Below are 55,880 nucleotides of genomic sequence, written 5' to 3' on the forward strand. Positions count from 1 at the left end.
CCTCGCGCGCGGCGGTGGACGCCGGCTTCGTGCCGAACGACTGGCAGGTCGGCCAGACCGGCAAGATCGTCGCCCCGACCCTGTACATCGCGGTCGGCATCTCGGGCGCGATCCAGCACCTGGCCGGTATGAAGGACTCGAAGACCATCGTCGCCATCAACAAGGACCCGGAAGCGCCGATCTTCTCGGTGGCCGACTACGGCCTGGTGGGCGACCTGTTCGAGGTCGTGCCGGCACTGGTCAAGGAACTGGGCTAATCAGTCCACGGTGCGATCCGCCACCGCAGCATGAAAACCACGTCGTTCCCGCGCAAGCGGGAGCGACGTTCGTACATTGAGCGTCACATCAGGAGACCAAGGTGAGCTACCAAGCCCCGCTGAAAGACATGCAGTTCGTGCTGAACGAACTGGCCAACCTGGCTGAAATCAACCAGCTGCCCGGCTGCGAAGAGGCCACCCCCGACACGGTCGATGCCGTGCTCGAGGAAAGCGCGAAGTTCTGCGGCGAGGTCGTCGCCCCGCTGAACCATGCGGGCGACAAGGAACCGAGCTTCTGGAAAGACGGCAGCGTCACCACCTCGAAAGGTTTCCGTGACGCCTTCCGCGCGTTTGCCGACGGCGGCTGGCAGGGCATCCAGCATCCGAGCGAATTCGGCGGCCAGGGCCTGCCGAAGCTGGTCGCGACGCCGTGCATGGAGATGCTGCACGCGGCCAACCTATCCTTCGCGCTGGCCCCGCTGCTGACCGACGGCGCCATCGAGGCGCTGCTCACCGCCGGTTCGGATGAACAGAAACAGCTGTTCCTGGAGCCGCTCATCAGCGGCAAGTGGACCGGCACCATGAACCTGACCGAGCCGCAGGCCGGTTCGGACCTGGCCGCCGTGCGCACCCGCGCCGAGCCGCAGGACGACGGCACCTACAAGATCTTCGGCACCAAGATCTTCATCACCTATGGCGAGCACGACATGGCGGAGAACATCATCCACCTCGTGCTGGCGCGCACCCCGGATGCACCGGCGGGTGTGAAGGGCATCTCGCTGTTCATCGTGCCGAAGTTCCTGGTGAACCCTGATGGCTCGCTGGGCGAACGCAACGACGCCCACTGCGTCTCGATCGAACACAAGCTGGGCATCAAGGCTTCGCCCACCGCCGTGCTGCAGTTCGGCGACCACGGCGGCGCCATCGGCACCCTGGTGGGCGAAGAGAACCGCGGCCTCGAGTACATGTTCATCATGATGAACGCAGCCCGCTTCGGCGTCGGCATGCAGGGCGTCGGCCTGGCCGAACGCGCCTACCAGCAGGCGGTCGCATTCGCCAAGGACCGCGTGCAGTCGCGCGAAGTGGCCGGCTCCCCGGGCCCGGTCGCCATCATCAACCACCCGGACGTGCGCCGCATGCTGATGTCGATGCGTTCGCAGACCGAGGCGGCGCGCGCGCTGGCCTACGTCGGCGCCGCCCTGTCCGACATCGCGCACAACCACCCTGACGAAGCGACCCGCAAGGCGAACCTCGCCGTGTACGAATACCTGGTTCCGGTCATCAAGGGCTGGTCCACCGAGATGAGCGAGAACGTGACCCGCGATGGCGTGCAGGTGCATGGCGGCATGGGCTTCATCGAAGAAACCGGCGCGGCCCAGCACTACCGCGACGCCAAGATCCTCACCATCTACGAAGGCACGACCGCGATCCAGGCCAACGACCTGGTCGGCCGCAAGACCGTGCGCGATGGCGGCGCCGTGGCCAAGTCGCTGATCGAACAGGTGCGCGCCGTCGAAGCGCAACTGGGCGAGCAGCAGGATGAGGAGTTCGCGGCCATCCGCCGCCAGCTGGCGCTCGGCGCGGCCGCGCTGGAGGAAGTGGTGGACTTCGTCGTGGCACATGGCAAATCGGACGTGCGCGCCGTGTACGCGGGCAGCGTGCCCTACCTGAAGCTGGCCGGCATCGTGCTGGGTGGCTGGCAGATGGCGCGCGCCGCACTGGTCGCCCAATCGAGGCTGGCGGCAGGCGAGGGCGATGCCTCCTTCCTGCGCGCGAAGATCGCCACTACGCGCTTCTTTGCCGACCACGTGCTCTCGAGCGCGCCTGGCCTGCGCACCGCCATCGTCGAAGGCGCCCCGGGCGTGCTGGCGCTGGACGTCGAGCAGTTCTGAATGTAGGGTGGGCGGTCCTCCGCCCACGCGTTCAAACGGTTCCCGAATAGACTGTGCGTCTATTCACGTGCAGATTGAACGCGTGGGCGCGGGAGCGCCCACCCTACGTTCAAGCGGCGGTTCCGTCAGCCGTACGACCCGCCCGTATAAAGCAGGTCGAACACCCGCGCGATCGTCCCGATCAGCACGATCGCCCCCACTCCCAGGATCAGCACCAGCACCAGGGCCAGCACCCAGTTCGAGCGCGAGGTTTTGCCGCTGCCCTTGTTGTGCTGCGCATCCCAGGCCTCGTCCGGCGTCAAGCCGATTACCAGCCCCTCGATGAAGCCCGCGATGTAGGACAGCAGCAGCGGCAGCAGCACGTAGAACGGATGCGGCTTCACGGCGCCCCACAGGATGCCGGTCAGCGGCAGGCTGCACAGATGCAGCAGGCCGAGGCGGTCGGCGCCACTCTTCAGGTAGAAACGGTGGACGCCGAAGCCGCCCAGCAGCAGGGCGAGGAGGGCGGCGAAGGTCTTGTTCTTGTGCTGGACAGCCATGAGCGTTGCCAAAAGTTCAGGAAAACGGAAGTATGGTGCAAAATGACAAGGAAGGCACGCGTTGCGTGCAGCCAGCCCATCTTCCGACCATGCTCAAGACGCGCGCCTACCTGGCAGAAATCCAGATCAAACCGACGGCGCCGCGCGAGCCGCCGGCGTTTCCTTTCACACTGCCCGCTATCCGCTCCCTCGAGCGCCTGGTGCTGCACCCGAAGGTGACCTTCCTGGTCGGCGAGAACGGCTCCGGCAAATCGACGCTGCTGGAGGCGATCGCGGTCGGCATGGGTTTCAATGCCGAAGGCGGCAGCCGTAATTTCAATTTCGCCACCCGGGCCTCGCATTCCAGCCTGCACGAGCACCTGCGCTTCGTGCGCGGCATCGAGCGGCCGCGCGACGGGTTCTTCCTGCGCGCGGAGAGCTTCTACAACGTCAGTACCGAAATCGAGCGGCTGGACGAGTTTCCCAATGGCCCATTGATGAGGGCATATGGCGGCGAGCGCTCGCTGCATGAGCAGTCGCATGGGGAAGCCTTCCTCAGCCTGTTCATGAACCGCTTTCGCAAGGACAGCTTCTACGTGCTGGACGAACCCGAGGCCGCCCTGTCGCCCCAGCGCCAGCTGGCCCTGCTGGGCCGCCTGCACGATCTGGTCGGTGAACGCTGCCAGTTCGTCATCGCCACCCACTCTCCGATCCTGATGGCCTATCCGAACGCCACCATCTACGCCTTCGGCGAAGAGGGCATCCGCCAGCTCGCCTACGAAGACACGGAGCACTACCGCGTGACCCGCGATTTCCTCGCCAACCCGGCGCGCATGTTGCGCATTCTGATGGGAGAAGCGTAGGGGAGGTGGCCTTGTGGCGAAAAATCGGTGATAATGCTCAATTCGCCGAACCTCACGCCGCCGGGTAGTCCAAGCGCGCCGTGTTGCTATAACCGCTTGCCCCTATCTAGGCTTACGCGCTATAATCGTCGGCTTTCTCCGTCCAATACAACTTTTTGGAAATATTATGGTCGTTATCCGTTTGGCTCGTGGCGGCGCAAAAAAGCGCCCGTTCTACAACATCGTTGCAACCGATTCGCGTAACCGTCGCGATGGCCGTTTCATCGAGCGCATCGGTTTCTACAACCCGATGGCATCGGGCGCTGAAGTCGGCCTGCGTATCGCTGCCGACCGTCTGGCTCACTGGCAAGGCGTTGGCGCACAACTGTCGCCGACCGTTGCTCGCCTGGTTGCCAACCAGCAGCCTGCAGCCTAAGCAAGGCAGGTCAAGGCTTGACCGATTCGGCAGCATCCGGGGTGGAAGTCCCCGACGACCTGGTCCAGGTCGGTTATGTGTCCGGCGCGTTCGGGATCGTGGGTGGACTGCGTGTCACCCCGTTCTCCGTGGATGCCGACGCGCTGCTGAAGGTCAAGACCTGGTGGCTCGACAAGCCGGCCCAGCGTTCCGTCTCGGTACGCACGGCAAAGATGCATGGCGGCGACGTGGTCGCCACCCTGGTCGGCATGCGTGACCGCAACGACGCCGAAGCGCTGAAGGGCGCGGGCGTGTTCGTGGCGCGCAGCGAGTTCCCGAAACTCGAGGAAGACGAATTCTACTGGTCCGACCTGATCGGACTGGACGCGGTCAACCTGCAGGGCGAAGCCCTCGGCAAGGTGACCGACATGATGCACAACGGCGCGCAGTCGATCCTGCGAATCACGCCGGTGGCCGGCGAAGCTGCTCCTGACGCGAAAGTGGCGGAGCGCCTCGTGCCGTTTGTGGATCAGTTCGTCAAGACCGTCGATCTCGAAGCAAAACAGATTACGCTGGACTGGGGTCTGGATTATTGACCCCGGCAGTAAAGCAATGCGCGTGAAGCGGGGTCCCGATGCAGTTTGATGTCGTGAGCCTGTTTCCGGAAATGTTCACCGCCTTGACGCAATCGGGTGTGACGCGCCGCGCCTTCGAACAGGGACGCTGGGGCCTGCAGATCTGGAATCCGCGCGATTTCACGCAGGACCGCCACCGCACCGTGGATGACCGCCCCTATGGCGGCGGCCCCGGGATGGTGATGCTGGCCCGGCCCCTCGAAGCCGCGATCGGCGCCGCGCGAGAGCGCCAGGCCGGGCTTGGCCTGCCTGCGCCGCGCGTGGTGTTCATGTCGCCGCAGGGCAAGCCGCTGACGCACGAACGTGCGATGGCCTTGAAGAACGAGCCGGGACTGGTGCTGCTGTGCGGCCGCTACGAAGCGGTGGACCAGCGCCTGCTGGACCGCTGCGTCGACGAGGAAATCTCGATCGGCGACTTCGTGCTGTCGGGCGGCGAACTGCCGGCGATGGCCTTGATGGATGCGGTGGTGCGGCTGCTGCCCGGCGTGCTGGGCGACGAAGCCTCGGCGGTCGAAGACAGTTTCGTCAACGGCCTGCTCGATTCGCCGCATTACACGCGCCCGGAAGTCTACGAGGGCGAAGCGGTGCCGCCGGTTCTCATGGGCGGCAACCATGCCGAGATCAACAAATGGCGCCGCCAGCGCATGCTGGAAGCGACATGGAAGAAGCGGCCCGAACTGCTGGACAAGGCGCGCGCCGCCGGCCAGCTGAGCAGGGCCGACGAACAGTTTCTGGCAGGGCTGGACCAGCCTGCCGAGTAGGAATGTGCCTCGTGCGCATGTGAAGGCGGACATGTTGTCCGCTTGTTTAACCCCATCCTCTACCGGGCACCGCAGTTCCTGAGCGCCGGCAAGATGGTCATTGGAGTGATAAAAATGGATCTGATCCAACAACTCGAGCAAGAAGAAATTGCGCGCCTCGGCCGCAGCATCCCTGACTTCGCACCGGGCGATACCGTGGTCGTCAGCGTCAACGTCGTCGAAGGCAACCGCAAGCGCGCCCAGGCATACGAAGGCGTCGTCATCTCGCGTCGTAACCGCGGCCTGAACTCGAACTTCATCGTTCGCAAGATCTCGTCGGGCGAAGGCGTCGAGCGTACCTTCCAGCTGTACTCGCCGCTGATCGCTTCGATCGAAGTGAAGCGTCGTGGTGACGTCCGCCGCGCCAAGCTGTATTACCTGCGTGAGCGTTCGGGCAAATCGGCACGTATCAAAGAAAAACTGCCGCAGCGTAAAGTCAAGACCGCAGCAGCAGCCGAGTAATCGCTACTGTGTCATGAGAAAGGCATCCGCAAGGATGCCTTTTTCTTTATGCGACCCCGTTTTTGCCTTTAGGAACTTTTTTGACCAAGACATTGTTCGATCCTGGCGCCATGCCCGTCGAGGGCCTGGCCGGCGAAGCGCCGCTCGCGCCCGACGTGCTGACGGCGCAGGCGGTGCGGGCCCGTTTCGCCCGCACCTTGCCCTGGGATCCCGAACCTTCGGACGAAGCCCTGGCCGCGCCCAGCCTGCGCCTGCGCCGCGCCGCCGTGCTGCTGCCTCTGGTCGAGCGTCCCGCGGGCCTGAGCGTGCTGCTGACCCGGCGCACCGAGCACCTGTCCAGCCATGCGGGGCAGGTGAGCTTTCCCGGCGGCCGGGCAGAAGAGCTGGATTCCTCGCCGATCGAGACCGCCCTGCGCGAGACGGAAGAAGAGATCGGCCTGCACCGGCGCCACGTGGAGATCGTCGGCGTGCTGCCGGAACACGTCACCATCAGCGCCTACCGGGTGACACCGGTGGTGGCCCTGGTGCAGCCGCCGTTCGCGCTGCGTCCCGATCCGGGCGAGGTGGCCGAGATCTTCGAAGTGCCGCTGGCCTTCCTGATGTCCGGCGCCAACCACGAGCGCCGCTCGGTAGCCCTGCCCGACGGTAGCGGCAAGCGCAGCTTCTATGCCATGCCCTACCAGGATTACTTCATCTGGGGCGCGACGGCGGCCATGCTGCGCAACCTGTACCATTTCCTGCGGGCCTGAACCCGCACCGCGACCTGGTCCATGGGACCAGGCCAGGTCGATTCCCGAATTGATTCCGGCTGGCTTCTCCGCTATCGTAGCGGGCAGCATGGACTTGCCAGAATAAAAAAGGATTCCTGAATGACATTTTTCTCCATCCTCGTCGCGCTCATCATCGAGCAGCTCAAGCCGTTGCGTGCCGACAACCAGGTGTACGGTGGCATCAAGGGCTTGGCGATGCGTATCGAGGGCTGGTTCAATGCGGGCGAGCAGAAGAACGGCCGGATGGGCTGGATCCTGATGATGCTGGCCCTGATGCTGCCGACCTGGCTGGTGTACTGGGTCTTCATGCGCTACAACCTGGTGCTGCTGGCCTTTGCCTGGAACGTGCTGATCGTCTACCTGACCCTGGGCTTCCGCCACTACAGCCACTATTTCACTTCGATCCAGCTGGCCCTGAACCAGGGCGACGAAGCCAGCGCGCGCCAGCTGCTGGCCGAGTGGACCCGCAGTGATACGGTCGGCATGGACGCCACCGAGATCTGCCGCGTGGCGGTCGAAAAATCGCTGATCACCACCCACCGCAACGTATTCGGCGTATTCTTCTGGTTCCTGATGCCGTTCGGTCCCGCGGGCGCGGTGCTGTACCGCGTCTCGGAATACCTGGCGCGCGCCTGGAACGAACCCGACCATATGCGCAACGAAGCCTTCGGCCAGTTCGCCGCCAGGGCCTTCTACTGGATCGACTGGGTACCGGTGCGCCTGACGGCGGTGGCCTTCGCCGTGGTCGGCAACTTCGAGGATGCGATCTACGCCTGGCGCAATTTCGCCGGCCGCTGGGCCGAGGAATCGCGGGGTATCCTGCTCGCCGCGGGCGCCGGGGCGATGGGCGTGCGCCTGGGGACACCGAACGAAAACGCGCCCGAACCGCTGCCGCTCGACGCCGCCACGGTGGACCTGAGCGACCGCGATACGGAGATGCTGCCGGGCGAGGAGCCGAACCTGCGTGCGCTGCAGAGTACGGTTGGGCTGGTGTGGCGGGCGCTCATCCTGTGGATGATCCTGCTGCTCCTGCTGTCGAGCGTGGTGTGGCTGGGCTAAGCGGCGGGCTGAATTGTGAACAGGTCTCGTCCGTGAGTCTTCTATAAGATATAATAGTGAACTGAGCTGATCTGAGCTTGTTCTCTTTCACGCAGTATCCTTGTTTCAGCAAGCAGCACTATGGCCGAGTTACCGCACACCACGGACAAGAAGCTCAAGGACGAGTTTTTTATCCTGGGCATTACGAGCAAAGGCAGGCAGTTCCGTCCCAGCGATTGGGCCGAGCGCCTGTGCGGGGTCATGTCCTGCTTCGCCCCCGGCGCCGCCAGCCGTAATTCCCACCTCCAGTTTTCCCCCTGGGTACACCCCACCGTCGTCAACGGCGTCAAGGCCGTGGTTGTCAGCCGCGAGCTGCAGCAGGTCGAGCCCCTCGCTTACCACTTCGTGCTCAATTTCGCCAAGGATAACGATCTGCAGGTGGCCGACGCCTGCTTCGTGCCGCCCCCGGACGCCAGCAAGTCGACGGCCTGACGCCCTTTACGATTCCGGAACTGGCGCTATGATGAAAATCATGGCGCCAGTTTTCATTGGGCCAGCGGAAACAAGGAGGCAGCATGCACATCCGCGATATCTGCACCAGCGAAGCCGCCCACTGCACGCGCGACGAGACCGTGCAGGGCGCGGCGCGCATGATGCGCCGCCTGCACGTGGGCGACGTGGTCGTTGTCGACTGCCTCGACGGCGCCAGCGTCCCGGTCGGCATCCTGACCGACCGCGACATCGTGGTATCCGTCATTGCTCCCGGGCTCGATCCAGCCAGCTTGCAGGTGGGCGACATCATGGCCGACGACCTGCTGCTCGCGCACGTGACGGACGACGTCTACGGGACCATCGAGCGCATGCGCCAGCGCGGCATCCGGCGCGTGCCGGTCATCGACGAGCAGGGAAATCTGGCCGGCATCGTCAGCGCCGACGACCTGCTCGAATTCCTGGCCGAGGAGATGGGAGAATTATCTCGTATTAGCCCATATCAACAAGCTCACGAAAAGCGGGCCCGCCAGTAGTGATCGGGTCTGCTACCATCCTGCATTCAAGAACATGCAGGGTGGAAACGTCCTGCCAACATCACAGGACACCATGAATCCGATCGATCGCACACGCGGCACGGCAGCGCGCCTGGCCGCCGCCGGCCTCTGCTTCGTCATCGCTGGCGCCGCCTGGGGGGCGGCGGCGCCGGCCGCCGCGCCGGCCCGCGCGTCAGCCGCACTGCCACAGGGCGTCACGCTCGGTCCCTCGGCCGAAGGCATTACCGAATACCGCCTCGCTAACGGGCTGAAGGTGCTGCTGTTCCCCGACAGCTCGCGCCCGACGGTCACCGTGAACGTCACCTACCTGGTCGGCTCGCGCCACGAGAACTATGGCGAGACCGGCATGGCCCACCTGCTGGAGCACCTGCTGTTCAAGGGGACCAGGAAAAACCCGGACATCACCGGCCAGTTCGCGCGCCGCGGCATGGATTTCAACGGCACCACCTCGCTCGACCGCACCAATTACTACGAGGTGTTCCAGGCATCGAAGGACAACCTGGACTGGGCGCTGCAGATGGAAGCCGACCGCATGGCGAATTCGCCGGTGGCCCAAAAGGACCTGGCGTCCGAGATGACGGTGGTGCGCAACGAGTTCGAGAGCGGCGAGAATTCGCCGGCCCAGGTGCTGTTCAAGCGCATGCAGAGCGTGGCCTACGACTGGCACAGCTACGGCCGCTCGACCATCGGCAACCGCAGCGACATCGAAAACGTCCGCATCGCCAACCTGCAGGCCTTCTACCGCACCTGGTACCAGCCCGACAACGCAGTGCTGCTGGTGGCCGGCAAGTTCGAGCCGAACGCGACCCTGGCCCAGATCACGCGCCTGTTCGGCGCGATCGCGAAGCCAAAGCGCGCGCTGCCCCAGTTCTGGACCGTGGAGCCGACCCAGGACGGCGAGCGCAGCTTCGTCGTAAGGCGCCAAGGCGACGTGCAGATCGTCGCGGTCGGCTACAAGGTTCCGTCCGACCTGCAGGAAGAATCCGAGGCGCTCGGCTTCGCCGCCGAGATCATGGGCGACGCGCCCAATGGCCGCCTGCACAAGCTGCTGGTGGAGAGCGGCAAGGCGAGCCAGGTGTTCAGCTTCGGACAGACCGGCTACGCGCCCGGCCTGCAGTTCTACGGCGCGGTGGTGAAGAAGGGCGAGCCGCTGGAGCCGGTGCGCGAGGCGCTGGTCGAGGCGGTCGAAGGCCTTTCCAAGCAGCCGCCCACCGCCGAGGAGATGGAACGCGTGCGCCGCGCCTGGCTCAACAACATCGAACGCAGCCTGAACGACGCGCAGGGTTTCGGGGTCGCGCTGTCGGAAGCGATCGCGCTGGGCGACTGGCGCCTGTATTTCCTGAGCCGCGAGCGCATCAAGGAGGTCAAGGCGGAACAGGTGGCGGCCAGCGCCGGCCGCTACTTCCTGCGCAGTAACCGGGTGGTCGGCAGCTTCGTGCCGGAAGAGACGCCGCTGCGCGCGGCGATCCCGCCCGCGCCGCCGGTGGAAAGCGTGATGAAGGACTACCGGCCGGCGGCCTCGAACCTGGTGGCGGAAGACTTCGATCCCAGCCAGGACAACATCATGAAGCGCACCACGCTCACCACGGCAGGCGGCGTGAAGCTGGCGCTGCTGCCCAAGAAGAATCGCGGCGAGACCGTGACCGTGCAGCTGCGCCAGCACTTCGGCGACGAGAACAACCTGTTCGGCAAGGGGATGACGTCGGCGCTGACCTCGGCCATGCTGATGCGCGGCACCAGCAAATACAGCCGCGCCGAGCTGGCCGACGCCTTCGACAAGCTCAAGATGGTGGGCGGTCCGAACAGCTTCCAGACCACGCGCGCCAACCTGGCCGAGGCCATCAGGCTGGCCGCCCACGTGCTCAGGGAACCGGCCCTGCCGGCGGCCGAGTTCGCGCAGCTGCGCAAGCAGATCCTGACCGGCCTGGAAGCCAGCCGCAACGAGCCGCAGAGCGTGGCGGCGCGCGCCCTGGCTACCCACTTCAACCAGTACCCGCGTGGCGACATCCGCCATGCCAATACCCTGGAAGAAGACATCGCGGACCTGCAGGCGGTGCGCCTGGAAGACCTGGCGGCCTTCCACCGCGGCTACTACAACACCCATCCGGCCGAGATGGCGATCGTGGGCGACTTCGACCCGAAGGACATCGTGCCGCTGGTGGACGCGCTGTTCGGCAAGTGGACAGCGCCAGAGAACGTGGCGCCGGTGCTGCGCCGCCATGCCGAGGTGGCGCCGGTCGCGCGCACCCTCGACACCCCGGACAAGGAAAACGGCTTCTACCTGGCCGGCATGAACCTCGACCTGAATGTCGATGACGCCGACTACCCGGCGCTGATGCTGGCCAATTACATCTTCGGCGAGGGCGGCCTGAAGTCGCGCCTGATGGACCGCATCCGCCAGAAGGACGGCCTGTCCTATGGCGGCGGCTCGGAACTGGCGGCGGGCGACCTGGACCGCGCCGGCAGCTTCTCGATCAGCGCCATCGCCGCGCCCCAGAACCTGCGCAAGCTGGACGCCGCCGTGCGCGACGAGCTGGCGCGCGCCGTGGCCAAGGGTTTCACGGAACAGGAACTGGCCGACGCCAAGTCCGGCCTGATGCAGCAGCGCCTGCAGAACCGCGCCAACGATGCCGCCCTGGCCGCGGGCTGGACTTCCTACCTGTATCGCGGCCGCGACTTCACCTGGTCGGCCGCGTTCGAGCGCAAGCTGATGGCGGTCACCCTGCCGCAACTGAACGCGGCTTTCCGCAAGGGAATCGATCCGGCCAAGCTGTCGGTGATCATGGCGGGCGACCAGGGCAAGGCGGGGAAGGGCAGCGGTCAGCCCTAGAAGCAACAGCCCAGGCGCCGGGCATGACAAAGCCCTCTCCCCTGCGTTAAAATGTTTCCCTTGGGAACCATTTTGCAAGGCATCAGGAGTAACATGAGAGGGATAGCAAAAGCGCAAGCGCCGAACGAGGGCGGCTTTGCCGGCAAGGTAGCGCTGGTGACCGGCGCGGCCAGCGGCATCGGCCGCGCCACGGCGCTGGCGTTCGGCCGCGCCGGCGCCCACGTGGTGGTGGCCGACACGGCCATCGACGGCGGCCATGCGACGGCGGCGATGATCGTCGAATCGGGCGGCAAGGCGCTGTTCGTGCGCAGCGACATCGGCAAGGCGGCCGATGTCGAGGCACTGGTCGACAAGACCATCAACTACTACGGCCGGCTTGACATCGCGGTCAACAATGCCGCGATCGACGAGGAGAGCGCGCCGCTGGCCGAGGGCGACGAGGCGCAGTATGACCGCATCATGGACGCCAACGTCAAGGGCGTATGGCTGTGCATGAAGTACCAGCTGCGCCAGATGCTCAGGCAGGGCAGCGGGGCGATCGTCAACGTGGCCTCGGTCTCGGGCCTGGTGGGCGCGCCGAACCGCGCGATCTATGCCGCCAGCAAGCACGCGGTGCTGGGCCTGACCCGCAGCGCGGCCACCGAATATGCCCGCGAAGGCATCCGCATCAACGCGCTGTGCCCGGCGGCGGTGAAGACCCCGATGCTGGCGCGCTTCGTCGAGCGCGATCCGGCCGCCGAGGAGAAGCTGGAAGCGAGCCATCCGATGGGCCGCGTGGCCGAGACCATCGAGGTCGCGAACGCGGCACTGTGGCTGGCTTCGGAGCAGGCCTCGTACGTCAACGGCCACGAGCTGGTGGTCGACGGCGGCTTCACCGCGGTCTAGCGCATGGCCGACATGGCCGGCAGGGCCGGCCATGTCAGGATGCGTTCAGCTCCGCCACGAAATCGTACATGTCGCCCCTGAAGTAGGAGCGGCAGAACTCCACCGCCTGCCCGTCGCGGGCAAAGCCGAGCCGCTCCACGCACAGGCCCGCATCGCCTTCGCGGGTCTGCAGCAGGCGCGCCTGCTCGGCGCCCAGCAGCAGGGCCGACAGGCGCTGCAGCGCGCGCACCGGCCGGTTGCCACTCGCTTCCAGCGCCGCATACATCGAGTCTTCCACCGCATCGAGCGAGGCCAGGGCGAAGGCGGCGATGGTGGCGTATTCCACGCACATCGGCAGCTCGTCCGCATAGCGGATGCGGTGGAAGCGGTACACCGGCGTGCCCGGCGAAAGCCGCAGCCGCAGCGCTTCCTCGGGCGTGACCAGGCCTTCGGCGCGGCGCAGCCATTCGTTGCGCGGCACCCGGCCGCGCGCCCGCATGTCTTCGGAAAACGAGGAGAGGCGGGCGAAGTTCTTCTCGATGCGCCCGTTGACGAAGTTGCCGGCGCCGGCGCGCCGCACCAGCAGGCCTTCCTCGACCAGCGCGTCGATCGCCTTGCGCACCGTGATGCGCGAAATTCCGAGCTCCTGCGCCAGCTGGCGCTCGGCCGGCAAGGCGCTGGCAGCGCCCCAGGCGCCTTCACCGATGGCGCGGCGCAGCGCGTATTGCAGCTGCTGGTAAAGGGGGAGCTTGCCGCCGCCGGCGGCCGATTGCATCAGTTCCGCAAGTCCGTTCATCCCCGCATTCTACCGCTCCGTTCCGCTTCCTTCCGCTTTCTTCCGGCTCTTACTTTGGGCGCGGGTTGCGCAGCGGGTGCTCGGCCAGGGCCACCCGCCCGGCGCGGATCTCGCCCACTGCCGCCGCCACCGCGCGCGCCACGTTGCGCACCTCCTCCTGCACCGCCGTGTCGCGGTCGAGCGCCTCGTGGCTGGCGGCGTAGGATTCGTAGTAGCCGATGAAGCGGTCGAGCTGCGAGAAGCTGCCGGCATCGACCAGTCCCATCCACGAGAGCCAGTCGGCCAGCGCCCGGCGCGTGCCCTCGATGCCGGCCACGTCGCCATGCACCACCAGCCCGTAGGCGCGTCCCGCCAGGTGCTTTGGATAGTCCCAGCCGTCCAGTTCGAGCGCCTTGGCTTCTTCTACCGTCTTGCCGTGGGTGGAGGAGGGGTCGGGGTTGCCGCCGTCGGCGCACACCAGGCGGTCGATCATCAGCTTGAGCACGGCTGGCGCCTGGTACCAGTACACGGGGGTGAGGATGATGACACCGTGCGCCAGGGTCCAGCGCTCGTAGATCTCGTTCATCCAGTCGTTCACCTGGCGCTGGCCGTGGTTCGGATAGCAGCTGCACGGCCAGTGGCACAGCGGCATGGCGGTCGAGACGCAGGCCTTGCAGGGATGGATGTGGCGGTCGTAGTCGGACGTGAGGCGGCTCAGGTCGAGCACGTCGGCCTCGAGTCCCTCGGCTTGGAGGACCTCGCGCGCCATCATGGTCAGGCGCCAGCTCTTGGAGATCTCGCCAGGGCAGGTGCCGTCATTGCGCGCCGCTCCATTGATCAGGAGCACCCGGCTGCGCGTGGCCGGATCCTTCTGCCGCGCCTCGGCCGCCAGCAGGCGGTCGCGCGCCTCCTTCCACTCCACCGAGAGGTCGTAATCGGGGTCGGCGAAGCCCGGCCCCGCTTTCACGGTGCGCGGCGCCTTGCGCCCTTCGTGGTAGGCATCCCAGGCCACCTGTTCGATCGCATCCAGTTGCGGCCCCAGGGCCTCGTAGGCCGGATCGAAGAAGGCCTGGCGAAAGCGCAGGTGAAATTCGTCGCGTCGGAGTGGGGCGGGCGCCTGCCCTGTGCGTTTCTCGGGTACTTGTGTCATGCCGTCCTCCTCGCCTGTGCCGTGCGTGCATTATCGGCGCGGCAGTGGCGGGCCGATGTACGCCCACGCACATTCGGCTGGCAAAGACAGGACAATCGCTGGACGCCGCGCCGGTGCGGCGGACGAAAAAAAACCGGGCCCGCGGGCCCGGCTGTGGTGGCAATGCCGTGATCTTACTGGGCAGCGACCGCGCCGCCACCCTGCTGCAGCAGCAGGACCCAGTACTTGGCCAGTTCGGCCGCGCCGCCCTTGCCGTTGATGCCCTGGAAGGTCTGGATCGCTTCGGCCTTCTTGCCGGCGCGAACCTGTGCCATGCCGAGTCGCAGCTTGGCTTCGTCCGGAGCCTTCAGGCCGCCCTTGGCGATACCCTGCTGGATGAAGCCGATGCCCTTGTCGGCCTGGCCCATGGTGGCATAGGCCCAGCCCAGGTTGACCAGGCCGGCGCCGGTCTTGGCCTTGGCCGCGTTGGCTTCGCCCGCGGCGATGGTCTTGACGTCGTCTGCGGCCTGCTTGGTGGCCTTGGCGCGCAGCGCGCTCATGGCCTTGGCGTCGCTGCCCTTGCCCAGCACGCCGGCATTGAAGCCCGCATCCAGCACCTGCTTGGCCTCGGCCGGGAAGCCGTCGCGCATCGCGATCTCGGCCAGGTAGGAATAGTGCTCAGGCGGCATTTCCTTCACCGCAGCCATTTCCAGGCGCAGCATGTCGGCGCCGTAGGTCGGCTCGTCGAAACCCGGCTTGCGGGTCACGCCGCGGCTCAGCAGGTCCATCCAGAAGTCGTCGGTCGGATAGTACTGGACCAGGTTTTCGAGGGCGAACAGGTAGGTGTCGCTGTCCTTGGCCTTGTTCGCTTCCTGGCCCAGCAGGCGCAGGTCGTTCTCGGACGGCTTCTGGCCGGCCTGCTTGGCCGCGTTGATGTTGGTCATCAACAAGGTCTTGGCGCCGGCGAAGTTGCCGCTGCTGACCTGGGCACGCGACAGTGCGCTACGCACCTTGTTCGGGTCACCGCCTTCGTTCTGGAAGCGGGTGTACCACTCGACGGCCTTGGCATAGTTCTTGGCGTTGTAGTTGGCGTCACCCAGGGCCTGATAGTAATTCAGCTGGTCGCCCTTCTCGAGCCGGCCCGAGGCCAGGATCGCTTCCATGGTCGCAATGGCGGTCGCACTGTTCTCGGTGGCCAGGGCCCACGACAGCTTCATGCGGTTGATCACATAGTCTTCGTAGGGCGTGCGGTTCTGGATCGCCTCGGCCTGGGTAATGCGGTTCTGCACTTCGCTGTAGTTCTTGGCATCCATCAGGGGCTTGAGGGCGGCCGGATCGAGCAGCTTGAACATTTCGGGACGGACGGTGTCCTTCGCCGCTGCCGGCGCGGCGGCAGCCGGCGCATCGCTCTTCTGCTGTGCGTGGGCGCTGGAAACCAGTGCCGGGGCGGACACGCCGATCGCGGCGAGCATCAGGCAGAGGCGGGCAAGACGGAATTGGGCCATGAATAATCCTTCAATGGAGTCGAAAATAAGAGGAGTGCAATCAAGACATGCATACTCGGAAATATAGTGAGAATGCTATCCCGGCAAAGTGTGCATTGTCCCATAAAACTGCCTTTTTCAGGCCCGGCAATTGTGCCGCAGCCCGGGCCGCGGTGCGCGCACGGTTACATAGCGTTACCGAGTTTCGCCGAGGCAGCATCGAAGCCCGGTACCGGGCAGCGTCCCGGCGCCCCGCCTTCGCCGGCCAGCCAGGCCAGCACCGCTTCCAGGGCCGGCGGCGCGAAGCCGTAGCTCATCAGGGCCGGGGCGGCGAAGTCGAGCGCCTGGTACGGGTTCCACAAGGCCAGGTGCAGGTCCGGGCGCCACGTGGCGCGCGCATGGGGGCCGTAGCGCCGGCGCGAGGTCGAGGCCAGGATCGTGAAGCGGCCGTCCTGCGCCAGCGCGTTCCAGTCGAAGCGCTCGGCGTCGGCAAAGGTGACCAGTTCGACGTCGTACAGGCGGCCGAGCAGGGCGGCCAGGGTAGCGGCCGGCACGCCGGCCTCGGACACGCCGTCGCTGACCACGTCGGCGCGCGCCACCAGGCGCACCGCGCTGCCGGGCGCGGGTGGGCGCGGCTGGCCGAGCGCGGTGAGGCCCGCCTGCCACGCGCGCGCCATCAGGGCGCGGTCCTCGGCGTCGCGCGTGTAGGGCGCCGGGCCGGCCGGATGCGCCTGCGCCAGGCGGGACAGGCGCGCCAGGCGCGCATGCACTTGCGCCAGCGGCAGTACACCGGTGCGGATGGCGGCGGCGATCGCGTGCACGGTGTCGCGCTGGCTTTCGCGCGAGCCGATCGCCATCACCATGTCGGCGCCCGCCGCCAGCGCGTTCACGGCCGCTTCGCCGGCGCCGTAGCGGTGCGCGATCGCGTGCATGTCCATGCCGTCGGTGATGATCACGCCTTGATAGCCGAAGCGCTCGCGCAGGATGCCCGTCAGGATCGCGCGCGACATCGTGGCCGGATGCGCCGGGTCGAGCGCGGGATACACGATGTGCGCGGTCATCACCGCGCTGGCCTTCGGCGCGGCGATGCGGAAGGGGGCGAACTCGAAACGCTCCAGTTCCGCCAGCGGCTTGTCGACGGTGGGCAGGTCGCGGTGCGAATCGACGTGGGTGTCGCCGTGGCCGGGGAAGTGCTTGACGCAGCAGGCCACGCCCTCGCTTTCGCTGCCCTCCATCCAGGCCATCGCGATGCGGGTCGCGGCAGCGGGATCGGCGCCGAAGGAGCGCTCGGCGATCACCGGGTTGTGCGGGTTGTTGTTCAGGTCCAGCACCGGCGCGAAGTTCCAGTTGAAGCCGAGCGCGCGCACGGCGCGCGCCACCGCCGCGCCGACCTCGCGCGCCAAGGCCGGGTCGCCGGCCGCGCCCAGCGCCATCGCGCTCGGCGGCGCCGGCACCCAGGTGGCGCGCACCACGGCGCCGCCTTCCTGGTCGAGGGCCAGCAGCGCTTCCGGACCCATCGCCGCGCGCAGGGCGCCGGTGAAGCGGCCCAGCTGGGCCGCATCCGTCATGTTCTGGCGGAACAGGCAGGCGCCGCGCACCCGGTACTGGCGAATGAAGGCCTCGGTATCGGTATCGAGCTCGGTGCCGAACAGGCGCACCATGATCAGTTGCCCGGCGAGGGCGAGGTAGTCGTCGTGCTGCTCTGCCATGTCGCTTCGTCTCGCTTGGTCTCAGTTGGTCTTCGTGACTTTGCTCAGGTGGCGCGGCTGGTCGGGGTCCAGTCCGCGCGCTTCGGACAGGCGCGCCGCCATCATGTAGAAGGCCTGGATCGCGGCGATCGGGTCGAGTTCGGGCAGGGCGGCCACCGGCAGCGTGAGGTCGCGGCTGGCGACATCCCCGGGGGCGGCCAGCAGCACGCGCGCGCCGCGCCCGCGCATCTCGTCGGCCAGCGCCACCAGGCCGGCCTGGGCCGGGCCGCGGGTGGCGAAGATCAGCAGCGGATAGCCGTCCTCGATCAGCGCCATCGGGCCGTGTTTGATCTCGGCGCCGCTGAAGGCTTCGGCCTGCAGGGCCGAGGTCTCCTTGAATTTCAGGGCCGCTTCCAGCGCCACCGGGAAGCTGATGCCGCGTCCGACCACCATGATGTTGCGGGCCGGGGCCAGCGCCTCGATCGCCGGTGACCAGTCGAGCGTGCTGGCGGCGCGCAGCGTATCGGGCAGGGCCGCGATGCCGTCCTGCAGCTGGCGGTCGTCCTGCCAGTGCGCGACCAGGCGCGCGCCGGCCACCAGGCTGGCGATGAAGCTCTTGGTGGCGGCCACGCTTTTCTCCTGGCCGGCATGCAGCGGCATGGTCCATTCGGCGGCGCGCGCCAGCGGGGAGGCGGCGTCGTTCACCAGCGCCACCGTGGTGGCGCCGCCGGCGCGGAAGTATTCGATCGGCTCGACCACGTCCGGGCTCTGGCCGGACTGCGAGATCGATATGGCCAGGGTGTCGCGCGTGACCAGGGGCGACTTGTACAGCGTGACCAGGGACATCGGCAGCGAGGTCACCAGGCGGCCCATGCGCGCCATGATCAGGTAGGCCAGGTAGCTCGAGGCATGGTCGGAGCTGCCGCGCGCCACCGTCACCGCGCTGTGGAAGCTGGCCGCGCGCAGCGCCGCGCCGAGCTGCGCATAACGTTCGGTATCCTGGGCCAGCTGCCCGGCGACGCAGTCGCCGGCCGACAGGGCTTCCTGGTACATCAGCGAATGCGGGACGCTCACTGCAGTTCTCCTTCGATATGGACAGACTTGATGTTCAGGTCGCGGTCGAGCACCACGAAGTCGGCATGGCAGCCGGGCGCCAGGCGCCCGCGCCGGGTTTCGCCGAGGTAGTCGGCGGCATGGGTGGACACGCGCCGGCTGGCCTCGGCCAGCGGCAGGCCGATGCTCACGAGGTTGCGCAGCGCGCCATCCATGGTGAGCGTGCTGCCGGCCAGGGTGCCGTCCTGCAGCCGTACACCGCCCATGCATTTGTGGACGGTCTGGCGGCCCAGCATGTACTCGCCGTCCGGCATGCCGGCGGCCGCGGTGGAATCGGTGACGCAGAACAGCTTCGGGATGCAGCGCAGCGCGGTCCTGATCGCCCCCGGGTGCACGTGCAGCAGGTCGGGAATGATTTCGGCGTACTCGGCATGGGCCAGCGCCGCGCCCACCATGCCGGGCGCGCGGTGGTGCAGGCCGGGCATCGCGTTGAACAGGTGGGTGAAGCCGCCGGCGCCGCGCGCCAGCGCCTGCACGCCATCCTCGTAGGAACCATTGGTATGGCCGATCTGGACCCGGATGCCGGCGTCGGCGATGGCGCGCACCAGGTCGAGGTGGCCGTCGATCTCGGGCGCCACCGTGATCAGGCGCAGCGGCGCCATCGCGTGGAAGCGCATCACTTCGTCGAGCGTGGCTTCGCGCGCATACGGCGGCTGAGCACCCAGCTTGCCCGAATTGATGTACGGGCCCTCCAGGTGCACGCCGAGGATGCGCGCTTCGCCCGGGCCGCGCGCGCGGCAGGCGGCGCCGATCGCGCCCAGGGCGCGTTCGATGTCGTCCACCGGGGCGGTCATGGTGGTGGCCAGCAGCGCGGTGGTGCCGTGCCTGGCGTGCAGCGCGGCGACCACGTGCGGGGCGTCGCCGCCTTCCATCATGTCGCGCCCGGCGCCGCCGTGCACGTGCACGTCGATGAAGCCGGGCAGGATGTAGTCGTCCTGGTTGGCGGCCGGGTCCACTTCATGGCCCTCGACCGCCTCGATGACGGCGCCGTGGCGCAGCACGCCGTGGATCCAGCCGTCCGGGGTGAGAATGTTGCCCTTCATTGTGTCGCTCCTTGCAGGCGTTGGCGGATCATGCGCAGCGCGCCGGCGGCCGAGTCGCCCGCGGGCGGCACGCAGCGCGCCAGGGTGTCGGCGGGCAGCCAGGCGCGCAGGACCTCGCCCAGGCCGCCGCACAGGGCCAGCGGCAGCGTGCCGCCGGGGTCGAGCGCGGCGGCGATGGCGGCCACTTCGCGGCCCGCATGTTCGAGGATGGCGCGTGCCACCGGGTCCGTCTCGCCGTGGGCCACCACGAAGCGCGCCAGGCCGGCGTAGGCGGTCTGGTTGGCGCGCCCTAACCAGACCTGGACCGCGTCGCGCGAACCGCCGCAAAAGGCGATGACCTCGCGCGCGAAATCGCCGCCTTCGGCGCGGCCGTCGAGCACGTGTTCGATGTGGTTCAGGGCGCGCAGGCCCATCCAGGCACCGCTGGCCTCGTCGCCGGCCGGAAAGCCCCAGCCGCCGACTTCGACCTTGGCGCCGTCGGGCAGCATCGCTTCGCCCACGCTGCCGGTGCCGATCGCGACGATCGCGCCGGGGCGGCCGCCGTGGGCGCCCATCAGGGTGGTGAAGCCGTCGGTGTCGAGGGCGAGGGCAGCGTAGCCGGGATCGGCGGCGACGAAGGCGGCCGCCCATTCCTTGTTGTGCACGCCGGCCAGGCCGAGGCCGATGGCGCAGTCGCGCAGCGGCACCTCGGCCATGCCGATGGCGGCGAAGGCGTCGGCAACGACGCCGTTGATGGTGGTCCAGGCGTTGTCGATGCCGCGCGCCAGGGCGGACGGGCCGCCGCTGGCCTGCGCCAGTGCGCTGCCGTCGGCGCGCGCCAGGCGTACGCGGGTGCCGGTGCCGCCGCCATCGACGCCGATGAGATAGTCGGTCATGTTGAAGTGTTCAGCCGGGAAGGTCAGCGCACTATAGGCAGGCGGGCCGATGCTGTCAACAGGTATTTAACTGGTATGCAAATATTCTTTGCAAGAACGCCACGAATGGCATCTTTTATTTGTATAAACCTTTGATTTTGCAGATGTTTTAATTGGTATTGAAAGTGGTATTGCAGAGGCGTGAAAACGGAGAGGAGGTGCCCGCCGGGAAGGGCGCCGCCGGGCGGCGGCGCCCCGGATATTACTGCACCGAGTGGCGGCTGCCGCGTTGGTCCACCACCAGCAGCGCGGCCTGGCCTTCGCGGCGGGCGGCCTTGCGCGGCTCTTCCTGGCCGGTGACCTGCACCTGCGCCTTGCCCGGGCCCGTGACGGCGATGTCGGCCTGTCCCGCCGTCAGGGCGCGGCCGTCGAGGCCACCGGAACCGCTCAGGCGCGCCTTGACCAAGGCGACATTGCCTTCGACGCGGGCGGCGCCCGGTCCCGTCATCCTGAGCAGCAGGCGCTTGCCGTCGATGCGCGCATCCAGGCCGCCCGAGCCGTGCAGCTCGGCGTCCAGGGTGTCGGACACGTCGGCCAGGGCGATGCCGCCCGGGCCGCGCGCCTTGAGCATGGCGCGCTGGACCTTCAGGGCGCCGGCTTCCAGGTCGCCGGAACCGCTGACGTCGGCGCTGAGTTGGCCGATGCTGCCTTCCAGCGTGGCGCTGCCCGGGCCGCCCAGGCGCACGACCGCGCTGCCGGCCTGCAGGCCGCTGGCGCGCAGGTCGCCGGAGCCGCGTACTTCGGCATCGAACTTCCTGATGGCGCCGTTCACGCAGGCGCTGCCCGGGCCGTTCTGCACGGTGGAGGCTGCTTCCACCGCCAGCGAACAGGCGTCCAGGTCGCCTGAACCGCTGATCTCGGCACGCAGTTCGCGCGCGCTGCCGGACAGCGTCATGCCGCCCGGGCCGCTCATGCGGGCCTGCAGGCGCGCCAGGCGCATGTCATCGGCCGTCAGGTCGCCGGAACCGCTGAGCGTGGCCTTGAGTTCGTTGCCGACGCCGGCAAGGCGCACGTCGCCCGGTCCGGACATGTTCAGTTCCACGTTGGCCACCTTCAGGCGCTGCAGGTCGGCGTCGCCGCTGCCGCTGGAGCGCAGCGCCAGCTCGCGCACCGTGCCTTCGGCCTGCAGGTCGCCGGGGCCGTCCACGCTGAGCGCGACGCGCTCGCCGGCCAGCCGGGACAGCTCGACGTCGCCGCTGCCCGACATCTTCAGGCTCGTCAGGCCGCTCGCGGTGATGTGGATCGTGACCTTGTCGCGCCGCTTGCTCCAGCTGAAATGAAAGCCGGTACGCTGTACCGGGCGCACCACCAGGGTGTCGCCGCGCACGAAGGTCTCGACCTCGCCGAGCTGCCTGGCCTCGCCCGACAGCGCGACCGCCTGGCTCCCCTGGGCCTGCACCACCACCTGGTAGGGGCCGGACAGTTCGATGGCGCTGAAGGCGGCCAGCTTGCGCTGCTGCGTGACCGGCGTGGAGGGCGCTTCGGCATGGCTGGCCTGGGCGAAGGCGCCCGCGGCGATGGCAATGGCGGCGGCGAGCAGGGTAGGCTTGAGGACGGTAGGCATGTTGTTGTCGTTGATCAGGGCGTCGGGGAGACTGCAAGATAAGACAGGCCATCGCCGAAGTCGCAGGGAAACCGACGGAAGCGCAAAAACGGGGAATGAATTGTCATTTTCACGGATGAGCCGAGGCGGCGTGAACCGGCCCGCGCACGCCGCGGTCAATATTGCCGTCAGTCAACGAATCCGGAAAGGGGCGCATGCGCCTCCGGCGCCGGTGCTATATTGCTCGTTCGATCCCGGGAGCCGCCATGTCTTCGCTTACCGTCCGCAAGCTCGACGTCGACCTGTCGGGCGGCTTCGGCCGCCGCTGGCTGGGCGGCGACGCCTACCGCACCCAGTTCTTCAATGCGCTGTCGATGACCTTCCCGATCGGCGAACAGATGTTCATCGACAGCCTGCGCGCGCTGCCGCAGGAGCGGCTCGACCCGGTGCTGCGCGCCGAGGTCAAGGATTTCATCGGCCAGGAAGCGACCCACCGCCACATGCATGTCCAGTACAACGCCGAACTCGAGCGGCAGGGGCTGCGCTTCGCGATCGAAGGGCGCATCGTGCGCCGCGTGCGCCGCATCGCCGCGCTCGGCGTGCGCGACCGGGTGGCGATCACCTGCGCGCTGGAACACTATACGGCGATGCTGGCCGACGGCGTGCTGCGCCACCCCGAGTGGCTCGAGGGCGCCGAGCCGGCCCTGCGCCGCCTGTGGGAATGGCACGCGGTGGAAGAGCTCGAGCACAAGGCAGTGGCCTTCGACGCCTACCGCGCCGCCGGCGGCGGCCACCTGCGCCGCGTGCTGTGGTTCCTGCATGCCAGCCTGGTGTTCTGGTTCGACATCTTCCTGCAGACCGCGCACAACCTGCGGCGCGACGGCGCCCTGTGGCGGCCCGGCACCTGGGCCAGCGCGGCGCGCATGTGGTTCGGCCGGCGCGGCCTGGCCTGGCACATGGCGGGTCCGGTGCTGCAGTACTGTTCGCCGCGCTTCCACCCATGGCGCCACGACAACCGGGGCCTGGTCCGGATGTGGCTGGACCGCAACAGCGCGGCCTGGGAAGCGCTGCGCAGCAGTCCACCCGCCTGAGGCGCCGCGGATTGCCTCGGATAGCCGCAGAACTGCCGTCCGCCATCGCCGGGCGCGGGCCCCTGCCGGGCGGGCGCGTGGCCTGGCGCCCCTCGGGATGTCATAATACGGGTCATGGAAGGAGATCTACCGTGATTCGCTATATGGGCACCCGTAACAAGGATGGGGCTGCTGTGTATGTCTTCATCGTCAATGGCATGCAGAAGGAAGTGCGCGAACACGCGCTGAAACAGCATCCCGGCTGCTATGAAGCCCTGCCGGCCTCGGTCAAGGCCCAGATCGCGGCCAACCGCGACTGGCTGTCCAGGCTCTAGGCCGCCGTGCGCCGTCTTTGGCCCGCCACCGTGTGCCTCGCGCTGTGCGCGGTCTTGCCGGCGCGCGCCATGCCCTCGACCTTCAACCAGGTGATCGGCGATGCCCTGCTGTGCCGCAGCCACCTCGACAACCGCTATTTCCACGACTACCTCACCGCCGCCTTTGGCCCCGCCTACAAGCGCGAGGGCGGCGCCTACTGGTTCCGGGTCGAGGCCACGCTGTGGGGTGCGCGGGTGGCGGAAGTCATGGTCAGCGACGACAGCAGCGAGCTGGTATTCATCGCCGCCGCCACCGGCAGCACCCCGGACGAACTGCAGGAAAGCATCCGCGCCGCTTCCGGCACCGCCTTCCGGCCGCGCGACGCCTCGCCCTTTCCCGTACGCGTGTCCAACCCGGGCAGCAAGATCGCTTACGTGAATGACAAAAGCAAGATATATTGCGCGAAGTTCAAGTCGCAGTCCCGCTAGCCAGCGCAACCCGGCCCACGCATGTACAACCATTACTTCGACCTGAAGGGCGCACCGTTCTCGATCGCTCCCGATCCGCGCTACCTGTTCATGAGCGAGCGCCACCGCGAGGCGCTGGCGCACCTGCTGTACGGGATCGGCAGCGGCGGCGGCTTCGTCCTGCTCACCGGCGAGATCGGCGCCGGCAAGACCACGGTATGCCGCTGCTTCATCGAACAGGTTCCCCCGAACTGCCGGCTGGCCTATATCTTCAACCCGCGCCTGAGCGTGGGCGAACTGCTGCAGAGCGTGTGCGACGAGCTGCACATTCCCTTGCCGGAAGCCGCGTCCGGCGCCGGTATCAAGGCCTACGTCGACGCCATCAACGTCTACCTGCTGGAAGCCCACTCCCAGGGCCTGAACAATGTGCTCGTGATCGACGAGGCGCAGAACCTGTCGGCCGAGGTGCTCGAACAGCTGCGCCTCTTGACCAACCTCGAGACCAGCGAGCGCAAGCTGCTGCAGATCATCCTGATCGGCCAGCCCGAGCTGCGCAGCATGCTGGCGCGCCCGGAACTGGAGCAGCTGGCCCAGCGCGTGATCGCGCGCTACCACCTGGGGCCGCTGTCGGAAGCGGAGACCGGCGCTTACGTCGCGCACCGCCTGGCGGTGGCCGGCAGCAGCGGCAGGCCGTTCCCGCCCGCGCTCACGCCCGCGATCCATGCCTGGACCCAGGGGGTGCCACGCCGCATCAACCTGCTGTGCGACCGCGCGCTGCTGGGGGCCTATGTCGAAAACAGTCCGCAGGTCACGCGCCGGATCCTGAACAAGGCCGCGGCCGAGGTGTTCGCGGCGGAGGCGCCCGCCGCCCGCCCGCGCCGCCTGCCGCTGGCGGCGGGCGCGCTGCTGGCGCTGGCGGCGCTCAGCGCGGCCGCCTGGCAGGTCATGCCGGGACGCGAAGCGGCGCCGGTCAAGCGGGCTGCAACCCCGGCTACCGCCACCGCGCCGGCCCCGGCTCCGGCTGCGGCAGCAAATGCCGTACGGGGCGCGGCGCTGGCCACCGTCCCGCCGCTGCAGGCCGACCAGGCCGGCGCCCTGCGCAGCCTGGCCGCCCTGTGGGGCCAGTCCCTGGACGGCGAGGACCCGTGCGCGGCCGCACTGCGCCAGGACCTGCGCTGCCACCAGGGCCGCGGCGGCCTGTACGAGCTGCGCCTGCTCGACCGCCCGGCCGTGGTGACCCTGCATGAGGGACCGCGCACCGGCTACGCCGTGCTGTCCGCGCTGGACGAGCAGGGCGTGACCCTGAGCGCCGGCGGACGCCGGGAGCGTATCGGCCTGGCCGACTTCGTGACCCGCTTCGGCGGCGAGTTCACCACCTTCTGGCGCATGCCGCGCGCGTTTCGCGACGAGCTGGCCGAAGGCGACCGCGGCCCCGATGCCGACTGGCTGGCGGCGCGCCTGGCGCAGCTGGAGGGCGCGCCCGCGCCGCGGCCCGCGGCAGCGCTGGACGGCGTCACCCGGGAGCGGCTGCGGCGCTTCCAGGGCACGCAGGACCTGAAGGCGGACGGCGTGGCCGGTCCGCGCACCTACATGCGCCTGAACCAGCTGTCGGGCGTGCCCGAGCCCCGCCTGCTGGCCCGGGCCGCGACCGGAAACTAAGCCATGTCGTACATCCTCGACGCCCTCAAGAAGGCCCAGGCCGAGCGCCAGCTCGGCGATATCCCCACCATCCACGCGCCGGCGCCCGCTCCGGCGGCCACGCCGGCGCGGGGGCGCCACATGCCGCTGCTGGCTGCCGTCGGCGCAGGCGCCGCCTTCGTGGCGCTGGGGGCGGCTTTCCTGCTGCGCCAGCCGGCGCCGGCGGCGGGACAGGGCGCTGCGCTGCCGGCGCCGGCCGCCACGGCGGTGCCGCCCGCGGCCGCACCCGCGCCTGCGGCCGTTCCGGTACCGGCGACTGTTGCCGTGCCTGCGCCTGCGTCCGCAAGCAAGGCTGTTCCACCGTCCGCGTCCGCGCCGGCCGGCCTCGTCGCCGCCCCGGCTCGCGTAGCGGAACCGGCGCCCGCCACGCCGGCGGCGGTGCCGGTGCCGCCGGCGTCCACCGCGGCCATCGCACCAGCCCGGCCGGCGCCGGCGCCGGTGCCGGTACGCACGACCGCCACGCCGACGGAGGCGCCGGCGCGCCTGGCGCAAGTTGCGGCGCCCGAGCCGGCGACCGCAGTCCCGGCCCCGCCCCTGCCTGCGCCCGCAGCGGCGCCCGAGGACAGCGCCGGTCCCCTGCAGTCGCTGCCGGAGGCGGTGCAGCGCGAGATCCCGAAAGTCACGTTCGGCGGCTACATCTACTCGCCGAACCCGGCCGAGCGCCTGCTGCTGGTCGACAAGATGCTGCGCCGCGAAGGCGAGGAGGTCGCCCCGGGCCTGGTGCTCGAGCGCCTGCTGCCGAAGGCGGCGATCATGAACTACCGCGGCTACCGCTACCGTGTCGGCTACTGAGGCGCCGCGCCTGCTGCTGGGCGTGGTCGGCTGGTCCGGCAGCGGCAAGACCTCGCTGCTGGAATTCCTGGTGGCGGCCCTGGCGCGCGAGGGCCGGCGCGTGAACGTCGTCAAGCACAGCCACCACGATGTCGAGCTGGAGCCGCCGCACAAGGACAGCGCGCGCCTGCGCCTGGCGGGAGCGGCCGAGGTGCTGCTCGCCTCGCCCTACCGCGTCGCCATCCTGCGCGAGCTGCGCGGCGCCCCGGAGCCACCGCTGGCGCAGCACCTGGCGCGGTTGGCGCCGGCCGAGCTGACTCTGGTCGAGGGATACAAGTGGGAACGCATGCCCAAGCTGGAAGTGTTCCGCCCCGGCCTGGGCCGCCCGGCCCTGTATCCGGACGACCCGGACATCGTGGCCGTGGCCTCCGACGCACCCGCTCCGGTGGAGCAGGGCGGCCGCGCCTGGCTGGACCTGAACGACCGCCAGGCCGTGCTGTGCTGGCTGCGCGCCTGGATGCAAAAAGAAGCGCGGCAAGCCTAAAGTTCCTGCCGGCGCCGCCGTAAACGGTGGATACGCCTTAATGGGAGAGTGACATGGATGTGTCGAGCATCGCCAAGCTGTCCACCAGCATCGCCGAGACCGGCCAGCGCCAGGAGCTGAGCCTGGCCGTCATGAAGAAGGCCCAGCAGATCCAGGAAGCCACCGCCACCCAGCTGCTCGAGGCCCTGCCGGCGGCGCAGCCGGCGCGCCTGCCTGCGCACCTGGGCAACAAGATCGACACGACCGCCTGAGCCTTCGTCTTGCATCTTTCTCCGGCCTGATAAATACTGGCGCTTTTCACCTGCCAGGAGTACCCGCATGACCCACCGCCACGCCCTGATCGCCGCTGCGCTTGCCAGCGCCTGCGCCCACGCCGCCGCCCAGGATGCGATGGGCGTGCCGAAGGCCGACCAGGAAGCCTGCTACGGCGTGGCCAAGGCCGGCCAGAACGACTGCGGCACCGCCACCCACGGCTGCGCCGGCGCCGCCCGCGTCGACCAGGACCCGAACGAATGGAAGTTCGTAGCCAAGGGTAGCTGCACCAAACTGGGCGGTTCGCTGGAGGCCGGACGCGCACCCCGCGACGCGGCGGCCCAGGGCAAGGCCGAAGCCGCGGTGGAGGCACCCAAGCCCGCCGTGCGCAAATAAGCTGCGCAGGCCAGGCCAGTCAACCAGCGCCGCACGCGCACGTCGATGTCCGCTCCCCATGCCGTCCCGCGCGCCGGCGTCGGGCTGCGCGCGCCGCACTACCGCGCCTTCCTCGCCCGGCGCCCCGCGGTCGGCTTCATCGAAGTCCATAGCGAAAACTACCTGGCCCGCGCCGGCTGGGACTGGCACGTGCTGGAAACGCTGCGCCGCGACTATCCGCTCAGCCTGCATGGGGTCGGGCTCGGACTGGGTTCGGTGCAGGGGTTTTCCGAGGCCCACCTGGAACGGGTCGCGGCGCTCGCCGCGGCCCTCGATCCGCTGCTCGTCTCCGAACACCTGAGCTGGGGCGCGCTGGCCGGACGCCAGCTCAACGACCTGTTGCCGCTGGCGCTGGACGAAGCCACCCTGGCGCTGCTGTGCGAGCGCGTCGACCGGGTCCAGTCGCGCCTGGGCCGGCGCCTGCTGCTGGAAAACGTGTCGGCCTACGTGCGCTGGCGCGGCGACAGCATGGGCGAGACCGCCTTCCTGGCGGAGCTGGCGCGGCGCACCGGCTGCGGCATCCTGCTCGACGTGAACAACCTGTACGTCAACCAGCGCAACCACGGCGAAGACGCGCTGGCGGCCATCGCCGCGCTGGCGCCCGGCAGCGTGGGCGAGATCCACCTGGCCGGCCACCTGGAGACACCGCTCGGCGTGGTGGACCACCACGGCGCGGCGGTGGCGGCGCCGGTCTGGGCGCTGTACCGCGCCGCGCTGGCGCGCTTCGGACGGGTGCCGACCCTGGTCGAGTGGGATGCGGAGCTGCCCGCGCTCGAGGTGCTGGTGGCCGAGGCGCAGGCTGCCGATGCGATTGCCCGCGACTATCCGCCACCTGTCCCCGCGCAGCTGCCACCGCCCCCGTCGCGCCCTGCGCCGGCGCCAGGAGCGCAGGCCTCACAGGAAGACATGCAACGGCGCTTCGGCGCGGCCCTGCTCGATGCGGACCATGACGCGGCGCTGGCGCCCCTGCTGAAACAGGGCGGCCTGGTGCGCCTGCCCCTGTACCGCGGCAACCTGGCGGCCGGCTGGGAGCGGGCGCTGGCCGCGGCCTATCCGGTGCTGCAACAGCTGGTCGGCGCGCAGGCCATGGCTGGCCTGGCGCGCGCCTACGGCAGGGCCCATCCTTCGCAGGATCCCGACCTGGGCGCCTTCGGCGCGGACTTTCCCGCTTTCCTGGCCGGTATGGAGGCCGCTGCCCCCTATCCCTACCTGCCGGACGTGGCGCGCCTCGAATGGGCGGTGCACCGTGCCCACCTGGCGCCGGACAGCCCGCCGCTCGGGCTGGATGCGCTGGCCGGCATGGCACCTAGCGCACTGGATGGTGCCCGGATCACCCTGCATCCTTCGGCGGCGCTGCTGGACAGCCCGTGGGCGATCGCGGCGCTGTGGCATGCGCACCAGCCCGGCGGCCCGGCGTTGCCGGCGCGCGTGGACCGGCCCTGCACGGTACTGGTGCTGCGGCGTGGCTGGCAGGTGGAAGTGGAGGAGCTGGATGCGGCCGAGGCGGCTGCCCTGGGCCAGCTGGTACGCGGCGCCAGCTTCGGCGCAGCGCTGGATGCGGCGTCGGCATCGGCGTCCGCGCTCGGCGCCATGCTGGCAGGCTGGTTCGGGCGCGGCCTGGTGGCCGCGATCGCGGCGCAGGACTAGTGGAAGGCGCGCAGGATGCGCTGTTCGCCGGTGCGGTCGCAGTAACGCTCGTTGGCGGCGCGGGTGGCGGCCATCATGCGTTCGAGCTGGGCATCCTCGAAGCGGGCCAGTTCTTCGTTGGCCGCTTCCAGCGCCAGCGCCAGCTTGGCGCGCGCGTTCTGGTACAGGTCGCTGGTGTAGTGGTCGGTGTTCTTCAGCAGCTCTTCCGCATTCTCGATGACGAGACGCAAGTCACCGATGAGCTGGTCCTGGGACTGGGCGCGGTTCGGGGTTTCCATGCTTCACCTTTGGCCGGTTGAGGTAAGTCGATACGCGAGAACTTAAAATATAAACAAGGAATCCTTGTTCTGTTTGTTAAGACGCAAACATAAGCCCGCGATCCCTGTTCCATTGCCCGGCCCAAGGTGATTTATTGCACCCGCACCCGCAGTTCGCCCACGCTCACGGTCTGGCCGCTGCGGATCTTGGCGGTCTTGCGCAGCTCCTGCCGGCCATCGACCGACACGGCGCCGCTGGCGACCATGTTCTTGCCGGCGCCACCACTGTCCACCAGGCCCACCAGCTTCAGCAACTGGTTGAGCTCGACGAACTCGGCGGTCAAATCGAACACGATTGTTTGCATGTTTTTTCTCAGGAAATTAATCGACGGAATCTGGCCGGGTCATGTCGATTGGAACAATCCACCCGTCGAACTGCTGCTCGGTGACGAAGCCCGACTGCAGCGCGGCCTGGCGCAGGGTCAGGCCTTCGTGCGACGCCGTCTTGGCGATCTGCGCGGCGCGATCATACCCGATGTGCGGGGCCAGTGCGGTTACCAGCATCAGCGATTTTTCCATCAGCTCGGCAATGCGCGCATGGTTCGGCTCGATGCCCTGGGCGCAGTGCCGGTCGAAGGAGCGCATGCCGTCCGCCAGCAGGCGCGCGCTTTGCAGGAAATTATGCGCAATCATGGGCTTGAACACGTTCAGCTCGAAGTTTCCCTGCGAGCCGCCGACCGTGATCGCGACGTCGTTGCCGAACACCTGGCAGCACAGCATCGTCAGCGCCTCGCACTGGGTCGGGTTGACCTTGCCCGGCATGATCGAGCTGCCCGGCTCGTTTTCCGGGATCGTGATCTCGCCCAGGCCCGAGCGCGGCCCCGAGGCCATCCAGCGCACGTCGTTGGCGATCTTCATGAGGGCGGTGGCCAGGGTCTTCATGGCGCCGTGGGCGGCCACCATGGCGTCGTGCCCGGCCAGGGCCATGAACTTGTTCGGTGCGCTCTTGAACGACAGGCCGGTGCGCGAGGCCAGCTCGGCGGCGATGCGCGGGGCGAAATCCGGATGCGCGTTCAGGCCGGTGCCGACGGCGGTGCCGCCGGCGGCCAGGGCCAGCAGGCCGGGCAGGGTGGCGCGGAGCGCGCTTTCCGCGAACTCCAGCTGGGCCACGTAGCCCGAGAATTCCTGGCCCAGGGTAAGCGGGGTCGCATCCTGCAGGTGGGTGCGGCCGATCTTGACGATCGATTCGAAATCACGCGACTTGCGCAGCAGCGTCGCGCGCAGCTGGCCCAGGGCCGGCAGCAGGTCCTGGGCCACGGCGCAGGCGGCGGCCACGTGCATCGCGGTGGGGAAGATGTCGTTCGACGATTGCCCCATGTTGACGTGGTCGTTCGGATGCAGCAGGCGCTGCTCGCCGCGCTCGCCTTTCAAGAGCTCGGAACCGCGGTTGGCCAGCACCTCGTTCATGTTCATGTTGCTTTGCGTGCCGGAGCCGGTCTGCCACACGGCGAGCGGGAATTCGTCCGGGTAGCGGCCTTCGAGCACTTCGTCGGCGGCGCGGATGATGGCTGCGGCCTTGTCTGCGGGCAGCTTGCCGAGCGAGCGGTTGACGGCTGCCGCGGCGCGCTTGACCTGGGCCAGCGCGGCCACCAGTTCCGGCGCCATGCGCTCGGTCGAGATGTGGAAGTGGTGCAGCGAACGCTGGGTCTGGGCGCCCCACAGCCGGGCTGCCGGCACCTCGATCGGGCCGAAACTGTCTTTTTCAATCCTGTTTTCCATGGCGTGTCCTGTCGAATGGGCGGAATGGTGTAGCGCGTGGCTAAAGAGTTTAGCCGATTGTCCGTTAATGACGTTCAGGCTTCATTTTCCACTTCCCTATGGCGCGCCGGCTTATCCTGTTATCGATGCTTTCCCTGGCGTGCGCGCTGCCGATCAGTGCCGCCCACGCGGCCGAGCTCGGCGAGCCGCGGCTCGCGTCCTTCCTCGGCCAGCCGCTGGTGGCCGACATCGAACTCACCCTGCTGGAAGACCCGGCCATGCCGGTGCAGGTGCGCCTGGCGCACCCGGAGGTCTACCGCGGCGCCGGCCTCGGCATGCCGCCGGTGCTGTCGACGCTGCGGATGTCGGTGATGCGGCGCGACGGCCGCCAGTTCCTGCACATCACCTCGTTCGCGCCGGTGGAGCTGGAGCGGCTGCACCTGTTCCTAGAACTGGCCGACGGCGCGCAGCGCACCGTGCGCCTGGCAACGCTGTCGCTGGCGCCCGACCCGCATCCGGTCCCGCCTGCGCTGCCCGTGCGGCCGGCCGCGCTGCCGGTGGCGGCGCAGGATCCGGTCCAGGCCCTGGCACCTCCCATGCCGGCTCCGAAGCCCGCGCCAGCGGTGGCCCGGCAGCGGCCCCGGCCGATCGATCCGCCCGCGCCGCCGGCGCCGTCTGCACCGCCGCGGGTGGCGGCCGCATCCCGGCCGCCGTCGGACATGCCGCTGCTGGCCTCCGAGCGCGTGACCGCGCCCGCGCCGGTACCCGCATCGCCATCGGCATCGGCATCCGCGGCGGGCGCCTGTGCCGCCCAGGTGCCGCAGCCGGTCGACAGCTGCGTCGTACTGGGCGCCAAAAATACCCTCTTGCGCGAGCAGCTGGTCCAGCTGGAGGACAAGGTAAAGCTGTTGCAGGTGGCCGCGGGCGCCGCCCCGTCCGAGGCGCCGCGCGCGCCCCGGAAAAAGCGCAAGCAGCCGGAAGCGCCGCCGCCGGCGGAGACCGCCTGGCTGCCGCTGGCCGGCGCCGGTGCCGCCGTGCTGGCGCTGCTGGGCGGCCTGGTCTTCATCGTGCGCCGCCGCAAGGCCGGGGTGCGCGCCGCCGAACCCCGTGTCGGCCTGGCGACGCGCCTGCGCGCCCGTCTCGGCCGCAAGTCGGCGGCGCCGGTCGCGGTCGAGCCGACCCTGGAACAGGGTGCGCACGAGTCGTCTACACAAGTCTGATTTTTACGTTATACTCATTTCATGGTCGCGAGATCATGAACGGCACAGAGGCCTGGCGCAGCCACCACCGATAGCGTGGCGCGGAAAGCAGGCGGACGTTGATGAAACGCCTGTGTCCGGAAGCGGTTCGCCTGCCAGCTGCGGCAGCGAACGCCGGATGCAACCGGCACGAGGCGACGCCAGGAGATACCTGGTGCTCGCTCTCCCCGATTCCGTGTCGGGGCCACTGGCCCGGACACCAGCAAAGCGCCTTCGGGCGCTTTTTGCTTTTTGCTTTTTGCTTTTTGCTGTTTGGTGCCGGCGACGCTACCAAACAAAAAAGGCGCCATGGGCGCCTTTGCAGGGGGGGGGGGCACGCCGCAGCGGCGCCTGGTCCGTTCGCTCAGTGTGCGCACATGGCGCGGTCCAGCTGGCCCATCCACGGTTCGCTCACGTCGCGGATCGCGCGGTCGTTGGCCATCAGTTGCTTGAGCAGATCGATCTTGCGCAGGCGCTTGGCGCCATCCAGCGCCGGCACGCCGCCGAGCGCCGCGCCCGCCGCCACGCTTGCCTGGGCGTTGAGCTTGTCGAAACCACGCCAGTCGCCCGCCTCGGCGGCGCCCTTCATCTGGCCGCTCAGGCCTGCCAGGTTTTCGTACATCGAGAGGACGTCGTTCGAGGTCATGTCTGCACCCATCTTGCTGCCAGGCCGGATTGCCGGGCATCTAAAGGCTTTTACGGACGGCCTTTCGGAAACTTTAGGGTGTTTTCAAAAAATATTTCAAATTTCTTTCTCGCCCCGTTGATATTGTCAAAATGCCATGGTCAACCCGCCATGCATGCTGCAGAATGCTCCGCCATTCCCCCGATTCGGCACTCTGGCCCCGATTTCTGCAGTCTGTCGCATTCCGGGCGCAGCCGCAATCCGGCTTTTCTACAGTGCCCGCTGGGTCTTTGCGTCGTGGCGCGCGGGATCCGCCAATAAAAACAGATGAGAGAGAGATGCTTATGAGAGACATGCCAGTCGCCCTGGCCCTGGCCGCCGCCACTGCGCTCGCATTCGCCGCGGGCGCGCCCGCCGCCCGTGCCGAAGCACCGTTTTCGTTCGCGGCCACGCCGGGCAAGCTGCCCAAGGACGTGGTGCCGCTGCAGTACACCGCCCATGTCGTTCCCGATGTTTCCGGCAACAGTTTCCGCGGCACCCAGACGGTCGAGATCGAGGTCCTGAAGCCGACCTCGACCATCATGCTGAACGCCGACAATCTGCAGATCGACGCGGCCAGCCTGGCCGGCAAGGACATTGGCAGGCTGAACCTTGTCCCCATCCTCGACCAGCAACAGCAGACCCTGCGCTTCGCCCTGGCGCAACCCCTGGCGCCGGGCAGGTATGAGCTGGCGCTGGCCTTCCGCGGCCAGATCAACCGCGAGGGGCGCGGCCTGTTCTACGTCAACTACAAGGCCGGCGGCGCCGACAAGAAGCTGATCGCGACCACCATGGCGCCCACCGACGCGCGCCGCATGCTGCCCACCTGGGACGAGCCCGCCTTCCGCGCGCGCTTCCGCCTGAGCGTCGACCTGCCGGGCCATTTCAAGGCCTATTCGAACACCCCGATCGAGAAGCGCGAGGAACTTGCCGGCGGCATGCAGCGCGTGACGTTCGGCAACACGCCGAAGATGCCGAGCTACCTGGTGGTGCTGGTGGCGGGCGAGCTGGAGCGCCTGGCAAGCCGCCAGGACGGCGTCGACATCGGCATCGTCACCACCGAGGGCAAGCTCGGCGCGGCTACCTTCCCGCTGGCCGCCACCCGCGACCTGCTGCGCTACTACAACCATTACTTCGGCGTTCCCTATCCGCTGCCGAAGCTGGACCAGATCGCGATCCCGGGCGGTTTCAACGGCGCCATGGAAAACTGGGGCGCGGTGGTCTACAACGAGCCGACCCTGCTGTACGACCCGAAGAAGAGCCCGGAGAGGGTCAAGAAACAGACCTTCAATATCAATGCCCACGAAGTGGCGCACCAGTGGTTCGGCAACCTGGTCACCATGGCCTGGTGGGACAACCTGTGGCTGAACGAAGGCTTCGCCTCCTGGATGGCGGCCAAGGCCACCAACCACTTCCACCCGGAATGGCGCCCCTACCTGGACGCCATGGCCGAGCGCGAGTACGTGATGAACCTTGACGCGCGCAAGACCACCCACCCGATCCAGACCCCGATCGAGACCGAGGAGCAGGCCGCCGCCGCGTTCGATGCGATCACCTACCTGAAGGGCCAGGCCTTCCTGCGCATGCTCGAGGCCTACCTGGGCGAGGACGCGTTCCGCAAGGGCATGCGCGCCTACATGGCGAAGCACCAGTATTCGAACACCACCTCTGCCGACCTGTGGGCGGCGCTCGAAAAGGCGTCCGGCAAGCCGGTCGAGAAGCTGGCATCCGACTGGACCCTGCAGCCCGGCTTCCCGCTGGTGAAGGTCGAGGCCGTGTGCGAGAACGGCAGGCGCAGGGTCACGCTGGCGCAGGAACAGTACCGCCTGGACGAGCCGGCGCAGCAGCAGCGCCTGTGGAACGTACCGTTGCAGGTGGGCACCGTCAACGGCAAGGCCTGGACGACGCTGCTGTCCGGCACCAGCGGCACGCTGACCCAGGGCAGCTGCGAGGGCGCGCTGGTGGTCGATCCGCACAGCGTCGGCTACTTCCGCGTGCAGTACGATCCGGCCAGCTTCCATGCCCTGGCCGAACAGGCGCCGCGCCTGCCGGACAGTACCCGCCTGAAGCTGCTGTCCGACACCTGGAGCTTCGCGTCCAATGGCCGCATGGAACTGGGTGCCTACCTCGACCTGGTGCGCAAGTATGGCGACGAGCCGCGCGTGGCCGTGTGGGACGCGATCCTGGCCAACCTGCGCACCCTCGACGGGCTGGCCCGGGGCGAGCCGGAACAGGCGTTGATCCGGCGCTTCCTGGTCGGTTTCGCGCGCCCGAAGCTCGAGCGCCTCGGCTGGGACGAGAAGCCGGGCGAGACCGCCGACGACAGCCAGCTGCGCGCCATGCTGGCCACCGCGCTGGCGCGCGCCGGCGACCCGGAGGCGATCGCGCAGGGACGCTCCCGCTTCGCGCGCTACCTGCAGGACCCGTCCTCGGTGCCGCCGAGCCTGATCGATTTCGTCACCAGCACCGCCGGCCGCTACGCCGACGCCGCCACCTACGAGGCGCTGGCCGCGCGCGCCGCCGGCGCGCCCACCAGCGAGGAACGCAACCGCTTCAGCCGAGCCCTCGCCAGCGCCCAGGATCCGCAACTGGCCGCGCGCACGCTGCAGTCGCTGCTCTCGCCCCAGACCCCGCCCGACCTGCTGCCCTACCTGCTGGGCGGCGTGGCCAGCGAACACCTGGACCTGACCTGGCGCTTCGCCACCGCCAACCGCGATGCGCTGCTGGCGAACATGGAAGCGCTGGGACGCCACAGCCTGTTCGCCGGCATCGTCAGCGCGTCGGCCGATCCGGCCCACGCCGGGATGATGGAAGCCTATATGCGCAAGCACTTCGGCGCCGACGGCGCGCTCGAAGGGGAACGCGTCGGCAATGGCGTGCGCATCCGCGCCGACCAGAAGGCGCGCCTGCTGCCCCAGGTGCGCGCCGCCCTCCAGTGAGCGGGCAGAACCACAGGACACAGAACCACTGACAACAGAAGGGAAACCATGAATACCAGTTGGACTCCGATCAAGATCGCCATCACTCTTGCCCTGTGCGGTGCGGCCGCCATTTCTCCGGTCCAGGCCGCGGGGCAGGCCGCTGCGGCCAAGCCTGCGGCCGCCAGGCCCGCTGCGGCGCTGCCGGGCGACGACTTCTATGCCTACGTCAATGGCGAGTGGATGGCCAGCACCGAGATCCCGGCCGACCGCGGCTCCTGGGGCGCGATGGGCGCGCTGGCCGAGGACAACAACGGCCGCATCGTCAAGCTGATCGAGGAAGCGGGCGCCAGCAAGTCGGCCAGCGCCGAGGCGCGCAAGGTGGCCGATTTCTACAGCGCCTACATGAACGAGGCGGCGATCGAAGCGGCCGGCCTGTCCCCGCTCAAGCCGCGCCTGGAAAAGATCGCCGCGATCAAGGACCGCAGCAGCCTGGCGCGCGTGCTGGGTGAATTCCTGCGCGCCGACGTCGACCCGCTGAACGCCACCGATTTCGAGACGCCGAACCTGTTCGGCGTGTGGATCAACCAGGGACTGAGCGAACCGGGACGCAACCTGCCTTATCTGCTGCAGGGTGGCCTGGGACTGCCGGACCGCGCCTACTACCTCGACAACAGCCCGAAGATGGCCGAGCTGCGCGGCAAGTACCAGCAGTACATCGGCGCGATGCTGAAGCTGGCCGGCTACGACAACGTGGAGGCGCGCGCGGCGAAGATCTTCGCGCTGGAATCGGAACTGGCGCAAAGCCACGCCAGCCGCGAAGAGTCGAGCGACATCCTGAAGGCCAACAACGTCTGGGCCAGGAAGGACTTCGCGGCCAGGGCCCCGGGCATGGACTGGAACGCCTTCCTGCAGGGCGCGCGCCTGGACCGCCAGGACCGCTTCATCGCCTACCATCCTGGCGCGCTCAAGGGTGCGGCCGCGCAGGTGGCTGCCACCGACCTGGCCACCTGGAAGGACTACCTGGCCTTCCACAGCCTGAACCAGTTCTCCAGCACGCTGCCGAAAGCCTATGCCGACCTGCGCTTCGAGTTCTACGGCAAGGGCCTGACCGGCTCGCCGCAGCAGTCGGCGCGCTGGAAGCGCGCGCTGGCCGCCACCAACGGTGCGATGGACGAAGCGGTCGGCAAGCTGTACGTGGCCAGGTACTTCCCGGCCGAGAACAAGGCGCAGATCCAGAAGATGGTCGCCAACATCAAGCAGGCCTTCGAGCGCCGCATCGACAAGCTGGACTGGATGGCGCCTTCGACCCGCGCCCAGGCCAAGGAAAAGGTGCGCACCATGTACGTGGGCGTGGGCTATCCGGACGAATGGAAATCCTACGCCGGCCTGCAGGTCTCGCCGACCGACGCGCTGGGCAACGTGATGCGCGCCCAGGAGTTCTACTATGCCCAGCAGCTCGCCAAGCTCAAGCAGAAACCGAAGAAGACCGACTGGGCCATGCCGCCCCAGCTGGTGAACGCGGTCAACCTGCCGCTGCAGAACGCGCTGAACTTCCCGGCCGCGATCCTGCAGCCGCCGTTCTACGATCCGAAGGCGTCCGACGCGCACAACTACGGCGCGATCGGCTCGGTGATCGGCCACGAGATCAGCCACAGCTTTGACGACCTGGGCGCCCAGTTCGACGCCCAGGGGCGCCTGCGCGACTGGTGGACCAAGGAAGACCTGGCCCACTTCAAGACCGCGTCGCACAAGCTGGTGGAGCAGTACAACGGCTACAAGCCCTTCGACGACCTGGCCATCAACGGCCAGCTGACGCTGAGCGAGAACCTGTCCGACCTGGCCGGCCTGGCCGCGGCCTACGACGCCTTCAAGGCGGCGCCGAGCGGCAAGGCGGGCGGCGTGGAGGGCGACCGCGCCTTCTTCACCGGCTACGGCCAGGCCTGGCGCACCAAGATGCGCGAAGCCTCGCTGCGCCGCACCGTGCTGACCGACGGTCATGCGCCGGGCCAGTACCGCACCTACACCGTGCGTAACCTGGACGCCTGGTACGATGCCTTCGACGTCAAGCCGGGGCAGAAGCTGTACCTGGCGCCGGAGCAGCGCGTGCGCGTCTGGTAAGCCGGCAACCCGCACGACCTGCGCCGGTGCGCAGGTTGTGCGGTGTGCGCTGCCCGGCGCCGCCGTCTCGGCGATAATACGGGCATGGACCTGCACGACATCACCCACCGCACCCTGGCCCACTACGACCAGACCGCGGACACCTTCTTCGCCGGCACCATCGACCACGACGTCAGCCAGAACATCGATGCGCTGCTCCAAGCCATCGAGTCGGCTGCGCCGTTCACGATCCTCGACCTCGGCTGTGGTCCGGGGCGCGACCTCAAGGCGTTCACCGAGCTCGGCCACCAGGCCATCGGTATCGACGGCAGCAGCCGTTTCGTCGAGATGGCGAGGCAGTACAGCGGCTGCGAAGTCTGGCACCAGGATTTCCTGGAGCTCGACTTGCCGGCCGCCCGATTCGACGGCGTTTTTGCCAACGCCTCGCTGTTCCACGTGCCGGCGGCCGCCTTGCCGGACGTGCTGGCACGGCTGTACGGCACGCTGAAACCGGGCGGGGTGCTGTTCAGCTCGAACCCGCGCGGGGACAACCGCGAAGGCTGGAATGGCCCGCGCTACGGCAGCTACCACGACTACGCCGCCTGGGAACGCTACCTCACCAGCGCTGGCTTTGTTCCTCTGCATCATTACTACCGTCCGGCCGGTTTGCCGCGCGACCAGCAGCCCTGGCTGGCGAGCGTCTGGCGCAAGCCTGTGTGTTAATTGGCGAACAGAGTTGGCGGGGTTTGGAGCCTATGGTGGGGTTTCGATCCACCAACGAGGAGGGTGCTCCATGAACGAGGACCAGATCAAGGGCAAGGCCAAGGATGTCGGCGGCAAGATCCAGGAAAAGGTTGGCGAAGCCGTCGGCAACCGCCAGGCCCAGCGCGAAGGCGTGTCCAACCAGGCCGAAGGCAAGGTGCAGGAAAAGGTCGGTGACGCGAAAGACATCGTCAAGGGCAACCGCTAGTCCCGCCCACCAGGCACAAGGCCGCGCAGTGCGCGGCCTTGTGTTTTCCAGCGCCTAGGGACTTCGCTTCTGCGCCGTTCGGTCATCCAGTATGTCTTCGATGTACAGCATCCTGACCAGCACCGAGAGCGTGGCCGCGAGCGGCGTCGCCAGGGCCACGCCGGCGAAGCCGAACAGGGTCCCGAAGATCAGCTGCATCACGATCACCAGGGCCGGCGGCAGGTCGACCGCCTTGGCTTCGATCAGCGGCTGCAGCGCGTAGCCCTCGATGAGCTGGATGCCGAGGAACAGCAGTACCGTGTACAGCGCCAGGTCGGGACTGATCGACAGCGCCAGCAGCACCGCCGGCACGCCAGCCATGATCGGGCCGAGGTAGGGGATGAAATCGAGCAGACCGGCGATGATGCCGAGGATCAGGGCAAGCGGCACGCCCAGCAGGCTCAGGCCGATCGAGGTTGCCACGCCAACGATCAGCATCGACGCCGACTTGCCCAGCAGCCAGCTTGCCAGCGTGTTCCCCAGCTCCTGCTGCACCTCGCGGGCGCGGCTGCGCCTGGCTTTCGGAACCAGGCGAATCGCGCCGGCGGTGTAGGTATGGGGACTGGCGGCGAAATAGATGCCGACGAACAGGATGATGACGATGTTGCCCAGCGCGCCGATCACGCCGCCAAAGAACAGGCCTGCGTTCGGCACCATATCCCCCATCTGCTTGACGATCTGCTCTGGGGGCGGCAGTTCCGCCACGACCCGCTTCATGATCGGGTGCTGCTCGACCGTCGTCTTCAAACGCTCGACCGCAGCCGGTACCTCCTGCGCCAGCTTGGTGGACTGCTCGGAGATCTGGGGCGCCATGGCCCAGCTGCCGATCCCGATGATGCCGAGCAGGGCGGCTACGACAATGACGAGCGCGACCGTGCGGTTCATAGGGAAACGGCGTGCCAGGATCTCGCTCAGCTTGTAGAACAGGATCGCGCACAGGATGCAGGCAAAGATCAGCAGCAAGGCATCGGCGGCGAGTACGACCGCGGCGGCCAGGGCAATGAAGAGGATGGCGATTCCGCTGATCATGGTGACCCGTTTGGCAACCCGGCGTTGCGTGGGCGGCGGGTCGACAGCGTCTTCTTTCTGATGTTCGTTCATGGCTCGGCCTCTCGGGGCGTGGTCGTGTTGCCAAAAGATTAGCATCGCCAGCGCATTGGAGTCGCGCAAATACTGACATTTGTGCAATGTGCGGACACGAACAGAAGGGATGTGAACGCCGCCGTATTCTGTACCCGTGCATGGCCATCCGGACATGTGAATTCAAGGAGAAGACCATGATTAACGAAAATCAAGTCAAGGGCAAACTGAAAGAAATCGGTGGCAAGATCCAGGAAGAATTCGGTGATGCGATCGACAGCCCAACCCAGGAAGCCAAGGGCAAGGCGACCAAGGTCGAAGGCAAGACCCAGAAGACGATGGGCGATGCACAGGAAAAAGTGGAAAACACGCTGGACGACGCCGCGCGCCGCCCGCACTGATTCGTGCATTGACGCGCTTTCGCGCGCCCACGACAGCCGCCCGAGTGCGGCTGTTGTTGTTTGAGGCGCGCTGAAATGCAAACAGCCGCCCGCGGGCGGCTGTTTGCATAGGCGGAAACCCGCTTACTTCGCTGCCGTTGCGCCGAGGTTCTTCTTGAAGAAGGCCTCGATCAGGCCATACACGTGGCGCTGGTTGGTCTTGCCCGAGATGCCGTGCTTGGCGCCCGGATAGGTCATCAGGTCGAACTGCACGTTACGCTTGACCAGCTCGTCGATCAGGCGGGTGGTGTTGGTGAACAGGACGTTGTCGTCCGCCATGCCGTGAATCAGCAGCAGCGGCGACTTCATGCCGTCCAGGTGCGCGAAAACGCCGCTGCGCGCATACGCTTCCGGATCCGACTTCGGCGTGCCGCCCACGAACTGCTCGGTGTAGTGGGTGTCGTACAGTGCCCAGTCGGTCACCGGCGCCACCGACACGCCCATCGCGATCTTGCTTGATGCCGCCGACAGCAGGCGCAGCGTCATGAAGCCGCCATAGCTCCAGCCGAACACGCCGATGCGCTTCGGATCGACGAAGCTTTGCCGGGCCAGCCAGTCGATGCCGGTCACCTGGTCTTCGACCTCGTGGTGGCCGAGCTTGTTGTAGATGACGTCGGTGAAGGCGCGCTCGCGGCGGCCCGAACCGCGGTTATCCAGGCGGAACACCACGAAGCCCTGCTGCGCCATGTACTGGTCAAAATAATTGCCCCAGGCACGGGTCACGCGCTGCGAGTGCGGACCGCCATAGGTGAACAGGAACACCGGGTAGCGCTTGCCCGCATCGAAATTGGCAGGCTTGATGATCGAATAGTGCAAGGTCTGGCCATCCTTGGCCTTCATCGTGCCGTATTCGGTGGGCAGGTGGTCCGCGATGTACTTGCCGTATGGGTGGTTCGCGTTCAGTTCGTTCTTCTCGAGCCATTCCACCATCGTGCCGTCGGCGCGGCGGATCGACACTTGCGGCGGGGTGGTCGGGTTCGAGTAGGTATCGACGAAGATCTTGCCGTTCCCAGCGAACGCGGCGTCGTGCCAGCCGTCGCCGGACGTGATGCGGGTCGGCGTGGCCGCATTGCTGCCGTCCAGCTTGAGCGCATAGGTCTGCTTGTCGATGATCGCATCCTTGCCCGACGACACATAGACCTTGCCGCCGGCTTCATCCACCGCCAGCACGCTGTCCACGCCCCAGTTGCCCTTCGACAGCGGAACCTGCAGCTTGCCGTCCAGGCCGTACAGGTAGAGGTGCTTGTAGCCGCTGCGCTCGGAAGCCCAGATGAAGGCTTTCTTGTTCTTCAGGAAGCGCAGGTCGTTGTGGATCTCGACCCAGGTCTTCGAGGTTTCGGTCAGGAGCGGGCGCTGGGCCAGGGTGTCGACGTCCACGGCCACCAGGTCGAGGCGCTTCTGGTCGCGCGTCTGGCGCTGGTAGACCAAGGTCTTGGCGTCGGCGCTGAAATCGGCGCGCACCAGGTAGATGTCTTTCTCGGCACCCAGGTCCACCTTGCGCTGCTGGCCGGTGGCCGGGTTGACGATCATCAGCTCGATCAGCACGTTCGGGTCCCCGGCGGCCGGGTAGTGCTGGTCGATCACTTCGGTGCGGTCGGCGAAGATCTCGAAGCGGCGCACCACCGGGACCGGTTTTTCATCATAGCGGCGGTAGGCGATCGCGGAATCGTCCGGCGCCCAGTAGTAGCCGGTATGCTGGTCCATCTCTTCCTGCGCGACGAATTCCGCCTCGCCATTGTGGACGGTGCCCTTGCCATCAAGCGTCAGCTGGCGCTCGGCGCCGGTCTGCAGGTCGATCACGACCAGGTTCTGGTTGCGCACGAAGGAGACGTAGCGACCCTTCGGCGAGATCTTCGGATCGGTCACGTTGCCCGAAGCGACCTTGCGCGGCGCGTCCGGTTTCGCCGCGTCGACCAGGAACAGGTCGCCGCCGATCGGCACCAAGAGCTGCTTGCCATCCGGCGACCAGTTATAGGTCAGGATGCCCGACAGGCCGGCGGTACGGGCGCGCTCGCGGCGCGCCTTTTCTTCCAGCGACAGCTCCTCATTCGGCACCAGGCGCTTGGAATCGACCAGGCGCTGGGTGCTCTTGGTCTTCATGTTGTATTCCCACAGGTCCAGCTGGTACTGGTTGTCGCTGCGGCCGCGCAGGAAGGTGACGCGTTCGCCGTCGGGCGACACGCGCAGGTTGCGCACGCCGGGGCCGGCCAGGGCTGGATCACCGTAGATGCGGTCCAGCGTCAGGCGTTCAGCCATGGCGGGAGCAGCCGCGAGGGCGACCGCGAAAGCGGTCGAGAGGAGCAGGGAAGGGCGCATGAGGTCTCTGATATAAATTAATTTACGACAACTGCGGAACGATACCAGAGACCGCCCCGAAAAGCTGTAACTACACATGCGCCGCCATGTGTTTGCCTCCGCGGGGTGCCGCACCATCCCGGATGCGCTGGCGCGCCAGCTTCTCGAAGGACCAGGTGAGCAGCATCGCGGCGATGGTCAGCGCGACGACCAGGCCGATCCAGAAACCGGTGGTGGACATCGGCGCCGCCGGCGTCCACGGGAACCAGCCCGGCGCCAGGCCCAGGATGCAGCCGAGCGGCAGCGACACGCCCCAGAAGGCCAGCAGCTGGATGATCATCGGCGCGCGCGTCACCTGGTAGCCGCGGATCGCCGAGGCGGTTGCCACCTGGGTCGCGTCGGAAAGCTGGAACAGGGCGGCCAGCAGCAGCAAGTGGGCGCAGGCAGCCTGTACCGCCGGGTCGGAGGTGTAGATGGCCGCGATCTCCCAGCGGAAGATGGCGATGAACAGCGCCGACAGGGCGCCGAACGCCACCGCCATGCCCACTCCCACCCAGCCGACGAAGCGGGCGCGTACCGGATCGCCTTCGCCCATGGCCTGGCCGACGCGGGTCATCATGCCGATCGAGAAGCTGAGCGGCACCATGAATACCAGGGAAGCGAAGTTCAGGGCCACCTGGTGCGCCGACACGGCCACCACGCCGAAACGGGCTACAAGCAGGCTGATCAGGGCGAAGGCGCTGACCTCGGCGAAATAGGTGACACCGATCGGCAGGCCGAGGCGCAGCATGGCGCCGATCTCCTTCCAGTCCGGTCCTTCCCATCCGGTGAAGGGATAGGTCATGCGGTAGGCCGGCGAAACCTTGACCCAGAAGACCATGGCGCCCAGCATCAGCCACATGCCCACCGCCGTGGACACCGCGCAGCCGACCGCGCCCAGGCGCGGGAAACCCCAGTTACCATAGACCAGCAGCCAGTTCGACAGCACATTGAACAGCAGCCCGAAAATGGCGATCCACATGATCGGCTTGGTCTGGTTGATGCTGGTCGTGTAGCCATACAGGGCGCGGTAGCAGGCGAAGGCCGGCATGCCGGCGCTGATCACGTGCAGGAACAGCGCGGCGCGGTCGGCCACGTGCTGGTCCAGCCCGACATGGTCGAACAGCAGGGTGCACAGGTTGGCGAACAGCATGGCGACCAGGCCCACGAGCAGGCCCTTCCACATCGACTGGCGCACGGAATGCGGGATCTGGTCGTAGCGCGCGGCGCCGATTTCGTGGGCGACCACGGTATTAATCGCCATCATGGTGCCCATCACGGTCACCAGCACGATCGACCAGATCGAGGTGCCGAGCGAGACGGCGGCCAGTTCCTCGGCGCTGACGTGGCCCGTCATGGCGACGTCGGCCACGCCCATGCCGACGGTGGCCAGCTGGCCGACCAGCATCGGCCAGGACAGGCGCCACAGGGTGGCGATTTCGGCGCGTACCGGCGCGACGTGGGCGGGTGGGGTGCTGGTCATGGCCTTCGATTCTTGTTCCTGGTAAGCCCGCCATTTTACTGGCTAAGCTGCCGGCGGGCATGAACAGGACAGGCCGGTCGGGTGCGACCCGCGCGACGCCCGCCCCGGGGGCGACCTACAATCGATTCGACCAGACAAGCAGACAGGAGGACATATGGGCAATATCGTGAACGCGGGCGATCACCTGGACCTGGTGAGCGAACAGGACCTGGTTGGCAGGCGGGTCGCTGTCCTGATGACCGATGGGGTCGAGCAGGTGGAATACACGGCGCCACGCGCTTTCCTCGAGCAGAAAGGCGTGCGGGTTACGCTGGTCGCGCCCAAGGGTGCGGGCGAGGAAGTGCAGGGCATGAACCACGACCAGCCGGGGGACCGGTTCAAGGTGGAACTGGGCCTGGCCCAGGCCGACGCCAGGAATTTCGATGCGCTGCTGTTGCCAGGCGGCGAGGAGAATCCGAAGCAGCTGCGCCGGATTCCCGAAGCGATCGCCTTCATCAAGGCCTTCGACGAGGCCGACAAGCCGATCGCCGCGATCTGCCACGGACCGTGGCCCCTGATCGACGCCGGCATCGCGCAGTCGAAGCATCTGACCAGCTATCCGGCGATCCAGGATGACCTGAAGGCAGCGGGGGCGGAATGGACGGACGACGAGGTGGTGGTGGACGGCAAGCTGGTCACGAGCCGCAAGCCGGAGGATATTCCGGCCTTCAATGAAGCGCTGATGAAGGAGTTGATGGTGATCCAGCAGGCGGGGTCGGATCCGGGGCCGACGTCTTGATGTGGATGCGAGCGCCAGCCGTGCAGGTGAGCCTGGGCGCCAACAGACGCCCCGGGCCCTGGCGCGGCTACATGTTGTTGCAAGCATCTGAAGAGGCTGGAGTCAGTACTGTAACGTGAGCATTCAACGGTACAGCCGGAAGCTAGTACGGCAAATCAAATTAACGCATTGAAAAAAGAAAAGCCGCTGACGAATCAGCGGCTTTTCGGAAGAGGTTGGTGGAGGCGGCGGGAATCGAACCCGCGTCCGCAAGCACTCTACAGACAGTTCTACATACTTAGCACTATCAATTAATTTAACCTGGACAACGGGGATGTGCACCCTTTGGACAGGCGAGTCACCTATGATTTAACAGTCGACCAAGTGACCCGGCCTACTGCGAGCCCCTGTAAATGAGTCCACGAACCTTGCGGTACACCCCAGGGGCGAGGTGGTGTGGACCTAGCAGCAATTAAGCTGCGAGTGCGTACGAGTTATCGTTTGCAGTTATTGATTTCTGGATGTATTTACGAGGTAACCAGTCCTCGGTATGCCCTGCGCTGCTTTGCAACCCACGTCGAAACCAGGTCGCCCCCAACGAGAGGGTTTCATTGTACTGCAATTTGCCGCTGCGTGCAGGTCTGTGGCTTAGACCGCGCTTAATGTCAAGTAGGACCGAAGATACCCTCACATCATGCGGGAAGTGCAATATCATGGCCCGGCTACACGGTCGGTATCCGCTTTTTTCGACAAGGATGAACATGGTTTGCATCGTCTGCGGTAACACCCAAACAGCCGGCATTGCGTCATGGCACGCTACCTGCCCGGCATGCCATTACGAAAGCGCGGCCCTGTCCGTCGCCATCAACAAGCAGACCGAGGTCGAGATCAACGAAGCCGAGCGCGAAGCGGCGCTGAAGGCACTGCGGCTGGAGAATTTCCGCGCTATCGTGCAGTACGCCAGGCGCCATGCGCCCCCCGGGGCGCGCAGCCTGCTCGACGTGGGCAGCGCCCATGGCTGGTTCCTGGAAACGGCACGCGAGGATTTCGCGGTGCTCGGCATCGAGCCCGATGCCGTGGTCGGATCGCGCGCAGCCAGCCGCGGCCTGCCGGTGCGGGCAGGTTTCTTTCCCGACGTGTTGCAGGACGACGAGCGCTTCGATGTCATCGTTTTCAACGACGTCATCGAACATATCCCGGATATCCGCAGCGCCCTCGGCGCCTGCCGGCAGCACCTGGAGCAGGACGGCATCCTGATCCTTAACCTGCCGAGCAGCCGCGGCTTCTTCTACCGCTTTTCGAAATGCATGGCCCGGCTGGGCTGGCGCATGCCGTTCGAGCGCCTGTGGCAGAAGGACATGCCTTCTCTCCACGTCCACTATTTTAGTCCGGCCAACCTGGCGACGCTGGTGGCGGGGCAGGGCTTCGAACTGGTCGACTGCGCCGAGCTGCCGGCCCTGCGCGCCAAGGGCCTGCGCGAGCGCCTGAGCTATGCCGGCAAGGTGTCGCCGCTGTCCCTCTGGCTGCAGTACCTCGCGGCCATGTGCGCGATTCCCGTGCTGCGGATCTTCCCGAGCGACATCATCGTCTGCATCTTCCGAAAAAAAACCGCAGGCTGACTACGCCTGCGGTTTGGTAAAGGGGAAGCGGCTTAGCGGTTGCGGTTGGCGATCTCGTTGCCGAGCATGCCGCCACCGATGATGCCGGCCACGGTCGCCAGCTTCTTGCCATTGCCGCCGCCGATCTGGTTGCCGATCAGGCCGCCGATCACGGCGCCGGTGCCGATGCCGACATAGTTCGGCTGGGCCGGTGCCGGGGCCGGTGCCGCCTGCTGCACGTAGCGCGGCTCGCTCGGCTTGGCATGCACCACGCGGGTTTTCTCGACCACTTTCACGACCGGCTTTTCGCGGATCACTTCCTTGACCACCACCGGCGCCGGCTGCGGCGCCGGCTGCGCATAGGCGACCGGCTGGGCGGCGGCGACCGGCATGGCCAGCTGCGGCGCGGTGCCGGCGGCGAGCTGGCTCGCCAGTTGCGGCGTTACCGGGGTGGCCGACAGCGGCGCGCCGGCCGGCTGGGCTTGCAGGGCGGCGGCCGGCACCATCACGACCTGGCCCTGGGCGTTCGTCATCGGGACCATGCCCGGCTGGTTGTAGGGCGTGGCGGCGGCCAGCGGGGCCGGCGGCAGGTCGGCGGCGCTCTTCGAGCTCGGCAGCAGGCCGGTGATGGCGGCGGCGCCGGTCAGGCTGACGATGACGACCGAGACGGCGGCGGCGGCCATCAGCGGGTGGATGCGGTTGAGGCCTTGGGTAGTTTGCATGTTCTTCTCCGTGAGACGTTGTGTTGTCGTATGGGAGTAGATTACCGGCGAGCACGACCCGGAACTAGACCTGAGCCTGTATCAGTCGTAAAGAGATGTAAGCGGGCCGGAAGCTGTCCGGCCCGCTGCGGGGAAGAGAATCAGGCGGCCGGCTCGGCTGCCAGGCGTGCGGCGTCGAGCACGCTGCGCAGGGTTTGCAGCAGGTCGGTCGGGGTGTCGAGCAGGTAGTGCGCACCCCAGGTGGATGGCTCGACGGCGCCGCAGTAGCCCCAGTTGCAGGCCACGGTGACCATGCCGGCGGCATGGCCGGCTTCGACATCGCGCTTGTCGTCACCCACGTACCAGCATTGTTCCGGCGCCACGCCCAGGCGGCGCGCGCCTTCCAGCAGCGGGGCGGGGTGGGGCTTGGGAAAGCCGGTGGTGTCGCCGGACACCACGCAGCCCGCATGCGACAGGCCGATCTGCGGGATCAGCGGATCGGTGAAGCGGGCCGGCTTGTTGGTGACGATCCCCCAGCTCATGCCGGCCTGTTCGATCCCGACCAGCAGTTCGGTCACGCCCCCGAACAGCGAACTGTGCACGGCCATGGTTTCCTGGTAGCGGTCGAACCACTGCATGCGCAGCTCTTCGTAACCCTCGTCGCCGGGTGCCAGCCCGAAGGCCGCACCGATCATGCCGCGCGCGCCGGCGGAAGCGGTGGGACGCAGCACCGAATACGGGGTCGGCGGCAGGCCGCGCTCGGTGCGCAGCCAGTTGACGGCGGCCGCGAGGTCGGGCGCGGTGTCGGCCAGGGTGCCATCGAGGTCGAACAGGATGGCACGCGGTGCCGGCAGGACGGTCGGGAGAGTCATGTAGAAAGGGCGAAAAGGGCGAAAGGTTAAACCGGTTTGCTGCACGCCACCATGTAGTTGACGTCGGTGTCGTTGTTGAGGGAATAGATCTTGGTCAGCGGATTGTAGGTCAGGCCTTTCAAGCCGTCGACCTGCAGGCCGGCCTGACGGGCGAACTGCGACAGCTCGGCCGGGGTGATGAACTTGGCATAGTCGTGGGTCCCGCGCGGCAGCATGCGCAGCACGTATTCCGCGCCGATCACCGCGAACAGATAGGACTTCGGATTGCGGTTCAGCGTCGAGAAGAACACGTGGCCGCCCGGCTTGACCAGGGTGGCGGCGGCGCGCACGATCGAGGCCGGATCCGGCACGTGCTCGAGCATTTCCATGCAGGTGACGACGTCGAACTGGCCCGGTTCTTCCAGCGCCATGTCTTCCGCCGCGATGTGCTTGTAGCGCACTTCCACGCCCGACTCCAGGCTGTGCAGGTCGGCCACCTTCAGGGCCTTCTTCGACAGGTCGATGCCGGTCACCTTGGCGCCCTTGCGTGCCATCGCTTCGGACAGCACGCCGCCGCCGCAGCCGATGTCGATCACGTTCTTGCCCAGCAGCGGGGCGCGCGCATTGATCCACTCCAGGCGCAGCGGATTGATCTCGTGCAGCGGGCGGAATTCGGACGTCGGGTCCCACCAGCGGTGGGCCAGTTCACTGAATTTCTGGATTTCTAAGGGGTCTGCGTTCGTGTTCATACTCGGATCATACTGGAAATGGCGCAGGTCACGGAATGCCGCACGGAAAATATGTCAAGGCCTGTTCCCATCCGTGTACAGCCGGGCCGCTCCTGTGCCAGCAACGAAAAAAAACCCCGCCGGAGCGGGGTTTGGTGAGCAATCGCGCGGATTACTTGTTGACGGTGCGGGTACCGACGACTTCGATTTCCACGCGGCGGTTCTTGGCGCGGCCAGCGGCGGTCTTGTTGTCGGCCTGCGGCTGCTTCTCGCCCTTGCCTTCGGTGTAGATACGGTTTTCTTCCACGCCCTTGCCCTTCAGGTAGGCCTTGACGGATTCGGCGCGGCGGATCGACAGCTTCTGGTTATAGGCATCGGTACCGATCCAGTCGGTGTGGCCGACGGCGATGATGACTTCCAGGTTCATGTCGCCCAGCTTCGCCACCAGTTCGTCGAGCGCGGCCTTGCCGGCAGGCTTGAGCACGGCCTTGTCGAAGTCGAAGAAGGCGTCGGCCGAGTACGACACTTTTTCCGAGGTCGGCACCGGGGCCGGGGTCGGGGCAGGGGTCGGTTGGGCTGGCGGGGCCGGCGGCGGCGGCGGCGGCGGCGGAGCGACGCACTTGCCGTTCTCGAGTTTTTCAGGCGGCACGCACAGCGGCGCGTCGCAGCCCGGGACCGCGTCGGCAGGGGTCCAGTAGCCGGTACGCCAGCACAGGCCGAAAGGATTGCGGGCGATCACGCCGCGGCTGTCCTGCACATAGGCGCTGTACGGGGTACGCGCCTGGATGTCGGTAGTCAGCGGCGCATACGGCGCATCGCTCTGGGCAACAGCATTGCCCGCGATCGCAGCCGAAGCGGCGAGCAGGAGGGTAGCCAGTTTATTCATGTTCTTTTTCCTTTCGGGTAGATGCTTCGCCAATTCAGCGCATGCTCAGCAGGCTTTGTGGTCAAGATATTAACATGACGTACGAAGACCAGCCTCGCATTGTGAATCGCACAATTAATTTCCTGTCCATTTTGCCACATGCACCAGAATCACACGACTGCAGCCAAATCAAACACAAGGCTGAATCATGGGTATGTTGTTTAATTGCAACATTTGCCGGGCGAACGCGGCCGCACCTTCAGCATTTGAAGGGGAAATGGATTTGTGCTGCCCCGAAGTGCCCCATGGTAGAATCATCCGTTGCAACTTATAACCATTAGCCTGAAAGCAGTCGACCCGCCCAATGGATCAATTCGCAAAAGAAACAGTTCCCATTTCCCTAGAAGAAGAAATGCGCAAGAGCTACCTCGATTACGCGATGAGCGTGATCGTGGGCCGTGCTCTGCCGGACGTGCGCGACGGCCTCAAGCCGGTGCACCGCCGCGTGCTGTACTCGATGCACGAAAGTAATACGACGCATAGCCGTCCGTACGTGAAGTGCGCGCGCGTGGTCGGCGACACCATGGGCAAGTACCACCCGCACGGCGACGCATCGATCTACGACACCTTGGTGCGCATGGCGCAGGACTTCTCGCTGCGCTATACCCTGGTGGATGGGCAGGGCAACTTCGGCTCGATCGACGGCGACTCCGCCGCGGCAATGCGTTATACCGAGTGCCGCCTGGACCGCATCTCGAGCGAACTGCTGGCCGATATCGACAAGGACACGGTCGACTTCCAGCCGAACTACGATGGCAAGGAAAAGGAACCGACGGTCCTGCCGACCCGGATCCCGAACCTCCTGATCAATGGTTCCTCGGGCATCGCGGTGGGCATGGCCACCAACATTCCGCCGCACAACCTGTCGGAAGTGATCAACGGCGCCCAGCACCTGCTGAAGAACCCGGACTGCACGATCGACGAGCTGATCGAGCTGATCCCGGCGCCGGACTTCCCGACCGCCGGCATCATCTATGGCGTCTCGGGCGTGCGCGACGGCTACCGCACCGGCCGTGGCCGGGTAGTGATGCGCGCCAAGACCCACTTCGAGGAATACGGCAAGGACGGCGGCCGCGTCGCGATCATCATCGACGAGCTGCCGTATCAGGTAAATAAAAAATCGCTGCTCGAGCGCATCGCCGAGAACGTGCGCGACAAGAAGCTGGAAGGCATCAGCGACATCCGCGACGAGTCCGACAAATCGGGCATGCGCGTGGTGATCGAACTGAAGCGCGGTGAAGTGCCGGAAGTGGTGCTGAACAACCTGTACAAGCAGACCCAGCTGCAGGACACCTTCGGCATGAACATGGTGGCGCTGGTCAACGGCCAGCCGAAGCTGCTGAACCTGAAGCAGATGCTGGAATGCTTCCTGTCGCACCGCCGCGAAGTGGTCACCCGCCGCACCGTGTTCGAACTGCGCAAGGCACGCGAGCGCGGCCACATGCTGGAAGGCCTGGCCGTCGCGCTGGCGAACATCGACGACTTCATCGCGATCATCAAGGCCGCGCCGACGCCGCCGATCGCCAAGGTCGAGCTGATGGGGCGCGCCTGGGATTCGTCCCTGGTGCGCGAAATGCTGAACCGCACCGAGATGGGCGCTTCCGGCGGCATCGAGGCCTTCCGTCCGGAGCACCTGCCGAAGCACTACGGCATGCAGCAGGACGGCTTGTACAAGCTGTCCGACGAGCAGGCCCAGGAAATCCTGCAGATGCGCTTGCAGCGCCTCACCGGCCTGGAGCAGGACAAGATCATCAACGAGTACAAGGAAGTGATGGATCACATCGCCGACCTGCTCGACATCCTGTCCAAGCCGGAACGCGTCACGACCATCATCAGCGACGAGATGGCGCACATCAAGTCGGAATATACCGAGAACGGCAAGGACGCACGCCGCTCGGCCATCGAGCACAACGCCAGCGACCTGGAAACCGAAGACCTGATCACCCCGCAGGACATGGTGGTCACGCTGTCGCACACCGGCTACATGAAGTCGCAGCCGATCGCCGAATACCGCGCCCAGAAGCGTGGCGGCCGCGGCAAGCAGGCGATGGCGACCAAGGACGAGGACTGGATCGACCAGCTGTTCATCGCCAACACCCACGACTACATGCTGTGCTTCTCGAACCGGGGCCGGATGTACTGGCTGAAGGTGTGGGAGGTGCCGCAGGGCTCGCGCAACTCGCGCGGCAAGCCGATCGTCAACATGTTCCCGCTGCAGGACGGCGAGAAGATCACGGTGATCCTGCCGCTGTCGGGCGAAAACCGCACCTTCCCGGAAGACCACTACGTGTTCATGGCGACCTCGCTCGGCACCGTCAAGAAGACCCCGCTGCGCGACTTCAGCAACCCGCGCAAGGCCGGCATCATCGCCGTCGACCTCGACGAGGGCGACGTGCTGGTGGGCGCCGCGCTGACCGATGGCCAGCACGACGTGATGCTGTTCTCGGACGGCGGCAAGGCGGTCCGCTTCGACGAGAACGACGTGCGTCCGATGGGCCGTACCGCGCGCGGCGTGCGCGGCATGAACCTGGAAGAAGGGCAGCAAGTCATCGCCCTGCTGGTGGCCGAGAACGAGCAGCAGTCGGTGCTCACGGCCACCGAGAACGGCTTCGGCAAGCGTACCCCGATCCTTGAATACACCCGCCACGGCCGCGGCACCAAGGGCATGATCGCGATCCAGACCACCGAGCGCAACGGCAAGGTGGTGGCCGCGACCCTGGTCGACGCCCTCGATGAGATCATGCTGATCACCACCGGCGGCGTCCTGATCCGCACCCGGGTGTCCGAGATCCGCGAGATGGGCCGTGCGACCCAGGGCGTGACCCTGATCGCGGTGGAAGACGGCACCAAGCTGTCCGGCCTGCAGCGCATCGTCGAGACCGACCTCGAAGAGGTCGAGATCGAGCAGGGACCGCAGTAAGCAGTACAGGGCGGGCCGCGTGATGCGGCCCGTTTTTCCAGGGCGGCCCGGCTCGCCGGCCCGCATCGAACGAGCACCAAGCAGGCATCAAGCAAGCATCAAGCATGAAGACCATTCTCCTCACCCTGGTTGCCACCGCCGCGCTTGCGGGCCTGCCGTCGTTCGCGGGGGCCGCGCCGGCCGCCCCGACCGCGCCGGCCAGGAGCGCGGAGGCCGACACGGCCGTCAAGGCCATGTTCGAGGCGATGGAAATGCGCAGGAACATGGTGGCCATGTACGCCGAGCTGCAGAAGACCATGCCGGCCATGCTGCAGCGGCAGGCGGTCGCCATGGTCCAGGCCGATACGCGCCTGGATGCGGCGCAGAAGCGGCAGGCCCTGGACAGGATCGAACGGATGCTGCCCGCCATGGCCGAGTCGATCGGCCGGATCCTGGGCGACCAGGCCCTGGTCGACGAGATGATCGCGGCGATGGTGCCGCTCTACACCCGCCATTACACGGCCGAGGAAATCCGCCAGCTTACCGTCTTCTACAGCAGCCCGGTGGGACGCAAGATGATGGCCCTGACCCCGCAGCTGAGCACCGAGGGCATGGCGATCGGCCAGCGCATCATGATGCCGCGCATCGCCAGGCTGATGCAGGACATGGTGCAGGACGCGCAGAAACCGTAAGCAAGCCAGAAAGGACCGCATGACGAACCAGGTATTCAACTTCTCGGCCGGCCCGGCCGTGCTCCCGAAGGAAGTGCTGCAGCAGGCGGCCAGCGAGATGCTGGACTGGCAGGGCAGCGGCATGTCGGTGATGGAGATGAGCCACCGCGGTCCGGAATTCATCTCGATCTACCGCCAGGCCGAAAGCGACCTGCGCGAACTGCTGGCGGTGCCGCCGAACTACAAGATCCTGTTCATGCAGGGCGGTGGCCTAGCGCAGAACGCGATCATCCCGATGAACCTGGTGGGCTGCTGCCCGCAGCCGGCGACGATCGATTTCATCCATACCGGTTCGTGGTCGGGCAAGTCGATCCAGGAAGCGCGGCGCTACGCCAACGTCAACGTCGCGGCCAGCAGCGAGGCGGACGGCTTCACCCGCGTGCCGCCCCGGGAAACCTGGAACCTCACCGGCCACGCGGCCTACCTGCACATCTGCACCAACGAGACCATCGACGGGGTCGAGTACGACTTCGTGCCCGAGTCGCTGCCGAAGGTGCCGATCGTGGCCGACATGTCCTCGCACATCCTGTCGCGCAGCATCGACGTGTCGAAGTACGGCCTGATCTTCGCCGGCGCGCAGAAGAACATCGGCCCGGCCGGCCTGACCCTGGTGATCGTGCGCGACGACCTGCTGGAAGACGCGCTGGCGATCTGCCCCTCGGCCTTCCACTTCAAGACGGTGGCCGCGAACGAGTCCATGTTCAACACGCCGCCGACCTACGCGATCTATATCGCCGGGCTGGTGTTCGCCCACCTCAAGAAGCTGGGCGGGGTGGCGGCGATGGAAAAGATCAATATTGAAAAAGCGCGCCTGCTGTACGCCGCGCTGGACGCCGACGACTTCTACCAGAACCGCGTCGCGCCCGCCTACCGCTCGCGCATGAACGTACCGTTCTTCCTGCGCGACGAATCCCTGAACGACAAATTCCTGGCCGGCGCGAAGGCGCGCGGGCTGCTGCAACTGAAGGGCCACAAGTCCGTCGGCGGCATGCGGGCATCGATCTACAACGCGATGCCGCTCGAGGGTGTGCAGGCCCTCGTCGATTATTTGAATGAATTCGCAGGACGTTGATCATGTGTTGAACCGGTTGGCGCGGTTATGCACCGGCTGGTTGAACGCGTGGGCGGGGGACCCGCCCACCCTACGAAAACCACGGTAACGTAGGGTGGGCAGGTTTCCTGCCCACGCGTCCAAATCACGCACGAGCAGCCCGCGAAAATGGATAACGACCCAACGATGACAGACAAACTCCTCCCCCTGCGCGAGCAGATCGACACGATCGACGCGCAAATCCTGGACCTCCTGGCCCGGCGCGGCCGGATCGCCCAGGAAGTCGGCCACGTCAAGGCCGAGACCAACGCCCCCGTGTTCCGCCCCGAGCGCGAAGCCCAGGTGCTGCGCGGCGTGGCCGAGCGCAATCCCGGCCCCTTGAACAGCCGCGACGTGCAGACCATCTTCCGCGAGATCATGTCTTCCTGCCGCGCCCTCGAAAAGCGCGTCACGGTGGCCTACCTCGGCCCTTCCGGCACCTTCAGCGAGCAGGCCGTGTACCAGCAGTTCGGCAGCGCCATCGAGACGCTGCCCTGCATTTCGATCGACGAGGTATTCCGCGCCACCGAGGCCGGCACCGCCGACTTCGGCGTGGTGCCGGTCGAGAATTCCTCGGAAGGCGCGATCAACCGCACGCTCGACCTGATGCTAGCTACTACCACCGTGATCAGCGGCGAGATCTCGATCCCGGTCCACCACAGCCTGATGACGAAGACCGGCAGCATGGATGGCGTCACCGTGGTCTGCGCCCATTCCCAGGCCCTGGCCCAGTGCCAGGTCTGGCTCAACCTGCACCACCCGGGCATCGAGCGGCGCGCCGTGGCCTCGAACGCGGAAGCGGCGGTCCTGGCCAGCCAGGATGCCACGGTGGCGGCGATCGCCAGCGAGATGGCGGGCGAGCAATACCAACTGGGCGTGGTGCAGGCCCACATCCAGGACGATCCGCACAACCGCACCCGCTTCGCCGTGATCGGCAGCCTGGAGGCCGGCCCGTCCGGCCGCGACCACACCTCGATCGTGCTGGCGGTGCCGAACAAGGCGGGCGCCGTCTACAAGCTGCTGGCGCCGCTGGCCAGGCACGGCGTGTCGATGACCCGCTTC

Annotated in this window: 54 protein-coding genes and 1 other RNA gene (1 of these 55 running past the window's edge); 34 read left to right on the forward strand and 21 right to left on the reverse strand. The window is 67.1% G+C overall.

Annotation, left to right across the window (positions count from 1 at the left end; genetic code table 11):
* Together LE190_RS19225 and LE190_RS19230 are read left to right on the forward strand one after the other, a co-directional pair.
* A partial coding sequence (locus LE190_RS19225) for an electron transfer flavoprotein subunit alpha/FixB family protein (protein WP_225240218.1) occupies window positions 1-257 on the forward strand: 257 nt, incomplete at its 5' end.
* 101 nt (window positions 258-358) lie between these two features.
* The gene (locus tag LE190_RS19230; protein WP_225240219.1) at window positions 359-2,149 is read left to right on the forward strand and encodes an acyl-CoA dehydrogenase; all 1,791 of its coding nucleotides are present in this window, start codon (window positions 359-361) and stop codon (window positions 2,147-2,149) included.
* A 125-nt stretch (window positions 2,150-2,274) separates the two neighbouring features.
* Here LE190_RS19230 and LE190_RS19235 read toward each other — a convergent pair whose 3' ends face one another.
* A complete protein-coding gene (locus LE190_RS19235) occupies window positions 2,275-2,688 on the reverse strand; it encodes an NINE protein (protein ID WP_225240220.1) in 414 nt (137 codons plus the stop codon).
* 89 nt (window positions 2,689-2,777) lie between these two features.
* Between LE190_RS19235 and LE190_RS19240 the strand changes: the two genes are divergently transcribed.
* From LE190_RS19240 to LE190_RS19290, 11 genes are all read left to right on the forward strand, one after another.
* Window positions 2,778-3,530 carry an AAA family ATPase gene (locus LE190_RS19240; protein WP_225240322.1) on the forward strand — a complete coding sequence of 251 codons (753 nt, stop codon included), beginning with the start codon at window positions 2,778-2,780 and terminating at the stop codon, window positions 3,528-3,530.
* A 166-nt stretch (window positions 3,531-3,696) separates the two neighbouring features.
* Window positions 3,697-3,945: a 30S ribosomal protein S16 gene (rpsP, locus tag LE190_RS19245; RefSeq protein ID WP_036216003.1), complete on the forward strand. Its 249-nt coding sequence runs from the start codon at window positions 3,697-3,699 to the stop codon at window positions 3,943-3,945.
* Window positions 3,946-3,986: 41 nt separating this feature from the next.
* On the forward strand, window positions 3,987-4,520 hold the full coding sequence (rimM, locus tag LE190_RS19250; protein WP_225240323.1) for a ribosome maturation factor RimM: 534 nt from the start codon (window positions 3,987-3,989) through the stop codon (window positions 4,518-4,520).
* A 38-nt stretch (window positions 4,521-4,558) separates the two neighbouring features.
* Complete coding sequence (gene trmD, locus LE190_RS19255; RefSeq protein WP_225240221.1) at window positions 4,559-5,320, forward strand: tRNA (guanosine(37)-N1)-methyltransferase TrmD; 762 nt, start codon at window positions 4,559-4,561, stop codon at window positions 5,318-5,320.
* Between the two features lie 114 nt (window positions 5,321-5,434).
* Window positions 5,435-5,821: a 50S ribosomal protein L19 gene (rplS, locus tag LE190_RS19260; RefSeq protein ID WP_225240324.1), complete on the forward strand. Its 387-nt coding sequence runs from the start codon at window positions 5,435-5,437 to the stop codon at window positions 5,819-5,821.
* Between the two features lie 80 nt (window positions 5,822-5,901).
* On the forward strand, window positions 5,902-6,570 hold the full coding sequence (locus tag LE190_RS19265; RefSeq protein ID WP_225240222.1) for a CoA pyrophosphatase: 669 nt from the start codon (window positions 5,902-5,904) through the stop codon (window positions 6,568-6,570).
* A 120-nt stretch (window positions 6,571-6,690) separates the two neighbouring features.
* Entirely contained in the window at window positions 6,691-7,650 is a 960-nt protein-coding gene (locus tag LE190_RS19270) for a CobD/CbiB family protein (RefSeq protein ID WP_225240223.1), read from the forward strand.
* Between the two features lie 120 nt (window positions 7,651-7,770).
* Window positions 7,771-8,121: a DUF3579 domain-containing protein gene (locus LE190_RS19275; RefSeq protein WP_225240224.1), complete on the forward strand. Its 351-nt coding sequence runs from the start codon at window positions 7,771-7,773 to the stop codon at window positions 8,119-8,121.
* Between the two features lie 83 nt (window positions 8,122-8,204).
* On the forward strand, window positions 8,205-8,654 hold the full coding sequence (locus tag LE190_RS19280) for a CBS domain-containing protein (RefSeq protein ID WP_225240225.1): 450 nt from the start codon (window positions 8,205-8,207) through the stop codon (window positions 8,652-8,654).
* Window positions 8,655-8,727: 73 nt separating this feature from the next.
* On the forward strand, window positions 8,728-11,505 hold the full coding sequence (locus tag LE190_RS19285) for a M16 family metallopeptidase (protein WP_225240226.1): 2,778 nt from the start codon (window positions 8,728-8,730) through the stop codon (window positions 11,503-11,505).
* 93 nt (window positions 11,506-11,598) lie between these two features.
* Window positions 11,599-12,390: an SDR family oxidoreductase gene (locus LE190_RS19290; protein ID WP_225240227.1), complete on the forward strand. Its 792-nt coding sequence runs from the start codon at window positions 11,599-11,601 to the stop codon at window positions 12,388-12,390.
* Window positions 12,391-12,424: 34 nt separating this feature from the next.
* On the opposite strand, the gene LE190_RS19295 is transcribed toward LE190_RS19290, so the two are convergent.
* From LE190_RS19295 to LE190_RS19330, 8 genes are all read right to left on the reverse strand, one after another.
* Window positions 12,425-13,165 (reverse strand): GntR family transcriptional regulator, encoded by a 741-nt coding sequence (locus tag LE190_RS19295; RefSeq protein WP_225240228.1) that lies wholly within the window; start codon window positions 13,163-13,165, stop codon window positions 12,425-12,427.
* Window positions 13,166-13,214: 49 nt separating this feature from the next.
* Entirely contained in the window at window positions 13,215-14,294 is a 1,080-nt protein-coding gene (locus LE190_RS19300) for a flavodoxin family protein (protein ID WP_225240229.1), read from the reverse strand.
* Between the two features lie 173 nt (window positions 14,295-14,467).
* Window positions 14,468-15,778, reverse strand: a complete 1,311-nt coding sequence (locus tag LE190_RS19305; RefSeq protein ID WP_225240230.1) for a tetratricopeptide repeat protein — start codon at window positions 15,776-15,778, stop codon at window positions 14,468-14,470.
* Window positions 15,779-15,942: 164 nt separating this feature from the next.
* Window positions 15,943-17,466: a beta-N-acetylhexosaminidase gene (gene nagZ / locus LE190_RS19310; protein WP_225240231.1), complete on the reverse strand. Its 1,524-nt coding sequence runs from the start codon at window positions 17,464-17,466 to the stop codon at window positions 15,943-15,945.
* A gap of 21 nt (window positions 17,467-17,487) precedes the next feature.
* A complete protein-coding gene (locus LE190_RS19315; RefSeq protein WP_225240325.1) occupies window positions 17,488-18,498 on the reverse strand; it encodes an SIS domain-containing protein in 1,011 nt (336 codons plus the stop codon).
* Between the two features lie 17 nt (window positions 18,499-18,515).
* Window positions 18,516-19,601 (reverse strand): N-acetylglucosamine-6-phosphate deacetylase, encoded by a 1,086-nt coding sequence (gene nagA, locus LE190_RS19320; protein ID WP_225240232.1) that lies wholly within the window; start codon window positions 19,599-19,601, stop codon window positions 18,516-18,518.
* The gene (locus tag LE190_RS19325) at window positions 19,598-20,476 is read right to left on the reverse strand and encodes a glucosamine kinase nucleotide-binding domain-containing protein (protein ID WP_225240233.1); all 879 of its coding nucleotides are present in this window, start codon (window positions 20,474-20,476) and stop codon (window positions 19,598-19,600) included. The genes nagA and LE190_RS19325 overlap by 4 nt, the downstream gene beginning before the upstream one ends.
* 241 nt (window positions 20,477-20,717) lie before the next feature.
* Window positions 20,718-22,079 carry a GIN domain-containing protein gene (locus LE190_RS19330; protein WP_225240234.1) on the reverse strand — a complete coding sequence of 454 codons (1,362 nt, stop codon included), beginning with the start codon at window positions 22,077-22,079 and terminating at the stop codon, window positions 20,718-20,720.
* A 245-nt stretch (window positions 22,080-22,324) separates the two neighbouring features.
* Here LE190_RS19330 and LE190_RS19335 point away from each other — a divergent pair, with 245 nt between their 5' ends.
* The 9 genes from LE190_RS19335 to bufB all read left to right on the forward strand — a co-directional run bounded on the left by LE190_RS19335 (window position 22,325) and on the right by bufB (window position 29,257).
* Complete coding sequence (locus tag LE190_RS19335) at window positions 22,325-23,149, forward strand: metal-dependent hydrolase (protein WP_225240235.1); 825 nt, start codon at window positions 22,325-22,327, stop codon at window positions 23,147-23,149.
* 131 nt (window positions 23,150-23,280) lie between these two features.
* Complete coding sequence (locus LE190_RS19340; RefSeq protein ID WP_225240236.1) at window positions 23,281-23,463, forward strand: hypothetical protein; 183 nt, start codon at window positions 23,281-23,283, stop codon at window positions 23,461-23,463.
* 6 nt (window positions 23,464-23,469) lie between these two features.
* Complete coding sequence (locus LE190_RS19345; RefSeq protein WP_225240237.1) at window positions 23,470-23,931, forward strand: hypothetical protein; 462 nt, start codon at window positions 23,470-23,472, stop codon at window positions 23,929-23,931.
* 21 nt (window positions 23,932-23,952) lie between these two features.
* Window positions 23,953-25,569, forward strand: coding sequence for an ExeA family protein (locus tag LE190_RS19350; protein ID WP_225240238.1), 1,617 nt, complete (start codon window positions 23,953-23,955; stop codon window positions 25,567-25,569).
* Between the two features lie 3 nt (window positions 25,570-25,572).
* Window positions 25,573-26,400 carry a general secretion pathway protein GspB gene (locus LE190_RS19355; RefSeq protein WP_225240239.1) on the forward strand — a complete coding sequence of 276 codons (828 nt, stop codon included), beginning with the start codon at window positions 25,573-25,575 and terminating at the stop codon, window positions 26,398-26,400.
* Window positions 26,387-26,923, forward strand: coding sequence for a molybdopterin-guanine dinucleotide biosynthesis protein B (gene mobB / locus LE190_RS19360; protein WP_225240240.1), 537 nt, complete (start codon window positions 26,387-26,389; stop codon window positions 26,921-26,923). The genes LE190_RS19355 and mobB overlap by 14 nt, the downstream gene beginning before the upstream one ends.
* A gap of 53 nt (window positions 26,924-26,976) precedes the next feature.
* Window positions 26,977-27,174, forward strand: coding sequence for a YjfB family protein (locus tag LE190_RS19365; protein ID WP_224946383.1), 198 nt, complete (start codon window positions 26,977-26,979; stop codon window positions 27,172-27,174).
* A 67-nt stretch (window positions 27,175-27,241) separates the two neighbouring features.
* On the forward strand, window positions 27,242-27,571 hold the full coding sequence (locus tag LE190_RS19370) for a BufA1 family periplasmic bufferin-type metallophore (RefSeq protein ID WP_225240241.1): 330 nt from the start codon (window positions 27,242-27,244) through the stop codon (window positions 27,569-27,571).
* A 45-nt stretch (window positions 27,572-27,616) separates the two neighbouring features.
* Window positions 27,617-29,257: an MNIO family bufferin maturase gene (bufB, locus tag LE190_RS19375; RefSeq protein WP_225240242.1), complete on the forward strand. Its 1,641-nt coding sequence runs from the start codon at window positions 27,617-27,619 to the stop codon at window positions 29,255-29,257.
* On the opposite strand, the gene LE190_RS19380 is transcribed toward bufB, so the two are convergent.
* The 3 genes from LE190_RS19380 to fumC all read right to left on the reverse strand — a co-directional run bounded on the left by LE190_RS19380 (window position 29,254) and on the right by fumC (window position 31,293).
* Window positions 29,254-29,535, reverse strand: coding sequence for a DUF883 family protein (locus LE190_RS19380; RefSeq protein ID WP_225240243.1), 282 nt, complete (start codon window positions 29,533-29,535; stop codon window positions 29,254-29,256). The two genes, bufB and LE190_RS19380, sit on opposite strands and share 4 nt — an antisense overlap.
* 131 nt (window positions 29,536-29,666) lie before the next feature.
* Window positions 29,667-29,879: an RNA-binding S4 domain-containing protein gene (locus LE190_RS19385; RefSeq protein WP_224946387.1), complete on the reverse strand. Its 213-nt coding sequence runs from the start codon at window positions 29,877-29,879 to the stop codon at window positions 29,667-29,669.
* Window positions 29,880-29,895: 16 nt separating this feature from the next.
* Window positions 29,896-31,293, reverse strand: a complete 1,398-nt coding sequence (gene fumC / locus LE190_RS19390) for a class II fumarate hydratase (protein ID WP_225240244.1) — start codon at window positions 31,291-31,293, stop codon at window positions 29,896-29,898.
* A gap of 125 nt (window positions 31,294-31,418) precedes the next feature.
* On the opposite strand from fumC, the gene LE190_RS19395 reads away from it, so the two are divergent.
* Window positions 31,419-32,492, forward strand: a complete 1,074-nt coding sequence (locus tag LE190_RS19395; RefSeq protein ID WP_225240245.1) for a type IV pilus assembly protein FimV — start codon at window positions 31,419-31,421, stop codon at window positions 32,490-32,492.
* Window positions 32,493-32,874: 382 nt separating this feature from the next.
* Here LE190_RS19395 and LE190_RS19400 read toward each other — a convergent pair whose 3' ends face one another.
* The gene (locus LE190_RS19400) at window positions 32,875-33,156 is read right to left on the reverse strand and encodes a flagellar protein FliT (RefSeq protein WP_225240246.1); all 282 of its coding nucleotides are present in this window, start codon (window positions 33,154-33,156) and stop codon (window positions 32,875-32,877) included.
* Window positions 33,157-33,488: 332 nt separating this feature from the next.
* On the opposite strand from LE190_RS19400, the gene LE190_RS19405 reads away from it, so the two are divergent.
* The 4 genes from LE190_RS19405 (at window position 33,489) to LE190_RS19420 (ending at window position 39,162) form a co-directional block, all read left to right on the forward strand.
* Window positions 33,489-36,113, forward strand: coding sequence for a M1 family metallopeptidase (locus LE190_RS19405; RefSeq protein ID WP_225240247.1), 2,625 nt, complete (start codon window positions 33,489-33,491; stop codon window positions 36,111-36,113).
* Window positions 36,114-36,161: 48 nt separating this feature from the next.
* Entirely contained in the window at window positions 36,162-38,213 is a 2,052-nt protein-coding gene (locus LE190_RS19410) for a M13 family metallopeptidase (protein ID WP_225240248.1), read from the forward strand.
* An 84-nt stretch (window positions 38,214-38,297) separates the two neighbouring features.
* Entirely contained in the window at window positions 38,298-38,915 is a 618-nt protein-coding gene (locus LE190_RS19415; protein WP_225240249.1) for a class I SAM-dependent DNA methyltransferase, read from the forward strand.
* A 70-nt stretch (window positions 38,916-38,985) separates the two neighbouring features.
* The gene (locus LE190_RS19420; RefSeq protein ID WP_225240250.1) at window positions 38,986-39,162 is read left to right on the forward strand and encodes a CsbD family protein; all 177 of its coding nucleotides are present in this window, start codon (window positions 38,986-38,988) and stop codon (window positions 39,160-39,162) included.
* Between the two features lie 54 nt (window positions 39,163-39,216).
* Here the strand turns inward: LE190_RS19420 and LE190_RS19425 are convergent, their stop codons facing one another.
* Window positions 39,217-40,302, reverse strand: a complete 1,086-nt coding sequence (locus LE190_RS19425) for an AI-2E family transporter (RefSeq protein WP_225240251.1) — start codon at window positions 40,300-40,302, stop codon at window positions 39,217-39,219.
* Between the two features lie 176 nt (window positions 40,303-40,478).
* Between LE190_RS19425 and LE190_RS19430 the strand changes: the two genes are divergently transcribed.
* Complete coding sequence (locus LE190_RS19430; RefSeq protein ID WP_229517394.1) at window positions 40,479-40,682, forward strand: CsbD family protein; 204 nt, start codon at window positions 40,479-40,481, stop codon at window positions 40,680-40,682.
* A gap of 123 nt (window positions 40,683-40,805) precedes the next feature.
* Here the strand turns inward: LE190_RS19430 and LE190_RS19435 are convergent, their stop codons facing one another.
* Together LE190_RS19435 and LE190_RS19440 are read right to left on the reverse strand one after the other, a co-directional pair.
* Window positions 40,806-43,037, reverse strand: a complete 2,232-nt coding sequence (locus LE190_RS19435) for a S9 family peptidase (protein WP_225240252.1) — start codon at window positions 43,035-43,037, stop codon at window positions 40,806-40,808.
* Window positions 43,038-43,107: 70 nt separating this feature from the next.
* A complete protein-coding gene (locus tag LE190_RS19440) occupies window positions 43,108-44,538 on the reverse strand; it encodes an MATE family efflux transporter (RefSeq protein ID WP_225240253.1) in 1,431 nt (476 codons plus the stop codon).
* A 154-nt stretch (window positions 44,539-44,692) separates the two neighbouring features.
* Between LE190_RS19440 and LE190_RS19445 the strand changes: the two genes are divergently transcribed.
* Complete coding sequence (locus LE190_RS19445) at window positions 44,693-45,316, forward strand: type 1 glutamine amidotransferase domain-containing protein (RefSeq protein ID WP_225240254.1); 624 nt, start codon at window positions 44,693-44,695, stop codon at window positions 45,314-45,316.
* A 216-nt stretch (window positions 45,317-45,532) separates the two neighbouring features.
* Here the strand turns inward: LE190_RS19445 and ssrA are convergent.
* Window positions 45,533-45,891: a transfer-messenger RNA gene (gene ssrA / locus LE190_RS19450) on the reverse strand.
* A 165-nt stretch (window positions 45,892-46,056) separates the two neighbouring features.
* On the opposite strand from ssrA, the gene LE190_RS19455 reads away from it, so the two are divergent.
* Window positions 46,057-46,914: a class I SAM-dependent methyltransferase gene (locus LE190_RS19455; RefSeq protein ID WP_225240255.1), complete on the forward strand. Its 858-nt coding sequence runs from the start codon at window positions 46,057-46,059 to the stop codon at window positions 46,912-46,914.
* A 32-nt stretch (window positions 46,915-46,946) separates the two neighbouring features.
* On the opposite strand, the gene LE190_RS19460 is transcribed toward LE190_RS19455, so the two are convergent.
* From LE190_RS19460 to ompA, 4 genes are all read right to left on the reverse strand, one after another.
* Window positions 46,947-47,615 carry a glycine zipper 2TM domain-containing protein gene (locus LE190_RS19460; protein WP_225240330.1) on the reverse strand — a complete coding sequence of 223 codons (669 nt, stop codon included), beginning with the start codon at window positions 47,613-47,615 and terminating at the stop codon, window positions 46,947-46,949.
* A gap of 140 nt (window positions 47,616-47,755) precedes the next feature.
* Window positions 47,756-48,466 (reverse strand): HAD family hydrolase, encoded by a 711-nt coding sequence (locus LE190_RS19465; RefSeq protein WP_225240256.1) that lies wholly within the window; start codon window positions 48,464-48,466, stop codon window positions 47,756-47,758.
* A 26-nt stretch (window positions 48,467-48,492) separates the two neighbouring features.
* On the reverse strand, window positions 48,493-49,194 hold the full coding sequence (gene ubiG, locus LE190_RS19470; protein ID WP_225240257.1) for a bifunctional 2-polyprenyl-6-hydroxyphenol methylase/3-demethylubiquinol 3-O-methyltransferase UbiG: 702 nt from the start codon (window positions 49,192-49,194) through the stop codon (window positions 48,493-48,495).
* 151 nt (window positions 49,195-49,345) lie between these two features.
* The gene (gene ompA / locus LE190_RS19475; protein WP_225240258.1) at window positions 49,346-50,059 is read right to left on the reverse strand and encodes an outer membrane protein OmpA; all 714 of its coding nucleotides are present in this window, start codon (window positions 50,057-50,059) and stop codon (window positions 49,346-49,348) included.
* A 343-nt stretch (window positions 50,060-50,402) separates the two neighbouring features.
* Between ompA and gyrA the strand changes: the two genes are divergently transcribed.
* The 4 genes from gyrA to pheA all read left to right on the forward strand — a co-directional run.
* On the forward strand, window positions 50,403-53,018 hold the full coding sequence (gene gyrA, locus LE190_RS19480; protein WP_225240259.1) for a DNA gyrase subunit A: 2,616 nt from the start codon (window positions 50,403-50,405) through the stop codon (window positions 53,016-53,018).
* Between the two features lie 104 nt (window positions 53,019-53,122).
* Window positions 53,123-53,689: a DUF2059 domain-containing protein gene (locus LE190_RS19485; RefSeq protein ID WP_225240260.1), complete on the forward strand. Its 567-nt coding sequence runs from the start codon at window positions 53,123-53,125 to the stop codon at window positions 53,687-53,689.
* 19 nt (window positions 53,690-53,708) lie between these two features.
* Window positions 53,709-54,800 (forward strand): 3-phosphoserine/phosphohydroxythreonine transaminase, encoded by a 1,092-nt coding sequence (serC, locus tag LE190_RS19490; RefSeq protein ID WP_225240261.1) that lies wholly within the window; start codon window positions 53,709-53,711, stop codon window positions 54,798-54,800.
* Between the two features lie 165 nt (window positions 54,801-54,965).
* Window positions 54,966-55,880, forward strand: the 5' portion of a protein-coding gene (gene pheA, locus LE190_RS19495) for a prephenate dehydratase (RefSeq protein ID WP_225240262.1). Its footprint extends 156 nt past the window's final position; 915 of the gene's 1,071 nt are visible here — the first part of the coding sequence; it begins with the start codon at window positions 54,966-54,968; its stop codon lies off the right edge, out of view.

Origin of the sequence: Massilia hydrophila (genome assembly GCF_020208145.1) — a bacterium.
Classification (GTDB): Bacteria; Pseudomonadota; Gammaproteobacteria; order Burkholderiales; family Burkholderiaceae_D; genus Telluria; species Telluria hydrophila.

Excerpts from the sequence above, each read along its gene's own strand:
- LE190_RS19485 (WP_225240260.1), top strand. The coding sequence starts at position 53,123 with ATGAAGACCATTCTCCTCACCCTGGTTGCCACCGCCGCGCTTGCGGGC.
- LE190_RS19380 (WP_225240243.1), bottom strand. The coding sequence starts at position 29,535 with ATGGAAACCCCGAACCGCGCCCAGTCCCAGGACCAGCTCATCGGTGAC.
- LE190_RS19445 (WP_225240254.1), top strand. The coding sequence starts at position 44,693 with ATGGGCAATATCGTGAACGCGGGCGATCACCTGGACCTGGTGAGCGAA.
- nagA (WP_225240232.1), bottom strand. The coding sequence starts at position 19,601 with ATGAAGGGCAACATTCTCACCCCGGACGGCTGGATCCACGGCGTGCTG.
- LE190_RS19455 (WP_225240255.1), top strand. The coding sequence starts at position 46,057 with ATGGTTTGCATCGTCTGCGGTAACACCCAAACAGCCGGCATTGCGTCA.
- LE190_RS19410 (WP_225240248.1), top strand. The coding sequence starts at position 36,162 with ATGAATACCAGTTGGACTCCGATCAAGATCGCCATCACTCTTGCCCTG.
- LE190_RS19460 (WP_225240330.1), bottom strand. The coding sequence starts at position 47,615 with ATGCAAACTACCCAAGGCCTCAACCGCATCCACCCGCTGATGGCCGCC.
- LE190_RS19400 (WP_225240246.1), bottom strand. The coding sequence starts at position 33,156 with ATGACCTCGAACGACGTCCTCTCGATGTACGAAAACCTGGCAGGCCTG.
- ompA (WP_225240258.1), bottom strand. The coding sequence starts at position 50,059 with ATGAATAAACTGGCTACCCTCCTGCTCGCCGCTTCGGCTGCGATCGCG.
- LE190_RS19465 (WP_225240256.1), bottom strand. The coding sequence starts at position 48,466 with ATGACTCTCCCGACCGTCCTGCCGGCACCGCGTGCCATCCTGTTCGAC.
- LE190_RS19385 (WP_224946387.1), bottom strand. The coding sequence starts at position 29,879 with ATGCAAACAATCGTGTTCGATTTGACCGCCGAGTTCGTCGAGCTCAAC.
- LE190_RS19415 (WP_225240249.1), top strand. The coding sequence starts at position 38,298 with ATGGACCTGCACGACATCACCCACCGCACCCTGGCCCACTACGACCAG.
- LE190_RS19325 (WP_225240233.1), bottom strand. The coding sequence starts at position 20,476 with ATGACCGACTATCTCATCGGCGTCGATGGCGGCGGCACCGGCACCCGC.
- LE190_RS19435 (WP_225240252.1), bottom strand. The coding sequence starts at position 43,037 with ATGCGCCCTTCCCTGCTCCTCTCGACCGCTTTCGCGGTCGCCCTCGCG.
- serC (WP_225240261.1), top strand. The coding sequence starts at position 53,709 with ATGACGAACCAGGTATTCAACTTCTCGGCCGGCCCGGCCGTGCTCCCG.
- fumC (WP_225240244.1), bottom strand. The coding sequence starts at position 31,293 with ATGGAAAACAGGATTGAAAAAGACAGTTTCGGCCCGATCGAGGTGCCG.
- nagZ (WP_225240231.1), bottom strand. The coding sequence starts at position 17,466 with ATGGCAGAGCAGCACGACGACTACCTCGCCCTCGCCGGGCAACTGATC.
- LE190_RS19440 (WP_225240253.1), bottom strand. The coding sequence starts at position 44,538 with ATGACCAGCACCCCACCCGCCCACGTCGCGCCGGTACGCGCCGAAATC.
- LE190_RS19270 (WP_225240223.1), top strand. The coding sequence starts at position 6,691 with ATGACATTTTTCTCCATCCTCGTCGCGCTCATCATCGAGCAGCTCAAG.
- LE190_RS19305 (WP_225240230.1), bottom strand. The coding sequence starts at position 15,778 with ATGGCCCAATTCCGTCTTGCCCGCCTCTGCCTGATGCTCGCCGCGATC.
- rplS (WP_225240324.1), top strand. The coding sequence starts at position 5,435 with ATGGATCTGATCCAACAACTCGAGCAAGAAGAAATTGCGCGCCTCGGC.
- LE190_RS19330 (WP_225240234.1), bottom strand. The coding sequence starts at position 22,079 with ATGCCTACCGTCCTCAAGCCTACCCTGCTCGCCGCCGCCATTGCCATC.
- LE190_RS19350 (WP_225240238.1), top strand. The coding sequence starts at position 23,953 with ATGTACAACCATTACTTCGACCTGAAGGGCGCACCGTTCTCGATCGCT.
- LE190_RS19395 (WP_225240245.1), top strand. The coding sequence starts at position 31,419 with ATGCTTTCCCTGGCGTGCGCGCTGCCGATCAGTGCCGCCCACGCGGCC.
- LE190_RS19235 (WP_225240220.1), bottom strand. The coding sequence starts at position 2,688 with ATGGCTGTCCAGCACAAGAACAAGACCTTCGCCGCCCTCCTCGCCCTG.
- ubiG (WP_225240257.1), bottom strand. The coding sequence starts at position 49,194 with ATGAACACGAACGCAGACCCCTTAGAAATCCAGAAATTCAGTGAACTG.
- trmD (WP_225240221.1), top strand. The coding sequence starts at position 4,559 with ATGCAGTTTGATGTCGTGAGCCTGTTTCCGGAAATGTTCACCGCCTTG.
- LE190_RS19290 (WP_225240227.1), top strand. The coding sequence starts at position 11,599 with ATGAGAGGGATAGCAAAAGCGCAAGCGCCGAACGAGGGCGGCTTTGCC.
- rpsP (WP_036216003.1), top strand. The coding sequence starts at position 3,697 with ATGGTCGTTATCCGTTTGGCTCGTGGCGGCGCAAAAAAGCGCCCGTTC.
- LE190_RS19355 (WP_225240239.1), top strand. The coding sequence starts at position 25,573 with ATGTCGTACATCCTCGACGCCCTCAAGAAGGCCCAGGCCGAGCGCCAG.
- bufB (WP_225240242.1), top strand. The coding sequence starts at position 27,617 with ATGTCCGCTCCCCATGCCGTCCCGCGCGCCGGCGTCGGGCTGCGCGCG.
- LE190_RS19425 (WP_225240251.1), bottom strand. The coding sequence starts at position 40,302 with ATGAACGAACATCAGAAAGAAGACGCTGTCGACCCGCCGCCCACGCAA.
- LE190_RS19285 (WP_225240226.1), top strand. The coding sequence starts at position 8,728 with ATGAATCCGATCGATCGCACACGCGGCACGGCAGCGCGCCTGGCCGCC.
- LE190_RS19335 (WP_225240235.1), top strand. The coding sequence starts at position 22,325 with ATGTCTTCGCTTACCGTCCGCAAGCTCGACGTCGACCTGTCGGGCGGC.
- LE190_RS19295 (WP_225240228.1), bottom strand. The coding sequence starts at position 13,165 with ATGAACGGACTTGCGGAACTGATGCAATCGGCCGCCGGCGGCGGCAAG.
- LE190_RS19365 (WP_224946383.1), top strand. The coding sequence starts at position 26,977 with ATGGATGTGTCGAGCATCGCCAAGCTGTCCACCAGCATCGCCGAGACC.
- LE190_RS19280 (WP_225240225.1), top strand. The coding sequence starts at position 8,205 with ATGCACATCCGCGATATCTGCACCAGCGAAGCCGCCCACTGCACGCGC.
- LE190_RS19275 (WP_225240224.1), top strand. The coding sequence starts at position 7,771 with ATGGCCGAGTTACCGCACACCACGGACAAGAAGCTCAAGGACGAGTTT.
- LE190_RS19370 (WP_225240241.1), top strand. The coding sequence starts at position 27,242 with ATGACCCACCGCCACGCCCTGATCGCCGCTGCGCTTGCCAGCGCCTGC.
- LE190_RS19300 (WP_225240229.1), bottom strand. The coding sequence starts at position 14,294 with ATGACACAAGTACCCGAGAAACGCACAGGGCAGGCGCCCGCCCCACTC.
- LE190_RS19240 (WP_225240322.1), top strand. The coding sequence starts at position 2,778 with ATGCTCAAGACGCGCGCCTACCTGGCAGAAATCCAGATCAAACCGACG.
- gyrA (WP_225240259.1), top strand. The coding sequence starts at position 50,403 with ATGGATCAATTCGCAAAAGAAACAGTTCCCATTTCCCTAGAAGAAGAA.
- LE190_RS19405 (WP_225240247.1), top strand. The coding sequence starts at position 33,489 with ATGCCAGTCGCCCTGGCCCTGGCCGCCGCCACTGCGCTCGCATTCGCC.
- LE190_RS19315 (WP_225240325.1), bottom strand. The coding sequence starts at position 18,498 with ATGTACCAGGAAGCCCTGTCGGCCGGCGACTGCGTCGCCGGGCAGCTG.
- LE190_RS19430 (WP_229517394.1), top strand. The coding sequence starts at position 40,479 with ATGATTAACGAAAATCAAGTCAAGGGCAAACTGAAAGAAATCGGTGGC.
- LE190_RS19420 (WP_225240250.1), top strand. The coding sequence starts at position 38,986 with ATGAACGAGGACCAGATCAAGGGCAAGGCCAAGGATGTCGGCGGCAAG.